The sequence below is a fragment of the Nocardia barduliensis genome, assembly GCF_013315795.1.
Classification (GTDB): Bacteria; Actinomycetota; Actinomycetes; order Mycobacteriales; family Mycobacteriaceae; genus Nocardia; species Nocardia barduliensis.
This window is the reverse complement of sequence record NZ_JABLTE010000004.1, coordinates 57672-114845: the sequence shown is the minus strand read 5'-3', so window position 1 is coordinate 114845 and position 57174 is coordinate 57672. Positions and strand designations below refer to the sequence as shown.

The 57174-nt window shown below is 70.3% G+C and carries 50 protein-coding genes, 1 pseudogene and 1 riboswitch (2 of these 52 running past the window's edge); of the genes and pseudogenes, 33 read left to right on the top strand and 18 right to left on the bottom strand.

Annotated features, from left to right (window positions below; genetic code table 11):
- The 4 genes in view from HOV91_RS03455 to HOV91_RS03440 are tightly spaced (at most 58 nt apart) and all read left to right on the top strand, a layout consistent with a single transcriptional unit that may run on beyond the window.
- A protein-coding gene (locus HOV91_RS03455; RefSeq protein ID WP_174183950.1) for a thiamine-phosphate kinase crosses the window boundary here: on the top strand, positions 1–478 show its 3' end. It extends 713 nt beyond the left edge of the window; the window shows 478 of its 1191 coding nt (coding positions 714–1191); the start codon falls outside the window, past its left edge; it ends in the stop codon at positions 476–478.
- Positions 479–489: 11 nt separating this feature from the next.
- Complete coding sequence (locus HOV91_RS03450; protein WP_174183949.1) at positions 490–1173, top strand: uracil-DNA glycosylase; 684 nt, start codon at positions 490–492, stop codon at positions 1171–1173.
- Between the two features lie 53 nt (positions 1174–1226).
- Positions 1227–1454, top strand: a complete 228-nt coding sequence (locus HOV91_RS03445) for a hypothetical protein (RefSeq protein WP_174183948.1) — start codon at positions 1227–1229, stop codon at positions 1452–1454.
- Positions 1455–1512: 58 nt separating this feature from the next.
- Positions 1513–2376 carry an alpha/beta fold hydrolase gene (locus HOV91_RS03440; RefSeq protein WP_174183947.1) on the top strand — a complete coding sequence of 288 codons (864 nt, stop codon included), beginning with the start codon at positions 1513–1515 and terminating at the stop codon, positions 2374–2376.
- Positions 2377–2383: 7 nt separating this feature from the next.
- On the opposite strand, the gene HOV91_RS03435 is transcribed toward HOV91_RS03440, so the two are convergent.
- The 3 genes from HOV91_RS03435 to rpmB all read right to left on the bottom strand — a co-directional run bounded on the left by HOV91_RS03435 (position 2384) and on the right by rpmB (position 4067).
- On the bottom strand, positions 2384–3172 hold the full coding sequence (locus HOV91_RS03435; protein WP_174183946.1) for an enoyl-CoA hydratase-related protein: 789 nt from the start codon (positions 3170–3172) through the stop codon (positions 2384–2386).
- A gap of 79 nt (positions 3173–3251) precedes the next feature.
- Complete coding sequence (locus HOV91_RS03430; protein ID WP_174183945.1) at positions 3252–3782, bottom strand: GNAT family N-acetyltransferase; 531 nt, start codon at positions 3780–3782, stop codon at positions 3252–3254.
- 93 nt (positions 3783–3875) lie between these two features.
- Positions 3876–4067 carry a 50S ribosomal protein L28 gene (gene rpmB / locus HOV91_RS03425; RefSeq protein WP_011210730.1) on the bottom strand — a complete coding sequence of 64 codons (192 nt, stop codon included), beginning with the start codon at positions 4065–4067 and terminating at the stop codon, positions 3876–3878.
- Between the two features lie 304 nt (positions 4068–4371).
- Here rpmB and HOV91_RS03420 point away from each other — a divergent pair, with 304 nt between their 5' ends.
- Both HOV91_RS03420 and recG read left to right on the top strand, forming a co-directional pair.
- Entirely contained in the window at positions 4372–6177 is a 1806-nt protein-coding gene (locus HOV91_RS03420) for a DAK2 domain-containing protein (protein WP_312884450.1), read from the top strand.
- Between the two features lie 3 nt (positions 6178–6180).
- Positions 6181–8463 (top strand): ATP-dependent DNA helicase RecG, encoded by a 2283-nt coding sequence (recG, locus tag HOV91_RS03415; RefSeq protein WP_174183944.1) that lies wholly within the window; start codon positions 6181–6183, stop codon positions 8461–8463.
- 129 nt (positions 8464–8592) lie between these two features.
- Here the strand turns inward: recG and HOV91_RS03410 are convergent, their stop codons facing one another.
- Positions 8593–10056: a DHA2 family efflux MFS transporter permease subunit gene (locus HOV91_RS03410; protein WP_312884449.1), complete on the bottom strand. Its 1464-nt coding sequence runs from the start codon at positions 10054–10056 to the stop codon at positions 8593–8595.
- A gap of 161 nt (positions 10057–10217) precedes the next feature.
- Between HOV91_RS03410 and sigJ the strand changes: the two genes are divergently transcribed.
- Complete coding sequence (gene sigJ / locus HOV91_RS03405; RefSeq protein WP_174183942.1) at positions 10218–11153, top strand: RNA polymerase sigma factor SigJ; 936 nt, start codon at positions 10218–10220, stop codon at positions 11151–11153.
- Here sigJ and HOV91_RS03400 read toward each other — a convergent pair.
- Positions 11132–12553: a short-chain fatty acyl-CoA regulator family protein gene (locus tag HOV91_RS03400; protein WP_174183941.1), complete on the bottom strand. Its 1422-nt coding sequence runs from the start codon at positions 12551–12553 to the stop codon at positions 11132–11134. The two genes, sigJ and HOV91_RS03400, sit on opposite strands and share 22 nt — an antisense overlap.
- Before the next feature lie 145 nt (positions 12554–12698).
- Between HOV91_RS03400 and HOV91_RS03395 the strand changes: the two genes are divergently transcribed.
- Complete coding sequence (locus HOV91_RS03395; RefSeq protein ID WP_174183940.1) at positions 12699–14222, top strand: MmgE/PrpD family protein; 1524 nt, start codon at positions 12699–12701, stop codon at positions 14220–14222.
- Between the two features lie 80 nt (positions 14223–14302).
- On the opposite strand, the pseudogene HOV91_RS39675 reads toward HOV91_RS03395, so the two are convergent.
- Positions 14303–14383, bottom strand: a pseudogene (locus HOV91_RS39675) (hypothetical protein); the annotation flags it as partial.
- Between the two features lie 44 nt (positions 14384–14427).
- Here HOV91_RS39675 and prpB point away from each other — a divergent pair.
- From prpB to HOV91_RS03375, 3 genes are all read left to right on the top strand, one after another.
- The gene (gene prpB / locus HOV91_RS03385; protein ID WP_174183939.1) at positions 14428–15336 is read left to right on the top strand and encodes a methylisocitrate lyase; all 909 of its coding nucleotides are present in this window, start codon (positions 14428–14430) and stop codon (positions 15334–15336) included.
- Positions 15337–15341: 5 nt separating this feature from the next.
- Positions 15342–16466, top strand: a complete 1125-nt coding sequence (locus tag HOV91_RS03380; protein ID WP_174183995.1) for a bifunctional 2-methylcitrate synthase/citrate synthase — start codon at positions 15342–15344, stop codon at positions 16464–16466.
- Positions 16467–16586: 120 nt separating this feature from the next.
- A complete protein-coding gene (locus HOV91_RS03375) occupies positions 16587–16958 on the top strand; it encodes a nuclear transport factor 2 family protein (protein WP_174183938.1) in 372 nt (123 codons plus the stop codon).
- A 340-nt stretch (positions 16959–17298) separates the two neighbouring features.
- On the opposite strand, the gene metE is transcribed toward HOV91_RS03375, so the two are convergent.
- Positions 17299–19569 carry a 5-methyltetrahydropteroyltriglutamate--homocysteine S-methyltransferase gene (gene metE, locus HOV91_RS03370; RefSeq protein WP_438822625.1) on the bottom strand — a complete coding sequence of 757 codons (2271 nt, stop codon included), beginning with the start codon at positions 19567–19569 and terminating at the stop codon, positions 17299–17301.
- 147 nt (positions 19570–19716) lie between these two features.
- Positions 19717–19944: riboswitch (cobalamin riboswitch) on the bottom strand.
- Between the two features lie 261 nt (positions 19945–20205).
- Between metE and HOV91_RS03365 the strand changes: the two genes are divergently transcribed.
- From HOV91_RS03365 to coaD, 3 genes are read left to right on the top strand one after another with little or no spacing between them, the layout of a single operon-like run.
- Positions 20206–23610: a pyruvate carboxylase gene (locus HOV91_RS03365; protein WP_174183936.1), complete on the top strand. Its 3405-nt coding sequence runs from the start codon at positions 20206–20208 to the stop codon at positions 23608–23610.
- The gene (gene rsmD, locus HOV91_RS03360; RefSeq protein ID WP_174183935.1) at positions 23607–24170 is read left to right on the top strand and encodes a 16S rRNA (guanine(966)-N(2))-methyltransferase RsmD; all 564 of its coding nucleotides are present in this window, start codon (positions 23607–23609) and stop codon (positions 24168–24170) included. The genes HOV91_RS03365 and rsmD overlap by 4 nt, the downstream gene beginning before the upstream one ends.
- Positions 24171–24222: 52 nt before the next feature.
- On the top strand, positions 24223–24708 hold the full coding sequence (gene coaD / locus HOV91_RS03355) for a pantetheine-phosphate adenylyltransferase (protein ID WP_174183934.1): 486 nt from the start codon (positions 24223–24225) through the stop codon (positions 24706–24708).
- Between the two features lie 22 nt (positions 24709–24730).
- Here the strand turns inward: coaD and HOV91_RS03350 are convergent, their stop codons facing one another.
- A complete protein-coding gene (locus tag HOV91_RS03350) occupies positions 24731–25249 on the bottom strand; it encodes a GtrA family protein (protein WP_174183933.1) in 519 nt (172 codons plus the stop codon).
- 201 nt (positions 25250–25450) lie between these two features.
- Here HOV91_RS03350 and HOV91_RS03345 point away from each other — a divergent pair, with 201 nt between their 5' ends.
- The 12 genes from HOV91_RS03345 to HOV91_RS03290 all read left to right on the top strand — a co-directional run bounded on the left by HOV91_RS03345 (position 25451) and on the right by HOV91_RS03290 (position 37247).
- On the top strand, positions 25451–26197 hold the full coding sequence (locus HOV91_RS03345; protein WP_174183994.1) for a DivIVA domain-containing protein: 747 nt from the start codon (positions 25451–25453) through the stop codon (positions 26195–26197).
- A 97-nt stretch (positions 26198–26294) separates the two neighbouring features.
- On the top strand, positions 26295–26924 hold the full coding sequence (locus HOV91_RS03340) for a YceD family protein (protein WP_174183993.1): 630 nt from the start codon (positions 26295–26297) through the stop codon (positions 26922–26924).
- Between the two features lie 53 nt (positions 26925–26977).
- The gene (gene rpmF / locus HOV91_RS03335; RefSeq protein WP_043695426.1) at positions 26978–27160 is read left to right on the top strand and encodes a 50S ribosomal protein L32; all 183 of its coding nucleotides are present in this window, start codon (positions 26978–26980) and stop codon (positions 27158–27160) included.
- A gap of 20 nt (positions 27161–27180) precedes the next feature.
- On the top strand, positions 27181–27894 hold the full coding sequence (rnc, locus tag HOV91_RS03330) for a ribonuclease III (RefSeq protein ID WP_174183932.1): 714 nt from the start codon (positions 27181–27183) through the stop codon (positions 27892–27894).
- A 1-nt stretch (position 27895) separates the two neighbouring features.
- Positions 27896–28756, top strand: a complete 861-nt coding sequence (gene mutM, locus HOV91_RS03325) for a bifunctional DNA-formamidopyrimidine glycosylase/DNA-(apurinic or apyrimidinic site) lyase (protein WP_174183931.1) — start codon at positions 27896–27898, stop codon at positions 28754–28756.
- A 63-nt stretch (positions 28757–28819) separates the two neighbouring features.
- On the top strand, positions 28820–29401 hold the full coding sequence (locus tag HOV91_RS03320; RefSeq protein ID WP_174183930.1) for a dihydrofolate reductase family protein: 582 nt from the start codon (positions 28820–28822) through the stop codon (positions 29399–29401).
- A 28-nt stretch (positions 29402–29429) separates the two neighbouring features.
- Positions 29430–30467 (top strand): PHP domain-containing protein, encoded by a 1038-nt coding sequence (locus HOV91_RS03315; protein WP_174183992.1) that lies wholly within the window; start codon positions 29430–29432, stop codon positions 30465–30467.
- Between the two features lie 102 nt (positions 30468–30569).
- The gene (locus HOV91_RS03310; RefSeq protein WP_174183929.1) at positions 30570–32114 is read left to right on the top strand and encodes a PstS family phosphate ABC transporter substrate-binding protein; all 1545 of its coding nucleotides are present in this window, start codon (positions 30570–30572) and stop codon (positions 32112–32114) included.
- A gap of 76 nt (positions 32115–32190) precedes the next feature.
- On the top strand, positions 32191–33300 hold the full coding sequence (locus HOV91_RS03305) for a winged helix DNA-binding domain-containing protein (RefSeq protein WP_174183928.1): 1110 nt from the start codon (positions 32191–32193) through the stop codon (positions 33298–33300).
- A 351-nt stretch (positions 33301–33651) separates the two neighbouring features.
- Entirely contained in the window at positions 33652–34833 is a 1182-nt protein-coding gene (locus HOV91_RS03300; protein WP_174183991.1) for a glycosyltransferase family 4 protein, read from the top strand.
- Entirely contained in the window at positions 34830–36959 is a 2130-nt protein-coding gene (locus tag HOV91_RS03295; RefSeq protein ID WP_438822623.1) for an amylo-alpha-1,6-glucosidase, read from the top strand. The genes HOV91_RS03300 and HOV91_RS03295 overlap by 4 nt, the downstream gene beginning before the upstream one ends.
- A 99-nt stretch (positions 36960–37058) precedes the next feature.
- Positions 37059–37247, top strand: coding sequence for a hypothetical protein (locus tag HOV91_RS03290; RefSeq protein ID WP_174183874.1), 189 nt, complete (start codon positions 37059–37061; stop codon positions 37245–37247).
- Positions 37248–37327: 80 nt separating this feature from the next.
- Here HOV91_RS03290 and HOV91_RS03285 read toward each other — a convergent pair whose 3' ends face one another.
- The 7 genes from HOV91_RS03285 to HOV91_RS03255 form a co-directional block, all read right to left on the bottom strand.
- On the bottom strand, positions 37328–37783 hold the full coding sequence (locus HOV91_RS03285; RefSeq protein WP_174183927.1) for a DUF350 domain-containing protein: 456 nt from the start codon (positions 37781–37783) through the stop codon (positions 37328–37330).
- A 63-nt stretch (positions 37784–37846) separates the two neighbouring features.
- The gene (locus HOV91_RS03280) at positions 37847–39013 is read right to left on the bottom strand and encodes a glutathionylspermidine synthase family protein (RefSeq protein ID WP_174183926.1); all 1167 of its coding nucleotides are present in this window, start codon (positions 39011–39013) and stop codon (positions 37847–37849) included.
- The gene (locus HOV91_RS39670) at positions 39014–39838 is read right to left on the bottom strand and encodes a hypothetical protein (protein WP_246349779.1); all 825 of its coding nucleotides are present in this window, start codon (positions 39836–39838) and stop codon (positions 39014–39016) included. It lies immediately after the preceding gene.
- Positions 39839–39869: 31 nt separating this feature from the next.
- Positions 39870–40148, bottom strand: coding sequence for an acylphosphatase (locus HOV91_RS03270; protein WP_174183925.1), 279 nt, complete (start codon positions 40146–40148; stop codon positions 39870–39872).
- Positions 40148–40615, bottom strand: coding sequence for an OsmC family protein (locus HOV91_RS03265; protein WP_174183924.1), 468 nt, complete (start codon positions 40613–40615; stop codon positions 40148–40150). The genes HOV91_RS03270 and HOV91_RS03265 overlap by 1 nt, the downstream gene beginning before the upstream one ends.
- A 170-nt stretch (positions 40616–40785) precedes the next feature.
- The gene (locus tag HOV91_RS03260) at positions 40786–41415 is read right to left on the bottom strand and encodes an MBL fold metallo-hydrolase (RefSeq protein WP_217439403.1); all 630 of its coding nucleotides are present in this window, start codon (positions 41413–41415) and stop codon (positions 40786–40788) included.
- Positions 41409–42494: an S-(hydroxymethyl)mycothiol dehydrogenase gene (locus HOV91_RS03255; protein WP_174183922.1), complete on the bottom strand. Its 1086-nt coding sequence runs from the start codon at positions 42492–42494 to the stop codon at positions 41409–41411. The genes HOV91_RS03260 and HOV91_RS03255 overlap by 7 nt, the downstream gene beginning before the upstream one ends.
- 225 nt (positions 42495–42719) lie before the next feature.
- On the opposite strand from HOV91_RS03255, the gene HOV91_RS03250 reads away from it, so the two are divergent.
- The gene (locus HOV91_RS03250; protein WP_174183921.1) at positions 42720–43145 is read left to right on the top strand and encodes a DUF1707 SHOCT-like domain-containing protein; all 426 of its coding nucleotides are present in this window, start codon (positions 42720–42722) and stop codon (positions 43143–43145) included.
- A 56-nt stretch (positions 43146–43201) separates the two neighbouring features.
- On the opposite strand, the gene HOV91_RS03245 is transcribed toward HOV91_RS03250, so the two are convergent.
- On the bottom strand, positions 43202–44833 hold the full coding sequence (locus tag HOV91_RS03245; protein WP_174183920.1) for a hypothetical protein: 1632 nt from the start codon (positions 44831–44833) through the stop codon (positions 43202–43204).
- A gap of 413 nt (positions 44834–45246) precedes the next feature.
- On the opposite strand from HOV91_RS03245, the gene smc reads away from it, so the two are divergent.
- Positions 45247–48867, top strand: a complete 3621-nt coding sequence (smc, locus tag HOV91_RS03240) for a chromosome segregation protein SMC (protein ID WP_174183919.1) — start codon at positions 45247–45249, stop codon at positions 48865–48867.
- A 126-nt stretch (positions 48868–48993) separates the two neighbouring features.
- On the opposite strand, the gene HOV91_RS03235 is transcribed toward smc, so the two are convergent.
- A complete protein-coding gene (locus tag HOV91_RS03235; protein WP_174183918.1) occupies positions 48994–49911 on the bottom strand; it encodes an NmrA family NAD(P)-binding protein in 918 nt (305 codons plus the stop codon).
- 105 nt (positions 49912–50016) lie between these two features.
- Here HOV91_RS03235 and HOV91_RS03230 point away from each other — a divergent pair, with 105 nt between their 5' ends.
- Positions 50017–50790 carry a TetR/AcrR family transcriptional regulator gene (locus HOV91_RS03230; protein ID WP_174183917.1) on the top strand — a complete coding sequence of 258 codons (774 nt, stop codon included), beginning with the start codon at positions 50017–50019 and terminating at the stop codon, positions 50788–50790.
- A gap of 131 nt (positions 50791–50921) precedes the next feature.
- On the opposite strand, the gene HOV91_RS03225 is transcribed toward HOV91_RS03230, so the two are convergent.
- Positions 50922–51311 carry a DUF2237 family protein gene (locus HOV91_RS03225; protein WP_019048221.1) on the bottom strand — a complete coding sequence of 130 codons (390 nt, stop codon included), beginning with the start codon at positions 51309–51311 and terminating at the stop codon, positions 50922–50924.
- A gap of 193 nt (positions 51312–51504) precedes the next feature.
- Between HOV91_RS03225 and ftsY the strand changes: the two genes are divergently transcribed.
- The 4 genes from ftsY to HOV91_RS03205 form a co-directional block, all read left to right on the top strand.
- On the top strand, positions 51505–53022 hold the full coding sequence (gene ftsY / locus HOV91_RS03220) for a signal recognition particle-docking protein FtsY (RefSeq protein ID WP_217439367.1): 1518 nt from the start codon (positions 51505–51507) through the stop codon (positions 53020–53022).
- A gap of 348 nt (positions 53023–53370) precedes the next feature.
- Positions 53371–54750, top strand: coding sequence for an ammonium transporter (locus HOV91_RS03215; RefSeq protein ID WP_312884448.1), 1380 nt, complete (start codon positions 53371–53373; stop codon positions 54748–54750).
- A 5-nt stretch (positions 54751–54755) separates the two neighbouring features.
- On the top strand, positions 54756–55094 hold the full coding sequence (locus tag HOV91_RS03210; RefSeq protein ID WP_040868325.1) for a P-II family nitrogen regulator: 339 nt from the start codon (positions 54756–54758) through the stop codon (positions 55092–55094).
- 66 nt (positions 55095–55160) lie between these two features.
- A protein-coding gene (locus HOV91_RS03205) for a [protein-PII] uridylyltransferase (protein WP_174183915.1) crosses the window boundary here: on the top strand, positions 55161–57174 show its 5' portion. Its footprint extends 479 nt past the window's final position; only the first 2014 of its 2493 coding nucleotides appear in the window; its start codon is at positions 55161–55163; the stop codon falls past the right edge of the window.

Below are 57174 nucleotides of genomic sequence, written 5' to 3'. Positions count from 1 at the left end.
CGCACCAGCGCCGAGTCCGCCCCCGGCCGGAGAGTTCTCGGCTGTACCGCTGGGCGGCGATATCGAAGCGAACACCGCTTCCGAAAGCACGGCATCGGCCGACTGGAGCGACGCGCCCGATCTCGGGCTGCACGCGCTGACCGATGTGTCCGACGGCTTGCTCGCCGATCTCGGGCACATCGCCGCGGCGTCGGGCGTCGGCATCGATCTGGATTCGGCCGCGCTGCGCGACCCGGCGCTGGAACGAGTCGCCGCCCGGCTGGATGCCGATGTCACGCAATGGATCCTGACCGGCGGCGAGGACCACGCCTTCGCGGGCGCGTGGGCGCCGGGCCGCCCGCTGCCGCCCGGATGGGTCGCGATCGGGCAGGTTGTGGCCGGTCGCGGGCTCACGGTCGACGGCGTGGCGCGTACGGGTGGCGGCGGCTGGGATTCGTTCCGTGGGGCGGACTCGTCAGTTGACGGCCGACCACGCTAAGTTGTGCGGTCATGGGCGCGAAACCACTGTCGGAAATCATGGATCCGGGATGGGCGAAGGCACTCGAGCCGGTAGCGGATCGGATCTCCGCCATGGGCGAATTCCTTCGCGCCGAGAATGCCGCGGGCCGTGGCTACCTCCCGTCCGGTGAGAACGTCCTGCGCGCCTTCCAGCGTCCGTTCGACGCCGTGCGCGTGCTCGTCGTCGGCCAGGATCCCTATCCGACGCCCGGCCACCCGATGGGTCTGAGTTTCTCCGTGGCGCCCGACGTTTCGCCGATCCCGCGCAGCCTGGCCAACATCTTCGCCGAGTACAGCAAGGATCTCGGCCACCCCACGCCGTCCTGCGGCGATCTGAGCCCGTGGTCGGACCAGGGTGTGCTGATGCTGAACCGGGTCCTCACCGTGTCGCCCGGCAAGCCGGCCTCACACCGCGGCAAGGGCTGGGAGGCGGTCACCGAACAGGCGATCCGCGCCTTGGTCGCCAGGGACGAGCCCTTGGTGGCGATCCTGTGGGGCAAGGACGCCGCGACGCTGAAGCCGCTGCTGGCCGAAGCCGAGATTCCCTATATCGAGTCCGCGCATCCGTCGCCGCTGTCGGCGTCGCGTGGGTTCTTCGGTTCCCGCCCCTTCTCGCGAGTGAACGAATTGCTCGACGAACTGGGGGCCGAACCGGTTGACTGGCGCCTGCCCTGAGTCGGGCGTCTGTGTGTGATCGACCGAGAGAAAAACGAGTGAGGAGCTGTTCCATGCACAACACCACCCTCCGCGGCGCTACCGCGACCCTGGCTTTCTGTGCCGCGCTCACCAGCGGCGCCGCCGTCGCCGGTGCGGCCCCGCTGCGCCTGGAGCCCGCCGCGGAGAACACGACGGCTCCGGTCGCCGAGGAATACACCTCCACCGGCTCCTCCACCATCTCCGCGTCGGTGAACGCGAAGATCGCCTGCCTGTTCTTCGTGGGCAATCTCGGCTGCTGAATCCCCGATTCGGCGGGTTCACGCCGGCGCGGACCGGCGTTGTGCGATCCTACAGATCGTGAGTAATGCGAACTATCTACTCGAACCGTCCCGGCTCCGGCTGCGCGGTTCGGGCGGAATCGAGCTGGCCGCCGATCAGTTCGGTCCGGTCGACGGCCCGCTCGTCGTCTTCCTGCACGGTGGCGGGCAGACTCGGCATTCGTGGAAGCAGACCGGCGCGCGGCTCGGCGCGTCGGGCATGCGGGTGGTCACCGTCGACGCCCGCGGTCACGGCGACAGCGCGTGGGCGCCGGATCGCGACTACCGGCGGCAGACCATGGCCGACGACCTGCTGCTGGTGCTGGAACAATTGGGTGCGCCCGCGGTGGTCGTCGGGGCCAGCATGGGCGGGATCACCGGCTTGCTCGCCACCGCGCGGCCCGGCGGGGACGCGATCAGCGCCCTGGTGCTCGTCGACATCGTGACCAGGCCCGAGCCGGAAGGCGTCGCCCGGGTGATCGACTTCCTCGGCAAGCATCGCGACGGCTTCGACACCCTCGAACAGGCGGCCGACGCGGTCGCCGAGTATCTGCCGCACCGCCCGCGGCCCGAGAACACCGACGGTCTGCTGCGCAACCTGCGCGAGCGGGACGGTCGCTGGTACTGGCATTGGGATCCGGGCATGCTGAGCGACCGGCCGGAGGACCCCTCGGCGATGATCGAGCCGATGGAGGACGCGGCGCGGGCGCTGCGCATCCCGGTGCTGCTGGTGCGCGGTATGCGCTCGGATGTGGTGAGCGCCGAGGGCGCCGAAGCGTTCCGGCGGCTGGTGCCGCACGCCCAGCTGGTGGAGATCGGCGGCGCCGCGCACACCGCCGCCGGTGACGACAACGACTCGTTCACCGACGCGGTGGCGAAATTCGTGCTCTCGACGCGGGAGTGACCCGCGCTCAGGCGAGCCCGGCGTAGTCGGGCTTGCGCTTCGCCACGAACGCGTCGACGCCCTCCCGTCCGGCGGCCGATCCCGCGGCCGCGGCGATCCCGTCGCGCTCGCTGTCGAGCTGCTCGCTCAGCGTCGCGGTCTCCGACTGCCGCAGCAGCGATTTGATGCTCGCATGGGTGGAACGCGGTCCGTTGGCGAGGGCGCGGGCGAGCCGCTGCGCCTCCTCGACGATGTCGTCGTCGGGGACCAGCCTGCTCAGCACGCCCAAGCGCACTGCCTCGTCGGCGTCGAGGACGGCGTCGGTGAGCAAGATCTCGCGGGCCCGCGCCCGCCCGACGACGCGCGGCAGCGTCCAGGACATGCCGCCGTCCGGGCTCAGACCGATGCCGGGGTAGGCCGGGCGCAGCTTGGTGCCCGCTCCGCCGAGGGCGATGTCGGCCAGGCACACCAGGCTCATCCCGGCCCCCGCCGCCCAACCTTGGACCGCGGCGACCACCGGGACCGTGACGGCGTCCACGGCGCGGACGAACTCGTGCAGGTCGGTGGCCAGACCGTGGATGTGCGCGGAGCGATCCCGCGCCGCGGCGAAGCCGCGCACGTCACCGCCCGCGCAGAAGTTCGCGCCGGTGCCCCGCAGCAGCACCGCGCCCACCTCGGACCCGAGCGAGCGCAACGCGTCGGTGCCCGCGTTGATGCCGGCGAAGTCCATGGACGTGCCGTTGGCGGACGTGGCGATGGTGATCTGGAGGACGCCGTCGACGGTCGTCACATACCCGGTCTGCTCGGTGGAGGTCATGATCTGCACCTTAACGGGCACAGCCGGACGTCTGCCGGGGCGCAGTCGGAGCGACGCCCTCGGCCGCTGCCGGACGCAGTCAGTGGGTGCCTTCCGCAACGGAGTCCGCGTGCGTCGTCGGCGTGCGCACCATGCGCACCTCCAGCGCGGCGGTGAACGGCTCGATCTTGCGCGTGCCGTCGAGCACGAAGCCATGCCTGCGGTAGAACGCCTGGGCGCGCCCGTTCTGCTCGAACACCCACAGCGAGCACGGAGCGGCCGGATCGAGGGCGGCGCGAATCAGGTCGTCGGCTACGCCGCTGCCGTGCCAGCGGGAGCGCACGTAGAGGGCGTGCAGTTCGAGCGGGGTGACCGCGTCCGCGTCGCCGGGCGGGCCCGCGCTGGAGAATCCGATCACCACGTCATCGACGATCGCGATGTGCGTGCGGCCCGGGTAGCGCACCCGATCGCGCTCCCACAGTTCGGCCCGCCGCCCGATGTCGAACGCGTCGAGCACGTGCGCGGGCACCAGGCCCCGGTACGCCTCGCGCCAGCAGGAGATGTGGCATTCGGCGAGGCTGTAGGTGTATTCGGCGGCCAATGATTGGACTCGCCAGGCTCGCTCCGTCACAGCGGGCGCGCTCGCCGCGGCGCCGCAGTCATGACGACGCCCCGGACCACCCGAAACGGGTGCCGGGGCGTTTGCCGGTCGAGCGGGGGCGGATCAGCCGCGGACGACCTTGCCCGCCTTCAGGCAGGAGGTGCAAACGTTCATGCGGCGGGTGTTGCCCGGGGCGACCTGCGCGCGCACGGTCTGGATGTTCGGGTTCCAACGACGGTTGGTACGCCGGTGCGAGTGCGAGACCGACTTCCCGAAGCCGGGGCCCTTGGCGCAGACGTCGCAGACGGCAGCCATAGTCGCGAACTCCTTCATGTCAATGGTGGGGACCGCCGCTTTCGCGATGCGGCGCGTCCTCGTGCAATGTCGAGTGCGTGCCCTGTCGGCTGGGGAGCCGACCAGCGCAGACCGGTGACGGCCGCGCGAGGCAACCCTGCAAGGGTAGCTGTGCCGGTACCGATCCACCAAACCGGTCTCCGCGCAGGAGTGCCGGAGCGGTCGCTGGGCACGTCCATTCTAATGGCGCGGTCTTGCCGGTCGCGTGTCGGGACCGCCCGCTAACCTGGCGGGCGGTGGTGCGCAGGAGGCGGAAGGGAGTGCGGTGACGGTGTCCGGAGCGCGAGATGTGCTGGACGGCACGGCCTTGCTGTGCTGGGGCCGCACCTGTCTCGCCGGACTGGAACACCGGCGCGAGGAGATCAACGCACTCAATGTCTTTCCCGTCCCGGACGCGGACACCGGCACCAACCTGCTGGCCACCATGCGAGCCGCGGTCGAGGCCGGGGAAGCGGCCGCGGCGCGGGCGAACCCCGGCGAGAGCGCGGCCCGTGCCGTCGCCGTCGCGATGGCCCACGGCGCGACGGCAGGCGCTCGCGGCAACTCCGGGATCATCCTGTCGCAGGTACTGCGGGGCGTCGCGGAGGCGGTCGACGGCGGTCCGTTCACGGCGGACAGTCTGCGCGTCGCGCTGGCCAGGGCCTCGGAGCTGGTGCGCGAAGCGTTGAGCGTGCCGATCGAAGGGACCATCCTCACCGTGCTGGACCGCGCCTCCGCGGCGGCCGCGGGATGCCCGGATCAGGCGCTGGCGGGCGTGGCGCTGGCGGCGGCCGACGGTGCGGCCAAGGCGCTCGGCGACACTCCGTTCCAACTGGGCGTGCTGCGCGAGGCCGGTGTCGTGGACGCGGGCGCCCGTGGACTGGTCGTGCTTCTGGACAGCTTGGTCACGATGACCAGGGGCGAAGCGCCCGCGCGGCCGGAATACCCGCGGCCGCCCGCGGCGCGATCGGCGCCCACCGGCGGCGCCGAACCGCAATACGAGGTGATGTATCTGCTGGCCGAGTCCGACGAGTCGAGAGTGGCCGCGCTGCGGGCCCGGCTCGGCGAACTCGGCGACTCGGTGGTGGTCGTGGGCGACGGCGGCGGCTGCTGGTCGGCGCATGTGCACTGTGCCGACGCGGGTGCGGCCGTGGAGGCGGGCATCGCGGCGGGCACGCTCAGCCGGATCCGCGTCGAGAACGTCGCCATCGGGTCGCATCGAGACGTGTGGCCCGGGAACCGCGCCGCGGCCGAGCGGCACCGCGACGGGGTCACGGTCACCGAAAGCGACTCGACCCCCGCCGCCCGCGCCTGCGACGCACGGACCTGGCCGACCCGGACCGGAGACATCGCGAAATCCGCTCCCGCCGCCGATTCGACCCAGGTGGTGGCCGGTGCGCTCGGCTCAGCCGCGCCGCGACCCCCCGGCACTCCCGCCGATCGCGGGATCCTCGCGGTGGTGGCCGGCGCGGGTGCGGCGGCGCTGTTCGAGGACGCGGGCGCCGTGGTGCTGGCGGGCGACGAGCCGGTCACCGCGACGACGCTGCTGGCCGCCATCCGCCGGATGCCGAATCGCGAGGTGCTGGTGCTGCCCAACGGCGCGCTGCCCGCGCACGAACTGGTCGCCGTCGGCGTCGCGGCGCGCGACGCCCACCGCGACGTGCTGCTGCTGCCGAGCGCGTCGATGGTGCAGGGCCTGGCCGCGCTGGCGGTGCACGACCGCGGCCGGATGGCGGTCGACGACGCTTTCGCCATGTCGGAGGCGGCGGCCACGACGCGCTGGGGAGCGCTGCGCGCGGCGACCGAACGCGCGCTCACCATGGTCGGCACCTGCGAACCGGGCGACGGGCTCGGGCTGGCCGGGCACGACGTCGTCGTGATCGAGCGCGACGTGCGCACTGCCGGACGGACGCTGTTGGACCGGCTGCTCGCCTTCGGCGGCGAGCTGGTCACCCTGCTGATCGGAGCGGCCGCGCCGGAGGGGCTCGGCGACGAATTGGCCGCGCACATCGTGCAGCGGTTTCCCGGTGTCGAGGTGATCGTGTATCCCGGTGGGCAGCACGGCGATTCGGTGCAGATCGGAGTGGAGTAGCGCATGGCGGCACTGAGCGATCGGCTCGACCACATCCTCGGAGCGAAGGCGGCGGACTCGCTGGCGGACGCGTTCGACATGCGGACCGTGGAGGACCTGCTGCGGCACTACCCGCTGCGCTACGCCACGCAGGGGCAGCCGCTCACCGAGGAGGCGCCCGAGGACGGTTCGCACATCACGGTGATCGGACGGATCACCAAGGCCGATTTGCGGCCGATGCGCAACCGCCGCGGTTCGCTGCTGAAGGTGGTGCTCGACACCGGCTCCGGGCGCGGCGTCGACGTCACCTTCTTCAACGGCGACAAGGTGAAGTACGTGGTCCGCGAAGGTCTGCGCGCGATGATGTCGGGCACGGTGAACTACTGGCGTCCCGGCCAGTGGAACCTCAGCCACCCCGGCTACCTGATCCTGCCGGAGACCGAGGACGAGGACGACTCGGTCGGCGCGTTGACGAAGGTGCGCGGCGGCGGCGACTTGCGCGGCCTGGCGCAGAGCGCCAAAGGCGCAGGGGGAGTGGACACTTCGTTCATGGAGCGCGAGTTCATCCCGGTCTACCCGGCCACCGCCAAGGTGCAGAGCTGGGACGTGCTCGCGTGTGTGCGGCAGGTGCTCGACCAGCTCGATCCGCTCGAGGATCCGCTGCCGGAGGACGTGCGCGCCGAACGCGCGCTGCCGAACCTGTCCGACGCACTGCGCCTGATCCACCTGCCCGAGCGCAAGTCCGACATCGATCAGGCCCGAGACCGGTTGCGTTTCGACGAGGCGCTGGCCCTGCAATTGGTGCTGGCCGAGCGCAGGCACGAGGTGTCCGGGCGGCGCGCACGCGCCTGCGCCCCGCGCGCCGACGGCATCGCCGCCGCGTTCGACAAGCGCCTGCCCTTCGACCTCACCGCGGGGCAGCGGCAGGTCGTCGCCGAGATCTCCGCCGATCTGGCCCGCGAGCAGCCGATGCATCGGCTGCTGCAAGGCGAGGTGGGTTCCGGCAAGACGATCGTCGCCTTGCACGCCATGCTGCAGGTGGTCGACGCCGGCTTGCAGTGCGCGCTGCTCGCTCCGACGGAGGTGCTCGCCGCGCAGCACTATCGGTCGTTGCGCGGCATGCTCGGCGAGCTGGGTGCCGCGGGCGAGCTGGGCGCGGCCGACTACGCCACCCGCGTGGCGCTGGTGACCGGCTCGATGTCGGCCGCGGCGAAGAAGGCCGCGCTGCTGGAGGCGGTGACCGGCGAGGCGGGCATCGTGATCGGCACGCATGCGCTGATCCAGGACAATGTCGAGTTCTTCGACCTCGGCATGGTGGTGGTGGACGAGCAGCACCGCTTCGGCGTGGAGCAGCGGGACGCCCTGCGCGCCAAGGCGAAAGCGGGCGCCAGCCCGCATCTGCTGGTGATGACAGCGACGCCGATCCCGCGCACCATCGCGATGACCACGCTCGGCGACCTGGAGACCTCCACGCTGACCGAACTGCCGAAAGGCCGCTCGCCGATCGTGTCCAAGGTGGTGCCGCGCAGGCAGCATCCGAACTGGGTGGATCGCGCCTGGGAGCGGATCGTGGAGGAGGTCGCCGCCGGACGCCAGGCGTACGTGGTGTGTTCGCGCATCGGCGACGACGAGGAGGCGACGGGCAAGTCCCGCAACGGGCGCTCGAAATCCGGCGACGGGGAGAAAGAGGGCCCGACCACCCAGGCCGTGTTGGACGTGTTCGAGATGCTGCGCGGCGGGCCGCTGTCGGGCGTACGGGTCGGCCTGCTGCACGGCAGGCTGCCCGCCGACGAGAAAGACCAGGTGATGCGCGCGTTCAACGACGGATCGGTGGACGTGCTGGTGTGCACCACGGTGGTCGAGGTCGGGGTGGACGTGCCCAACGCGACGGTGATGGTGATCGTCGACGCGGACCGGTTCGGCGTCAGCCAGTTGCACCAGTTGCGCGGCCGGATCGGCCGGGGAAAGCACCCCGGCCTGTGCCTGCTGGTCACCGACGCCGCGCCGGGCGGGTCGGCCATGGCGCGGCTGGACGCGGTCGCGGCGACCACCGACGGCTTCGAACTCGCGGTGCTCGACCTGCGCACCCGCCGTGAGGGCGACGTGCTCGGGGCCGCCCAGTCCGGCACGGCCCGCTCGCTGCGCCTGCTGTCGCTGCTGGACGATCTCGAGGTCATCACCGCCGCCCAGGATTTCGCCCGTACCGTCGTGGCCGCCGACCCAGGGCTGCGCAGGCATCCCGGTTTGGCCGGGATGATGCACGCCGCCGTGGACTCCGAGCGGCTGGAGTATCTGGCCAAGTCCTGATCCACCGGTTCCGGTAGGCGGCCGTCGTGCCGGCGGCGGATCGGCGAGAGCTGCCTCGAACTCGGCGTAACCGAGCGCTTCTGCGACGACGAGGTGCCGGGAGCCGTCGGACTCCCGGCCACCTCGGGCTCAGACCGCCATGGTTTCGGTGGCGGATGCGCTGGACCCGGCGTCCCCGCGCGCATTGACGGTCCACAACCCCACGATCGCGGCGACCACACCGATGACGCCACCGACGAACAGGGCCCGCGCGAATCCCGCGTTCATCGCCTCGATCGGCGCGTGACCGGCCGCCAGACGCGCGTTGGTGTGCGAGGTCGCCACGGCGGTGAGCACCGCCAAACCCAGTGCCCCGCCCAGTTGCTGACCGGTGTTGAGCATCGCGGCGGCCAGACCCGCCTGCTCGGCGGGCACGCCCGCGTTCGCCGCGGTGGTGTTCGCGACGAAGACCGCGCCCGCCCCCACCGACATCACCAGCATTCCCGGCAGCAGGTCGGTGAGGTAGGACCCCTCGACCGACATGCGCGACAGCAGCAGCACGCCCAGCCCGCACAGCAGTGACCCGAGCACGGTGAAGATCCGGGTTCCGGTCTTGGCGAAGTACTTCGTCGCCAGTCCGGCGGCGACGCCGATCGTGCAGCTCACCGGCAGGTAGGCGACGCCCGCCTCGAATTCCCCGTAACCGAGCACGCTCTGCATGTACAACGTGACGAAGAAGAACATCGAGAGCATGCCCGCGGCGATCACCAAGTGCGTCAGGTTGGCCGCGGCCAAGCCGCGAATGCCGAAGATCGACAGCGGGACCAGCGGGTCTGCGGCGGTGCGCTCGTGGGCGACGAACGCGACGAGCAGTGCCACCGCGACACCCAGCACACCGATCGTGCGCGCGTCGTCCCAACCGTATTCGGGCGCCTTCACCAAGCCGTAGACGAGTGTCATCAGGCCCGCGGTCGCCAGGAACGTTCCAATGATGTCGAAACCGCGCCGGAGGTCGTTGCGCTGATCGTTCGGGATCAGCAACGGGATGGTCACCAGGACGAGCACGCAGACCGGCGTGTTCACGTAGAAGACCCAGCGCCACCCCGGCCCTTCGGTGATCACCCCGCCCAGGAACACCCCGGCCGCCGAGGCCAGACCGGCCGCGCCGCCCCAGATCCCGACGGCGGTATGCCGATCGGAGCCTTCCCGGAAACTGGAGGTGAGAATGGACAGGGCGGCGGGCAGCATCAACGCCGCGCCGATGCCCTGGGCGAAGCGGGCCCCGATCAGCAGCCCACTGCTGTCGGCCAGTCCGCCGAGCGCGGAGGCCACGCCGATGATCACGGTGCCCGCCGTCAGAACCCGGCGGCGTCCGAGCAGATCGGCCAGTCTGCCGCCGAGCAGCAGCAGCCCGCCGTAGGTCAGCAGGTAACCGCTGGTCACCCATTGCAGGGTCGGCACCGACATGCCCAGCTCGCGCTGGATGGTCGGCAATGCGACATTGACGATGGACCCATCGACGAAGTCCAGGAAGGCGACCGTGCACAGCAGCGCCAGCGTGAGCTTGCCGCGGCGGGTGGATAGGAACGATGGTGTTTCGGTGGGTGCGGTCACTCCGATGTCCTCTCTCCGTGCGGACGTTGTCATCCGTTGCGAACCGAGAGCCCGCGGCGGCGGGAGGGTGTGACAGGGCGAGAGACGGATCACAGTTCGCGCACCGGCATCACGAAATCCGCAACTGTCTCGCTCCTATAGGTGAGACCGAAGGAGAACCCATGACCGAGACCGCGGACGAGGCCGCCACAGTGGTGTTCGCCGATCACCGGGAACTGCTGTTCTCGCTGGTCTACACGATGCTCGGCAGCGTCGCCGACACCGAGGACGTGCTTCAGGAGACCTGGCTGTCCTGGGTCGCGCGCCTGCGCGACGGCGGCGCGGAAATCCGGCATCCCCGGGCGTATCTGGTGCGCATCGCGGTCAACCAGGCACTCGCCCGGCGGGCGGCGATCAACCGGAGGCGGGAAACCTACGTCGGCCCGTGGCTACCCGAGCCGCTGGTCGCCGACACGGCGAGCGACTATCTCGTCGAGGACGCCGCACAGGGCGCGCTGCGCGCCGAGTCGGTGTCCATGGCCGTGCTCGTCGTGCTGGAGACGCTCACCCCGCTGGAGCGGGCGGTCTTCGTGCTGCACGAGGTGTTCGGCTATCCGCACACCGACATCGCCGAAATGCTCGGCCGCGCGCCCGCGTCGATTCGTCAGCTCGCGCATCGCGCCAGGGAGCACGTGCACGCCCGGCGGCCGCGCCGCCGCGCCGACCCGCGCACCCAGCGGCGGGTGACCGAGAAGTTTCTCGCCGCCCAGTTGGACGGCGACCTGGCCGGATTGCTGGAACTGCTCGCCCCGGACGTGGCGTTCTGGTCCGACGGCGGCGGCAAGCGCACCGCCGCGCTGCGGCCGATCCACGGCCGGGACAAGGTCGCTCGCCTGATCGGCAGCCCGAAAGTGCGCAGCCACGTCCCCGATCTCGCTATCGGACACCGCGTCGTGAACGGCGACCAGGCCGTGCTGATCTTCTCGGCGGGCGCACCATTCGCGGTGGTGGTGCTCGATGTGGACGCAACCACCGAGCTGATCAGGGCGATCTACGCCGTGGCGAATCCGGACAAGCTCACCGGAATCAGGACCGGTCAGCGCCCGACTCGCGGGTAGGGCAGGTCGGTGCTGGTGTATTCGGTGACCGCCAACGGGCTGCCGATGTGTGGGAAGGCGCGTTGCGGGCACGCGGGACGCTCGCACACCTTGCAGCCCGCGCCGATCGGGACCGCGGTGCCCGGATCGTCCAGCTGCAACCCGGCCGAGTACACCAAGCGGTCGGCGTACTCGATGTCGCAGCCGAGACCGATCGCGAAGTTCTTCGCCGCGGTGCCGAACCCGTGCGGTGCGATCGCGGCGGTGCGGGCGACCCACAGATAGCGGCGGCCGTCGGGCATCTCGGCGATCTGGGTGAGGACGCGGCCGGGGTGGGCGAAGGCCTCGTGCACCACCCACAGCGGGCAACTGCCGCCGACCCGGGAGAAATGGAACGCGGTGGCGGACTGCCGTTTGGAGATGTTGCCCGCGCGGTCGGTGCGCACGAAGAAGAACGGAACGCCGCGCTGTCCCTGCCGCTGCAAGGTGCTGAGCCGATGGCAGATGGTTTCGAAGCCGACCTCGAAACGCAGGCCGAGCAGGTCGATGTCGTAGTGCAGTTCCTCGGCCGAGCGCAGGAATCGCCCGTACGGCAGCACCAGCGCGCCCGCGAAGTAGTTGGCCAGCCCGATCCGCGCCAGCGTGCGGGATTCGCCGGTGAGCGACGGGGTTTCGGCCAGGACGCCGTCCAGCTCCGCCCCGTACAGCAGGAAGCCGAGCGTGGTGGCGATCTGGAAGGCGCGCTGGCCGGGCCGCAACCGCCGGGCGAGGGTGAGCGTGCGGGTCTCCGGGTCGTAGTGCCGTTTGGGGACGGTGGGGTCGGCGCCGTCGCCGCGCACCAGAACGGTCACGCCGGCGCGTTCCTCGGCGATCCTGGCGAGCTGGCGATCGAGGGAGCCGATGGTGAGCCCCGAGTTCTCGAACAGCTGCTCGGCGGCGATGTCCAGCTGCGGAATGTGATTGTGGTGGTCGTAGAAGAAATCCCGCACGTCCTCGTAGGGCATCGGCACCCCGGGCGCGCCGGCGGGCGCGGAGACCCGTGCGGAGAGCAGGTCGAGCTGGTCGGTGGCGGCGCGTAGTCGGCGATGCATCGCGACCACGATCCTGGCGACCTCCGGCTGGCGGGTCGCCAGTTCCTCGACTTCGGTCAGCGGCGCGGTGTGCCCGCCCGCGGCGTCCACCAGCACTTCGTGCAGGTCGGACACGAGACGCGCGTCCGAATCGGCGGCGAAGAACTGGACGTCGAGGTCGAAGGTGGAATTCAGTTTCAGCAGTACGGGAATGGTGAGGGGGCGTTGGTCGCGCTCGAGCTGGTTGAGATAGCTCGGCGACAGGTCCAGCGATTTCGCCAGAGCCGCCTGAGTCATCCTCCGCTCTTCGCGCAATCGCCGAAGCCGGGCGCCCGCATACATCTTGCGCACGTGCACGATGGTAGCTGCGCTTATTCGCAATCATCGCAAAAACACGCGTTCTTACCCACGAAAATATGCTTTTGCGAGGTATTAAGTGTCCTGCCCGATCTGCGTAGCGTGCGAAGAGAAATTGTCGCCGTGTCGTGGAGGACGCATGAAAACGCACTCAGTACGGGCCCGTTCCGCCGCCGAGCAGTTCCCGCGCTCGGAGCATCTCGCCACCAAGATCGCCGAAGTGGCCGCCGACCAGGTTGAAGTCACCGCCGAAGTGGGCGAGATGATCGTCAACCGGATCATCGACAACGCCGCGGTAGCCGCCGCTTCGCTGACACGCCGCCCCGTGACCGCCGCGCGCGCCCAGGCCACCGCGCAGCCCTACCGGCCGCGGACGGGCAGGCACGGTGCCACGGTCTTCGGCCTGCCGGCCCGGCAGCGGGTTTCGCCCGAGTGGGCCGCGTGGGCCAACGGTGTCGCGGTGCGGGAGCTGGACTTCCATGACACGTTCCTCGCCGCGGAGTACGCGCATCCGGGTGACAACATCCCGCCCATCGTGGCCGTTGCCCAGCATCTCGGTCGCAGCGGCGCCGAGCTGATCCGCGGGCTGGCCACCGGCTACGAGATCCAGATCGACCTGGCGCGCGGGATCTGCCTGCACGAGCACAAGGTCGACCACGTCGCCCACCTCGGTCCCTCCGCCGCGGCGGGAATCGGCACGCTGCTCGGGCTCGACACCGAGACCATCTACCAGGCGCTCGGCCAGGCCCTGCACACCACAACGGCGACGCGGCAGTCCCGCAAGGGAGAGATCTCCAGCTGGAAGGCATACGCACCCGCCTTCGCGGGCAAGACGGCGGTCGAGGCGGTGGATCGCGCCCTGCGCGGCGAGGGTGCGCCCGCGCCGATCTGGGAGGGCGCCGACGGCGTGATCGCCCGGTTGCTCGGCGGGCCGGACGCCGAATACCTGGTGCCGCTGCCCGGCCCCGGCGAGGCCAAGCGCGCGATTCTGGACAGCTACACCAAACAGCACTCGGCCGAATACCAGAGTCAGGCGCCGATCGATCTCGCGTTCCGGATGCGGGCGCGGATCGGCGATCCGGCGCGGATCGCCTCGATCGTGCTGCACACCAGCCGGCACACGCACGTGGTGATCGGCACCGGCTCCGGCGATCCACAGAAGTTCGATCCGCACGCCAGTCGCGAGACACTCGATCATTCGGTGCCCTACATCTTCGCGGTGGCCTTGCAGGACGGGACCTGGCACCACGAGCGCTCGTACGCGCCGCAGCGGGCGCGGCGGCCGGACACCATCGCGCTGTGGCGCAAGATCAGCACGACCGAGGACCCGGAGTGGACCCGGCGCTACCACGCCACCGACCCCGGTGCGAAGGCGTTCGGCGCGCGCGCCGTCGTCACGCTGGCCAGCGGGGAGACGATCGTCGACGAATTGGCCGTCGCCGACGCGCATCCGCTGGGAGCGCGTCCGTTCGGCCGGGCGCAGTACATCGCCAAGTTCCGCACCCTGGCCGAGGGGGTGCTCGACCCGGCCGAGCAGGAGCGCTTTCTCGACGCGGCCCAGCGGACGCCGGATCTGGCCGCCGGTGAGCTGGACCAACTCGATCTCACCGTGTCCGACGAGGTGCTGTCCCGGGCGCCGCGGATCGCCGAAGGGATCTTCTGATGCGCGCGGCGGTCCTCCTCCCGGATCGCCGCCTGCGCGGCGATCACGTTCTCGCCGTCGAAGCCGACAGCGGGCGATCCGTGCGGCCGGTGGCCCTGCGCGAGCAGTTCGCTGACGCCGGCGCAGCGGCGCGCGTCATCGCTGCCGGTGATCAGTCGCATCGGTTCCGCTTCGGCGATGCGATGAGCGCAGGGCGGTGGGCACGATGACCGGTCTGCTGGCGTCGGCGACGACCGCGGGGCAGAAGCGCGCGGCCTTGCGCGCCGGTCTCGGCTCGGGGCGGATCCAGCGGCTGCCGGGCGCGTTCGATCCGCTGGTGGCCCGGTTGATCCAGGAGATCGGGTTCGAAGGCGTCTACGTCTCGGGCGCGGTGGTGTCGGCCGAACTCGCCTTGCCCGACATCGGCCTGACCACGCTCAGCGAGGTTGCCGCGCGCGGGCAGCAGATCGCCCGGGTCACCGACCTCCCGGTGCTGGTCGACGCCGACACCGGCTTCGGGGAGCCGATGAACGCCGCGCGCACGGTGACCCTCCTGGAGGACGCTGGACTTGCGGGCTGTCACATCGAGGATCAGGTCAACCCGAAACGTTGCGGGCACCTCGACGGCAAGGCCGTCGTGCCGGTCGAGGACATGGTGCGCCGCCTGCGCGCCGCCGTCTCGGCCCGCCGCGACCCGGACTTCGTCGTCTGCGCGCGCACCGACGCGCGCGGCACCGAAGGACTGGCCGCCGCGATCGACCGGGCCAAGGCCTACGCGGGCGCGGGCGCGGACCTGATCTTCACCGAAGCACTGGCCGACGCGGCGGAGTTCGCGGAATTCCGCGCCGCGGTGGAAATCCCGCTACTGGCCAACATGACCGAGTTCGGTAAGTCCGAGCTGTTGTCCGCGCAGGCGCTCGAGGACCTCGGCTACAACGCGGTCATCTATCCGGTGACCACGCTGCGGCTGGCCATGTACGCCGTGGAGCAAGGGCTGCGCGAGATCGACCGAACCGGGACGCAGGCCGCGCTGCTGGGGACCATGCAGCACCGGTCCCGGCTCTACGAACTGCTGCGCTACGAGCAATACAACGCTTTCGACGCAGGCATATTCACCTTCACCGTGAGCGAGTGAGCGACATGACCGAGATCAAGAAGGGCCTGGCCGGAGTGGTGGTCGACACCACCGCCATCTCGAAGGTGGTGCCGGAGACCAACTCGTTGACCTATCGCGGCTACGCGGTGCCGGATCTGGCGCGGCACTGTGGATTCGAGGAGGTCGCATACCTGCTCTGGTACGGCGAGCTGCCCGACGCCGCGCAACTTGAGCTGCTGTGTCAGCGCGAACGCACCCAGCGGCGGGTCGACCGGTCGGTCCTCTCGCTGATCGAGAAGATGCCCGACTCCTGTCATCCGATGGACGTGGTGCGGACGGTGGTGAGTTATCTGGGGGCCGAGGACCCGGAGGAGGACCTTTCGGGCGCCACCGCACGGCGGGCACTGCTGGCCAAGGCGCTGCGCCTGACCGCGGTACTGCCCACCGTCATCGCCGCCGATATGCGGCGGCGACGTGGGCTGGAGCCCGTCGCGCCGCATTCGCACCTGGGTTTCGCGGCGAACTTCCTGAACATGTGCTTCGGCGCGATACCCGATGCGCGGATCGTCCGGGCGTTCGAGACGTCGCTGATCCTGTACGCGGAGCACGGCTTCAACGCCTCCACCTTCGCCGCCCGGGTGGTGACCTCCACGCGGTCGGACATCTACAGCGCGGTCACGGCCGCGATCGGGGCGCTGAAGGGCCCGCTGCACGGCGGCGCGAACGAGGCCGTCATGCGCGCGCTGCTGGAGATCGGCGAACCGGAACTGGCCGAGGAATGGGTGCGCGCCAAGCTCGCCGACAAGCAGAGGGTGATGGGCTTCGGGCATCGGGTCTACCGCAACGGCGATTCCCGGGTGCCGACCATGCGGGCGGAACTGGCGCAGGTCGCGGCGGTCACCGGCGGCGAGCACTGGCTACGGGTGGCCGCCGCGCTGGAACGCGCGATGGACGAGGCCACCGGTATCGAGCCGAATCTGGATTTCCCCGCGGGACCCGCCTATTACCTGATGGGGTTCGACATCGCGATGTTCACGCCGATCTTCGTGATGAGCCGGATCACCGGGTGGACCGCGCACATCATCGAGCAGGTGGCCTCGAACGCGCTGATCCGGCCGCTGTCGGCGTACCACGGGGTTCCACAGCGGGAACTGGTCGTCAGCCACTGAAACGAGCGGACCTGTCACCGGAAAAGGCCGGGCGGGCGCGATCTCTTCCCAACCGAACGATTGCTTGGTTGAATCGGGTCCGGTGTCCCGCCCTCCGGCAGCAGGAAAGCGAGCAAGCTGATGTCCGACCCCGACGAACTCGTGCGTGCGATGTGCCGCAGCTGGTCCGACCCCGACCCGGATCGGATCAGCGCCTACTTCGCCGAGGACGCCGTTTACCACAACATCCCCATGGAACCCATCGTCGGCCGCACCGCCATCCGGGACTTCATCGCGGGCTTCCTGACCACCTTCGACGCCATCGACTTCGATATCCACCATCAGATCGCATCCGGCACAGTTGTCATGAACGAACGCACCGACACCCTCCGCTCCGCCGGCCGCGATACCCCGCTCCCCGTCATGGGCTTCTTCGAAGTCACCGACGGCGCCATCACCGTCTGGCGCGACTATTTCGACATGGCCGCCATCAACCGAGCGTTCGGCCTGTAGAGCTCCGTCTCCGCCGCATGCGGTGTCGAGTGATACTCGCCGCCAATGCGGGAACCGAATCGGGGGTGGGTGCGTCGAAGTAGGGCAAGAGGGGAAAGACGGTAGTCGACGTTTGAGGAGGGGTGGCCGGTGGAGCGTTGTTCCGGATGTCATACGGCGTGGCGGCGGGGGATGCGGGCGCGAGCGCGGGAGTTACCGGTGACGCGGCGGGAGGAGCCCTGTGATCGGTACACCTCGCGGCGGCGGCAGCCGCCCCGGCCGGAACCGGAATCCGGCTGAGGAAAGACTCGGTGCCCCCTTCGCGCGGCGAAGGGGGCACCGGTCTTCGGTCAGGGGCGGGTCACCGCACCGCTGCCGCCGCGGCGACCATGTTGCGCAGCGCGGCCTCCACCTCGACGCGTCCCCTGGTCTTCAGGCCGCAGTCCGGATTCACCCAGAGGCGTTCGGCCGGAACGGCTTTCAGTGCCGCGCGCAGCGACATGGTGATCTCGTCGACGCCGGGGACCCTGGGCGAGTGGATGTCGTAGACACCCGGCCCGACCCCGAGGTCGAATCCCGCCGCATTGAGGTCGTCGAGCACCTCCATGCGGGAGCGCGCCGCTTCGATCGACGTGACGTCGGCGTCCAGTCCGGCGATCGCATCGATCACGTCACCGAACTCCGAGTAGCACAGATGCGTGTGGATCTGTGTCGCGTCGGACACCCCGGAGGTCGCCAGCCGGAACGACCCCACCGACCACTCCAGGTACTCGGGCTGATCGGCCGCCCGCAACGGAAGCAGTTCCCGCAGGGCGGGTTCGTCGACCTGGATGATCCGGATGCCCGCGGCCTCCAGGTCGACGGTCTCGTCCCGGATCGCCAGCGCCACCTGGCGGGCGGACTCGCCCATGGGCTGGTCGTCGCGCACGAAGGACCACGCCAGAATGGTCACCGGGCCGGTCAGCATGCCTTTCACCGGCTTGCCGGTGAGCGACTGCGCGTAGCCGATCCACTCGACGGTCATCGGGTTGCGCCGCGCCACGTCGCCGAACAGGATCGGCGGCCGCACGCAGCGCGTCCCGTAGGACTGCACCCATCCGTGCTCGGTCGCCGCGAACCCGTCGAGCTGCTCGGCGAAGTACTGCACCATGTCGTTGCGCTCCGGCTCGCCGTGCACCAGCACGTCCAGCCCCAGTTCCTCCTGGAGCGCGATCACGGCCGCGATCTCGGCGCGCATCCGGCGCACGTACTCCGCCTGATCGATCTCGCCCTTGCGCAGCGCCGCGCGCGCCAGCCGGATGCTCGCGGTCTGCGGGTAGGAACCGATCGTCGTGGTCGGCAGCGCGGGCAACCGCAGCAGGTCCCGTTGCAGTTCCCGGCGCTGCTCGGCGGGGGCGCGACGGGCGGCGTCCGGCCCGAATCCGGCCAGCCTGGCGCGCACGCGGGCGTCGTCGAGCCGCGGGTCCGACTTCCGCGAGGCCAGTGCCGCGCGACCCGCGGCCAAGTCGGCCTCGATGGCCTCCGTGCCCTCGCTCAGCCCGATCGCGAGCAGGCGGACCTCGGCCACCTTCTCCGCGCCGAACGCCAGCCAGGACCGCAGCCGCTGGTCCAGCCGCGTCTCCGCGGCCAGGGTGTAGGGCACGTGCAGCAACGAGCAGGAAGTCGAAACCGCCACGTGCGCAGCGGATCCCAGCAAGGTACCGAGGGTGGACAGGGCGCGGTCGAGATCGGTGCGCCACACATTGCGACCGTCCACCACTCCCGCGACGACCAGCTTGCCCGCCAATGCGGGCAGGCTCGCCACCGCGGCGACGTCGGCCCCGGAGGTGAAGTCGAGGGCGACTGCCTCCACGTCGGTGCTCGCCAGGGCCGCGAGCGCGTCACCCGGCTGCCCGAAGTAGGTCGCGACGAGGATCGCCGGACGATCGGTGGCCTCGGCGAGCTCGTCGTAGGTGACCTGCACCAAGCCGATCTCCTCCGCCGTGAGGTCGGTGACCAGCACGGGCTCGTCGATCTGCACCCACTGCGCCCCGGCGGCGGCCAGTCTGCGCAGCAGCTCCCGATACAGCGGCAGCAGCTCGATCAGCCGGGCGAGCGCCGAGCCGCCGCCTGCCTTCGCCAGCTTCAGGAAGGTGATCGGGCCGATCACCACCGGTCGCGCGGGCGCACCCAGCTCGAGTGCTTCGGACAGTTCCGCCAGCAGCTTCTCCGGGTGCAGCGAGAACGCGGTGTCCGGGCCGATCTCCGGGACGAGGTAGTGGTAGTTGGTGTCGAACCACTTGGTCATCTCCAAGGGCTCGACGGTGTCGGTGCCGCGCGCGGCGGCGAAATACCGTTCCAGCGGGTCCGCGATCCCGGCGACCCGCGGCGGCAGCGCGCCGAGCAGGACGGCGGTGTCGAGCATCTGGTCGTAGTAGGAAAACGTGCCGACCGGAATCGAGTCCAGGCCGGCGGCCCGCGATTCGGTGAGCTGGGCATGCCGCAGGCCGCGCGCCACGGCGTGCAACTGGTCGGCACCGATCTTGCCTGCCCAATAGGCTTCGGTGGCCCGCTTCAGCTCCCGTCGGGGCCCCACTCGTGGTAGCCCGAGAACCGTTGCCGTGAACGGCTTTTGCTGTGCAACAGTCACGATGTTTCTCCATTGCTGAGGATGAGAAAGCCATCGCCGTACGGGCAGCGGAGAACCTTTTGACATGCCGGGATGTTCCCGGCCGAGGAGCCCGGCACGTCAGCTGGTGATCCGCACGCCCAATCCACGAGGCGGTGGCCGCCGGGTACGGCGTACCCGGCACGGCTGGCAGGTCTTCGGACTCGCGGGCACCGGCCGGGGGGCCTGGCATGTGCCGGGCGCTCCCGATGGCCGACCTACTGGCCGTCGCTTCCCAAGTCGCGGAGCCTTCGGCTCGGTGGACTCAGTGCGTGGTGACGGCGGTCGTTCCTGCATACCGCTGCGGGACAGTCCCGGATTCCCACCGGGTTCCCTCTCACCCGCCGTGACGTCGCCGCACGGGCGGGCTCGACTCCGTCGCGCGACGTCGGGGCTCCATCTCGTCGTGCCGCGGTGAACCAGCTGCCCACTCAGCATAGGACGCGGGGCGACCGGCCCGGAACCGCCCCGGTTTCCGGACAGCGCACCGGTTGCTGCTCCGTCGCCCATGTGTCGGCCTGGTGAACGCAACTTCGCAACAGTGCTAGTTGGTCTTGTGAAGAGGTTTGCGAAGGGGGATTGCGTGTCGGTGCGGTTCAGGCTGGCGGGTACCTTAGGTCAATGTTCTCGAAAGTTCTGGTTGCCAACCGTGGCGAGATCGCCATCCGAGCCTTCCGCGCGGCGTACGAACTCGGCATCGGGACGGTCGCCGTGTTCCCCTACGAGGACCGCAATTCGGTTCATCGGTTGAAGGCGGCGGAGTCGTACCAGATCGGGGAGCCCGGCCATCCGGTGCGGGCTTACCTGTCGATCGAGGCGATCATCGAGGCGGCCAAGTCGGCGGGGGCGGACGCGATCTATCCGGGGTACGGGTTCTTATCGGAGAACCCGGATCTGGCGGCGGCGTGCGCGCGCGAGGGCATCACCTTCATCGGCCCTTCGGCCGAGGTGCTCGAGCTGGCGGGTAACAAGGCGCGCGCCATCGCGGCGGCCAAGGCGGCCGGGCTGCCGGTGCTGCGTTCCAGCGCCCCGTCGTCGGACATCGACGAACTGCTCGCCGCGGCGCGGGAGTTGACGTACCCGATCTTCGTCAAGGCGGTCGCGGGCGGCGGCGGGCGCGGTATGCGCCGGGTCGCGGCGCCCGAGCAACTGCGCGAGTCGATCGAGGCGGCTTCGCGGGAGGCGGAGTCGGCCTTCGGTGACCCGACGGTGTTCCTGGAGCAGGCGGTGGTGAACCCACGCCACATCGAGGTGCAGATCCTGGCCGACCAGCACGGCAATGTGATGCACCTGTTCGAGCGGGACTGCTCGGTGCAGCGGCGGCATCAGAAGGTGATCGAGCTGGCGCCCGCGCCGAATCTGGATCCCGCGCTGCGCGAACGTATCTGCGCCGACGCGGTCGCGTTCGCCCGGCAGATCGGTTACTCGTGCGCGGGCACCGTGGAATTCCTGCTGGACGAGCGCGGCAACCACGTGTTCATCGAGATGAACCCGCGCATCCAGGTGGAGCACACGGTGACCGAGGAGATCACCGACGTCGACCTGGTGCAGTCGCAGCTGCGCATCGCCGCGGGCGAGACCCTCGAGCAGTTGGGCCTGAGCCAGGACGCGGTGACCATCCGGGGCGCGGCGTTGCAGTGCCGGATCACCACCGAGGACCCGGCCAACGGGTTCCGTCCCGACACCGGCCGGATCACCGCCTACCGCACGCCGGGCGGCGCGGGCATCCGCCTGGACGGCGGCGCGAACCTGGGCGCGGAGATCGGCGCCTATTTCGACTCCATGCTGGTCAAGCTCACCTGTCGGGGCCGCGACTTCGGTGCGGCGGTGGCGCGGGCGAGCCGGGCGCTGGCGGAATTCCGGATTCGCGGCGTGTCCACCAACATTCCGTTCCTGCTCGCGGTGCTGGACGATCCCGACTTCAAGGCAGGCCGGGTGACCACCTCGTTCATCGACGAGCGCCCGCAGCTGCTGACCCTGCGCCGGTCCGCCGACCGAGGCACCAAGATCCTGGACTACCTGGCCGACGTCACCGTGAACAAGCCGCACGGCGAGCGGCCGACCACGGTGTACCCGCACGACAAGCTGCCCGCGATCGATCTGAGCGTGCCGCCGCCGGACGGCTCCCGGCAGCGGCTGCTGCGGCTGGGACCGGAAGGTTTCGCGCGGGCATTGCGGGAGCAGAAGGCGGTCGGGGTCACCGACACCACCTTCCGCGACGCGCACCAGTCGCTGCTGGCCACCCGCGTGCGCACCAACGGCCTGCTCGGGGTGGCGGGGCATGTCGCGCGCTTGACGCCGGAGTTGCTGTCGATCGAGGCGTGGGGCGGCGCGACCTACGACGTGGGCTTGCGGTTCCTGTACGAGGACCCGTGGGAGCGCTTGGCGGCGCTGCGCGAAGCTGTCCCGAACATCTGTCTGCAGATGCTGCTGCGTGGCCGTAACACCGTCGGTTACACCCCGTACCCGGAGGCGGTGACCCGCGCGTTCGTCTCCGAGGCGACGGCCACGGGTATCGACATCTTCCGGATCTTCGACGCGCTCAACAACGTCGACCAGATGCGTCCGGCCATCGACGCGGTCCGCGAGACCGGCACCGCGATCGCGGAGGTCGCGATGAGCTACACCGGGGATCTGTCGAATCCGGACGAGTCGCTCTACACCCTGGACTACTACCTGAAGCTGGCCGAGCAGATCGTCGACGCGGGCGCGCACGTGCTGGCGATCAAGGACATGGCCGGACTGTTGCGCGCCCCGGCCGCGACCACGCTGGTCACCGCGCTGCGCAGCAATTTCGATCTGCCGGTGCACGTGCACACGCACGACACCCCCGGCGGGCAGCTGGCCACCTACCTGGCCGCGTGGCAGGCGGGCGCGGACGCGGTCGACGGCGCGAGCGCCGCGATGGCCGGTACCACCAGCCAGCCCGCGCTCTCGGCGATCGTCGCCGCCGCGGCGCACAGCGAGTACGACACCGGGTTGAACCTGCAGAACGTGTGCGATCTGGAACCGTACTGGGAAGCGCTGCGCAAGGTGTACGCGCCGTTCGAGTCCGGGTTGCCCGCGCCCACCGGCCGCGTCTACACCCACGAGATCCCCGGCGGTCAGTTGTCGAACCTGCGCCAGCAGGCGATCGCGCTCGGGTTGGGCGACCGGTTCGAAGAGGTCGAGGCGAAATACGCCGCCGCAGATCGGCTGCTGGGCCGCCTGGTCAAGGTCACGCCGTCCTCGAAGGTCGTCGGTGACCTGGCGCTGGCGCTGGTCGGCACCGGCGTCGAGGTGGAGGACTTCGCCGCCGACCCGGGCCGCTACGACATCCCGGACTCGGTGATCGGGTTCCTGCGCGGCGAACTCGGCACCCCGGCCGGTGGCTGGCCCGAACCGTTCCGCAGCAAAGCCCTGGCCGGGCGTGGTGCGGCCAAGCCCGAGACACCGTTGACGCCCGCGGACGAGAAGGGGCTGGCCGGCAGCTCCGAGGAGCGCAGGGCGACGCTGAACCGGCTGCTGTTCCCCGGCCCGACCGCCGAATTCCTCGCCCACCGCGAGAAGTACGGCGACACCTCCGGACTGTCGGCCAATCAGTTCTTCTACGGCCTGCGCCGCGGCGAAGAGCACCGGGTGCAGCTGGAGAAGGGCGTCACCCTGCTCATCGGCCTGGAGGCCATCTCCGAACCCGACGAGCGCGGCATGCGCACGGTGATGTGCATCCTCAACGGCCAGCTGCGGCCGGTCTCGGTCCGCGACCGGTCGATCGCCAGCGAGATACCGGCCGCCGAGAAAGCCGACAAGGCCAACCCCGGCCACATCGCCGCGCCGTTCGCCGGTGTCGTCACCCTGGCGGTGTCGGAAGGTGATTCGGTCGCGGCCGGCGACACCATCGGCACCATCGAGGCCATGAAGATGGAAGCCGCGATCACCGCGCCCCGCGCGGGCATCGTCGGTCGCGTCGCCATCGGCGCCGTGCAGCAGGTGGAGGGCGGCGACCTGCTCATCGAACTGGCGGTGCGGGAGTCGTCCGCGGGATGACGCGGATCGTCGCCGGAACGGCGGGCGGGCGGCGCCTTCGGGTGCCGCCGTCGGGCACCCGGCCGACCTCCGACCGGGTGCGGGAAGCACTGTTCAGCGCGTTGGACGCCCGCTTGGACTTCACGGGCGCCCGCGTCCTCGACCTGTACGCGGGTTCCGGAGCACTCGGGCTCGAGGCGCTCTCGCGAGGCGCCGGACACGCGCTGCTCGTCGAGTCCGACCGCAAGGCGGCCGCGGTGGTGCGCGGCAATATCGCCGACCTCGGGCTGCCCGGCGCCGAATTGCGGGTCGCGACGGTGGCCTCCGTGCTGCGACTGGGCGGGGCGGGGCTTTTCGACGTGGTCTTCTCCGACCCGCCCTACGCGGTGGACAACGCCGCGGTGCTCGCCGACCTGTGCGCGCTCGCCGAGCACGAGTGGCTGCGTCCCGGGGCGGTTCTCGTGCTGGAGCGTTCGGCGCGTTCGCCCGAAATAGTCTGGCCCGCAGGCTTCGTCCCGGCGAAGTCGCGCCGGTACGGCGAAACGCGCATCGATCTCGCGGAGTTCGAGCCGGACCGATAGGCGCGGGTCGGCCACTGGTGCCGGGCCGCCCGCGCCCTGCTAGCGTCGGCTCATGGCAGGAGCACTGTGCCCCGGATCGTTCGACCCCGTGACCTACGGCCACCTCGACGTCTTCACCCGGGCGGCAGCCCAGTTCGACGAGGTCGTCATCACCGTCATGATCAATCCGAAGAAGCAGGGCATGTTCACCGTCGAGGAGCGCATGGAGATGCTGCGCGAGTCGACCGCCCACCTGGGCAACGTCCGGGTGGCGTCGTGGCAGGGCCTACTGGTGGACTTCGCACGGGAGCAGGGCGTCACCGCGATCGTGAAGGGCCTGCGCGACGCGGGCGACTTCGGCTACGAACTGCAGATGGCCCAGATGAACAAGAAGCTCTCCGGCGTGGACACCTTCTTCATCGCCACCAACCCGTCGTTGAGCTTCCTGTCCAGCTCCCTGGTCAAGGAGGTCGCCGCGTACGGCGGCGAGGTCAGCGACATGCTGCCCCCCTCGGTGCACAAGCGCCTGCTCGACCGCCTGGCCGAGCGCAAGAGCTAGAAGTTCCGGCCGAGCGCAAGAGCTAGAAGACGAGGCCGCGCAGGGCCAGGAAGCGCATGCCGCCGACCGCGGCGGTGATCGCGAGGATCGCGGCGGCCTGGGCGCCGTCCCCGAGCCCGGGCGCCCACACGCCCAGCGCGGCCAGGGCCGCGGTGGTGATGCCGAGCCCGACCAGCGCGAGCCCGCCGCCTTCCCACTGTGCGGTGAACCAGCCGACCCGCCCCGCGGCGTGGAAGGTGAGCTGGCGGTGCAGCTCGTTGGCGATCATGGTGCTGACGAGGGAGCCGACCACGTTGGCGACCAGCGGCCCGACGCCGTGCATGGCGAAGAACAGCAGGACGTAGGCGATATTGCTGGATCCGCCGACCAGCGCGAAACGAATCAGCTGTGCGAAGGCGCGGTCGCCGCGCAGATACCGGGCGAGCTGTCCGAACCGCGCCGTGACCGATGCCTTCGGCAGTACCGGATACGGGCTCACCCACGGCACGAAGAAGCTGGTGGCGCTCACTCCCGCCGGTCGCGGTAGTTCCAGAACAGTCATCGTCTTTCCGATCGAACAGAAGATCTCGGTCGACCCTCCAGACGAATGTAACACGAAGCGGAGAGGAGCTCTCCACTTGATTTTGTGGCGTGCAAGACACCCGCACGACACACCGGAAAGTGACTCGGCGCGAGCGGTGACGAGGGGCACACTGGGCGTCGGCGGAGAGTTTCGCCGTGAGTCAGCAGGAGGGTAGTGAGCATGTATCGCGTATTCGAAGCGCTCGACGAACTGGTCGCCATCGTCGAAGAGGCCCGCGGCATCCCGCCGACCCGCAGCTGCATCGTGCCGCGCGGCGACGTACTCGAACTACTCGACGACGTGCGCGACGCGCTGCCCGGCGAACTCGACGACGCGCAGGACGTGCTCGACCATCGCGACAAGATCGTCTCCGACGCCAGGAGTGCGGCCGAGACCACCGTGACCGGGGCGAACGAGCTGGCCGAGCGCACCATCGGCTCGGCGCGCGAGGAAGCCGACCGCATCCTGGCCGACGCCAAGGCGCACGCCGACCGGATGGTCGCCGAGGCGAGCGCGCACGCCGATCACCTGGTCGCCTCCGCGCAGGAGGAGGCCGATCGCGTGGTGGCCGACGGCAACGCCGAGTACGAGGCGCTGACCGGACGGGCGCGGGTGGAGTCGGAGCGGATGATCGAGGCGGGTAAGGCGGCCTACGACCGCTCCGTCGCGGAAGGTCTCGCCGAGCAGGAGCGGCTGGTCACCCAGACCGAGGTGGTGCGCGCCGCGCATGCCGAATCGGCCAGGGTGATCGATGCCGCGCACGCCGAGTCCGACCGGCTGCGCGAGGAATGCGACCACTACGTCGACTCCCGGCTGGCCGATTTCGAGGAGACGCTGACCAGCACGCTGCGCACGGTCGGGCGGGGGCGGCATCAGCTGCGCAGCGGAGCGGGCGCACCCGACTACGCCTCCGAATTCCGCAGGTAGCGGCACCGGGCGGGGTCGGCCGCGTTTGGGCGCGCACCGCGTGATCACGTATTGTTGAGTGGTTGCCCGTATACCCCCGATCGTGAGTGAGTTCGTGATGTCCGCCGGTTCCGGTTCCACGTCGCGTCCCCAGTCGGCCAAGCGCCGGTCGCCGGACGCGGGTTTCGTGCTGGACGTCCGCAGCCTCGGCCGCAGACCGGGGACCATGCGCGAGTTGCGCCGCACCGTCACCACCGAGGAGCGGATCGGCCTGGATCTGATCGCCGTCCCCGTGGGCGCGCAGGTGGAGCTCGACCTGCAATTGCAGGCGGTGTCGGAAGGTGTGCTGGTCACCGGCACGGTGTCCGCGCCGATCGAGGGGGAGTGCTCGCGCTGCCTGGAGTCGTTCACCGACGAGCTCGCGCTGCGGGTGACCGAGCTGTTCGCCTACCCGGACAGCGCGACCGAGCAGACCACCGAGGACGACGAGGTCTACCGCATGGTCGACGACCTCATCGATCTGGAACCCGTGGTGATCGACGCCGTCGGCCTCGAGCTCCCGCTACAGCCGCTGTGCACGCCGGATTGCCCGGGACTGTGCCCGGAATGCGGCATCCGGATGGCGATTGCGGGATCCGGCCACCGGCATGAGATACTTGACCCCCGCTGGGCCGGACTGGCTAAATTCGCCTCCGGATCGCCCGGCACCGGCAGCCCCGACGAGGGTGCGGCCGACCCGGACCACTGAGCAAGACCGATCAGCCGAACCGGCAAAGCAATTAGGACAGAGGAGAAGTAGTCGTGGCCGTTCCCAAGCGCCGGATGTCCCGTTCCAACACCAGGTCGCGGCGCAGCCAGTGGAAGGCCGTCGCGCCGGCCCTGATCACCTGCCCGAACCGCGCCTGCGGCGAGAAGACCCTGCCGCACATCGCCTGCCCGTCCTGCGGCACCTACAAGGGCCGCCAGGTCACCGCCGCGGTCTGAGCCTCACGACCTGTAGCGACGTGACCGACGAACCCGACTCGTCCGGTGCACACGCCAGCCTGCTCGCAGCCTTGGGCGTCGACGTGCAGCCGGATCTGCTGCGTCTCGCGCTGACCCATCGGTCCTACGCGTACGAGAACGGCGGTCTGCCGACGAACGAGCGTCTCGAGTTCCTCGGCGACTCCGTGCTCGGGCTGAGCATCACCGAGCGGCTGTATCATGAGCATCCCTCCAAGAGCGAGGGCGAGCTGGCCAAGCTGCGCGCGAGCGTGGTGAACATGCGCGCCCTCGCGGAGGTAGCCCGTGGGCTCGGCGATGGCGGCCTCGGTGCGCACCTGCTGCTCGGCAAAGGTGAGGAACTCACCGGCGGCCGCGACAAGGAGAGCATCCTCGCCGACGGCATGGAGTCGCTGCTCGGCGCCGTGCATCTCCAGTACGGCATCGAGGTGGCGCGCTCGGTGGTGTTGCGGCTGTTCGCCGACCTGCTCGAGCGTGGCCCGCGGATGGGCGCCGGCCTGGACTGGAAGACCAGTCTGCAGGAACTCACCGCCGAGCGTGGTCTCGGCGTGCCCAGTTACGAGATCACCTCGACCGGGCCGGACCACGACAAGGAATTCACCGCCACCACGGTGATCGGCGGCCGGGCCTACGGGCAGGGCGTCGGCCGGTCCAAGAAGGAAGCCGAGCAGAAGGCCGCGGGGGCCGCCTACGAGGCGCTGACCGCCGAAACCTGACGTGCCCGAACTTCCCGAGGTCGAGGTCGTGCGCCGCGGGCTCGCCGAGCACGTGGTGGGCCGGGTCGTCGAATCGGTGGCGATCACCCACCCTCGCTCGGTGCGCCGCCACCTCGAAGGCGCCGCCGATCTCGCCGCGCGGCTGACCGGGCTCACGGTCGAGTCGGCCCAGCGACGTGGCAAATTCCTCTGGCTCACCTTCGACGACGAGGAAGCCGCCTTGGTCGTGCACCTGGGCATGAGCGGTCAGATGCTGGTCCAGCACGCCGACGCGCCGGTGGAGAAGCACGCGCACATCCGCGCGACTTTCGGCGACGGCACCCAGTTGCGCTTCATCGATCAGCGCACATTCGGCGGCTGGGCGCTCGCGCCGCTGGTCGAGGTGGACGGCACCCTGGTGCCGGAGCCGGTCGCGCACATCGCCCGCGACCCGCTGGACCCGCGTTTCGACGTCGAATCCGTGGTCGCGGTCATCCGGGGCAAACAGAGCGAGATCAAGCGGGTCCTGCTCGACCAAGGCGTCGTCTCCGGGATCGGCAACATCTACGCCGACGAGGCCCTGTGGCGCGCGCGGATCCACGGTGGCCGGCTCGCCTCCGGACTGTCCAAGCCCGCCCTGCGCGGGCTGCTCGCGGAGGTGGGCGCCGTGATGGGCGAGGCGCTCGCCGCGGGTGGCACGTCGTTCGACGCGCTCTATGTGAACGTCAACGGCCAGTCGGGCTACTTCGAACGGTCCCTCGCCGTATACGGTCGGGAGCACGAGCCGTGTCGCCGGTGTGGTGCGCCGATCATCCGGGAGCGGTTCATGAACCGCTCGTCCTACTCCTGCCCGCGCTGCCAGCCGAAGCCTCGGCGTCGCTAGCGCGGGCGAGCTACCGTTTCCTCAGGGCGGTTCGGAATGTCACCCGACCGTGAGGAAGGAAGCATGCGCAAGCTCACCTATTACGTCGCGTCGACCATCGATGGATTCATCGCCACCGAGGACGGCTCGGTCGATTTCTTCCCCGTCGGCGGCGATCATGGTCCGTCGATCAATGCGCAGTACCCCGAGACGCTGCCCGCCAAGGTGCGCGAGGCGCTCGGTGTGGAGGAGCGCAATCGCTACTTCGACACGGTGCTGATGGGACGCAAGACGCACGACTTCGGCGTCCGTACCGGCACCTCCAGTCCGTACGCGCATCTGCGGCAGTTCGTGGTCTCGACCACGCTGCCGGAGAGTCCCGATCCGGCCGTGGAGCTGATCGCGGAGAACCCGATCGAGAAGGTGCGCGAGCTCAAGCGGGAGAGCGGACTGGGCATCTGGCTGTGCGGCGGCGGTGAGCTGGCGCAGGTGCTGCTGCCGGAAATCGACCAGATCTTCCTCAAGCTCTACCCGATCGTGCTCGGCCGTGGCCGCGCGCTGTTCGGCTCCGGGTCGCGGCTGCCGGAACCCGCCAAGTTCCGGGTGATCACCAGCACGGTGTTCGAAGACGGCGTGGCCTTCGTGAAGTACAGCCGGGTGCGCTGAGGCGGTGCCCGACCAGGAGCCGGCCGGGATGCCGGACCGCGCCACGGAGCTCGGTCCGGAGGCGGCGCTGCGCGAGATCGGCTTCTGGCTGGAGCGCTCCCGGGCCGAAACCCACCGGGTCAAGGCGTACCGGCGCGCCGCCGACGTCGTCGCGGGTCTGCCCGCCGACGAGCGCGAGGCGCGCCGGGCGGCCGGCACCTGGACCGAACTCGCGGGTATCGGGCCCAAGACCGCGGCGATCATCGAGCAGGCCTACGCGGGGGCGGTACCGCGGTATCTGACCGAGTTGCGCGCGGCCGCGCGGCCCATCGGGGCGCCGGGCAAGCCGTTGCGCGCACAGCTCCGCGGCGATCTGCACACCCACTCGAACTGGTCCGACGGCGGCAGCCCGATCGAGGAGATGATGCGGGTCGCGGCCGCGCTGGGGCACGAATACTGCGCCCTCACCGACCATTCGCCGCGCCTGACCGTGGCCAACGGACTGTCGGCCGACCGGCTGCGCGAGCAACTGGACGTGGTGGCCGAACTCAACGACCGGTTGGCGCCGTTTCGCATCCTCACCGGCATCGAGGTGGACATTCTCGACGACGGCTCCCTCGATCAGCAGGCGGATCTGCTCGCCCGGCTGGATATCGTCGTGGCCAGCGTGCATTCGCGTCTGCGCGACGACAGTGCCACCATGACCGAGCGCATGGTGCGGGCGGTCGCCGACCCGAATGTCGACGTGCTCGGCCATTGCACCGGCCGCCTGGTCGCGGGCGGACGCGGCACCAGGCCGGAGTCGACGTTCGACGCCGAGGTGGTGTTCGAGGCGTGCCGCGTCTACGGCACCGCCGTGGAGATCAACAGCAGACCCGAAAGACTGGATCCCCCTTCCCGTTTGCTGCGCCTGGCCGCCGAAATGGGTTGCCACTTCTCGATCGACACCGATGCGCACGCACCGGGGCAGCTCGACTGGCAGGGGTACGGGTGCGAGCGCGCCCTCGCCAACGGTGTCCCGGCAGAACGCGTGATCAACACCTGGCCGCTGCCGGATCTGCTGGCCTGGACTCGCGCGGGAGCATGACCGACGGGTTAACTGTCGCGGAACAGTTCGACTTCTCCTGTGCCGGTGGGTGATCGCCGCCGAGAATGGGGCCACACGTATTGCTGGGGGTGGGATCAACTGGTGGGTGAATTGCCGCTGGATACCGTTCTGGAACTCATAGGTACCGCCGTGGCGGTAGTAGCCCTGCTCGTGGCGGTCGCCGCCTTCCTGCGGGAGTTCGTCTTCTCCGGCCGCAAACGGCTCGGCTACCGCGTGCAGATGGATACGCCGGTCACCGGCGAGATCGAGTCTCGTTTTCCCGGCGTGCTCACGCAGTTGCGGCCCTCGGCCGATGGAGCGAGCCCCGACCTGCAGGACGTCTCGGTGGTCCTGGTGCGCATCGAGAACGCGGGCATCGCCCGCATCGACGCCGAGGACTACACCGCGCCCACCGCGCAAGTCGGTCTGCACCTGCACTTCCCGAGGCGCCGGGTGATCGGCATGGCGGTGAACGAGCTGAGCGATCCTTCGTCGCTGGCCGACCATCTGGGCCGCAACTCCGGCATCGATGTCCGCGAGGAGAACACCGGCGGGCAGACCGGCGTGATAGATCTGCCGAAGGTGCCGCTCGGCAAGAGCGATCACTACAAGATCCTCGCCATCCTGGAACGCTCCGACGGCGCGGGAACCGCCCCGGACCCGGTGCTGCGCGGCGGCATCAAGGGCGGACGGATCATCGAGACCCGGGCGGGCACTCCCCGCAGGCTGGTCGTGTTCACGGTGGTGCAGGTGCTGGTGATCGTGTTCCTGCTCGTGGTGATCTGGCGCCAGCCGACGCCGCCGCCGCTGGAATGCGAGTCGGGCAGGCTGACCGTGATCGGGTCCTCAGCGTTCGAATCGGTGATCCGAGAGGCTGCTGGGCAGTATCAGAAGCGTTGTCCCGGAGCTCATTTCAGCTTCGGATTCGAGGGGACCGAACGCGGACTCGACCGGTTGGCCGAGGAAGGCGCGAAGAACCCCGGACTGCTCGCCATCACCGACGGCGAGAAGGGCAGCGGCTACCCGGGTTTGGTGTACCGTCCGCTCGCGTTGTCGCTGTTCACCATGATCACGCATCCCGACGTCCGCATCCGTGGTCTCACCGTGGCCCAGATCCAGGATCTGTACCGTGGCGAGATCGGCAACTGGCGCGAGGTGGGCGGTCCCGACCTGCCGGTGGTGCTGGTCAACCGCACACCGGGATCGGGTTCGCGAAACACCCTCGAGCGCAGGCTGCTCGACGGCACACAGCCGGATCGCCCGCACGTGAGCTGCACGGCGCTGAAGGGTACGAACATCACCGCGTCCGCGCACTGCGAGGTGCAGGTGACCGCCGACATGCGGAAGGCCGTGGCCGAGATCCCCGGCGCGATCGGCTATGCGGAGCTCTCCGAGGCGATGGAGGCGGGCTTGCCGACCATCGCGATCGACGGCGTGGGTGCGGGCCGTGACGCCGCCGTGCGGCGCACCTATCCCTTCTGGGGAGTCGAGTACGCCTACAGCAACGGCGAATTGCCCGGTGACTCGCTCGCCGCGAGTTTCCTGCACTACCTGACCGACCAGACCGGGAAAGAGGTGCTGCGCGCGCACGGCAACGCGCCGTGCGCCGACCTGCCCGACCCGGGCCGCTGCCTGCCCGATCAGTGAATCGGCGGGACCGTCGGCACAGCGGGTCCGCGTCGCGGGAGCCCGGGATGTCGGTGGGCTCGGCGAGGATGGACGCATGACGGAACTGTCGCTGCGCGAACTGAATCGGACGCTGCTGGTCCGCCAGAAGCTGGTGGAACGAGTGGAGCTTCCCCCGCTCGACATCGTCCGGCATCTGGTCGCGGTGCAGGGCCAGGAACCGAATTGGCCCTATGTGGGGCTGTGGTCGCGTTCGGCCGGGTTTCGGCACGACGACTTGGCGGCGCTGCTGCGCGAGCGCAGGCTGGTGCGCTCCACCATGATCCGCCGGACCGTGCACCTGGCCGATGCCGCCGACTTCCGCTGGTTGCGCCCGACGGTGCAGCCGACGGTCGCCGCCGCGCTGAAAGCGCCGTATTACCGCGACGAGATCGACGGCGTCGATCTGGACGAGCTCGCGCGGGCCGGACGCGAACTGCTGGCCGGACAGCAGCTGCGCCGCCGCGAACTCGGTGAACTGCTCGCCCCGCGTTTCCCCGAGCGGCACACGCGCAGGCTCGCCGAAACCGTCGAGGTGCTGGTCCCCTTGGCGCACGGCTCGGAGTCCGGCGCGTGGGGTCGATGGCGCAATCGGTACGTCACGGTCGGATTGGCCGAGGAATGGACGGGCGTGCCCATGGCCGAGGCGCCCCAGCCGGAGACGCTGGTGCTGCGCTACCTCGCCGCGTTCGGTCCGGCCACGGTGGCCGACATGCAGGCGTGGGCGGGCATCACCCGGCTGGCCGAGGTCGTCGACGGCCTGCGCACCCGGCTGCGGGTGTTCACCGACGACCAGCGTCGCGTGTTGTTCGACCTGCCGGACGCGCCGCTGGCCGAGCCGGATCTGCCCGTGCCGGTGCGTTTTCTGCCCGCCTTCGACAACGCCCTGCTCGGCCACAAGGACCGCCGCAGGATCATCAGCGAGGAAGACCGCAAGCGCACCGCCGCGGAAGCGTCCGGGGGCGTACCCGTGTACCTGGTCGACGGCTTCGCGCACGGCCGCTGGTCGCTGGACGGAGCCACGCTGCGCATCATGCCGTGGCACCCGCTGTCGGCATCCGACGAGGCGGCGGTGCGCGCCGAGGCGGCGGATCTGCTGTCGTTCATCGTGGCGGGCGGCAATGCCACGGCGGCGGAGCACGATCCCCGGGTCGTCATCGAGGGGTGACGCGCCGCGTCCGGCCAGGCGGGCAAGGCGGGGCCACCGGACTACCCATCGGTAGCTGAACGAACGCTGGGAGGTGCGATTTTTCCCGAACTGTTTGGTTTGAACGATCCCCCCTGAGGTACCTCCCACTCGGCCCCCCTGATCATGCCGAAAGCGTGACCAGGCCAACCAAGCCCCATGGACGGCGGTGTAGCTAGGTCTTCACCCCCGCCGCGGCGGCCACTTAGTTCAGTTCGGCGCCCGGTACTCCGAGTGCTGGGTGAATGCGAGTGCTACTTGGTTGTCCCTGGAAGGAGGGTCATGAGCGCGCTTTCCGTGCCGATTTCCGCGCAGGCATCGTCCGATCTGGAAATGCCGTCGTCCGACTACTTGTCGACAGATCGTTCCAGCGGCCCGTTTCGTATCGCTATGGTCGTGCCGCCGTACTTCGACGTCCCACCCAAGGCATACGGTGGTGTCGAGGCCGTGGTGGCCGATCTGGTCGACGCATTGGTGGCCCGTGGCCACGACGTCACCTTGTTGGGCGCGGGGGAGCCGGGGACGAAGGCCAAGTTCGTGCCGGTGTGGGACCGGGCGCTGCCCGAGCGTCTCGGAGAGCCGTTCCCCGAGGTCGTGCACGCGTTGCGGGTGCGCCGCGCCATCGAGAAGCTCGTGGCGACTTCGGGTGTCGACCTGGTGCACGACCACACCTTCGCGGGCCCGCTCAACGCGTCGGTCTTCCAGGGCATGGGCCTGCCGACCGTGCTGACCGTGCACGGGCCGGTCGAGGACGACATCTACCGCTATTACCAGGATCTGGGCGACGAGGTGGCGCTGGTTGCGATCAGCGACCGCCAGCGCGAGCTCGCACCGGGCCTCAATTGGACCGGGCGCGTGCACAACGCGCTGCACGTCGACGACTGGCCGTTCCGGGTCGAGAAGGACGACTACGCGCTGTTCCTCGGACGGTTCAACGAGTGCAAGGCCCCGCACTTGGCGCTGGAGGCCGCGCACGCCGCGGGCATCCCGCTGGTGCTCGCCGGTAAGTGCAGCGAACGTCCCGAACAGGCCTACTTCGAGGAGAAGGTGCGGCCGCTGTTGACCGACAACGACCACGTGTTCGGTCTCGCCGACGCGGCAGCCAAGCGTAAGCTGCTTGCCAATGCGCGTTGCCTGTTGTTCCCGATTCGCTGGGAGGAACCGTTCGGCATGGTGATGATCGAATCCATGGTCTGTGGCACGCCGGTCGTCGCGCTGCGCGGCGGGGCGGTGTCCGAGGTGATCGTCGACGGCGTGACCGGCCGCATCTGCTCGGATCCCGCCGAATTGCCCGAGGCCATCGAAGAGGTCAGGGCGATGGACCCGTACGCCTGCCGTTCCCACGTGCAGGCGAAGTTCGGCTCCGACACGCTCGGCTTCGGATACGAGCAGGTGTATCGCCGGCTGTTGCGCTCCAAGAATCGGTTCGGCGCCGCGCCGCTGGACACCGCGGCGCCGGTCGACGCCGCGCCGGGCGCCGCGCCGGTCAGGATTCCGGCGAGCGGATTGGCGTGACCGGTTCCGCACCGTTGAACCCCGCCCCCCTGAACTCCGGTGAGCCGACCGGGTTCGGGGGGTGCGGCTCTGTCACCCTGGTCGAAGGCGGAACGTTCTGCCTGTCCAATCGGCTCGGCGATGTCGAACCGGGCAAACCGCACGGCTTGTTCTTCCGGGACGCGCGCGTGCTGTCGCGCTGGGAGTTGCTGGTGAACGGCAAACCCGCCGAGCCGCTCTCGGTGCTGAGTCCGGAGGCGTTCGCCGCCAGGTTCGTGTTGCGCAGGCCGCCGCAGGCGGGCCTGGCCGACAGCACGCTGCTGGTGGTGCGCGAACGGATCGTCGCCGACGGCATGCACGAGTTGATCACGCTGGAGAACATGGGTCGCGAGCCCACGGCGGTGCTGCTGGAGCTGCACGTGGACGCCGACTTCGTCGACCTGTTCGCCGTGAAGGAGGGCCGTGCCGGACATGCCAGGGCCGACGTGACGGTCGCCGACGGTGAACTGGTGCTGCACGATCACGCCGACCGCAGCCGGGGGATCTCGATCTCGGCGACCGTGGAACCGGAGGTCATGCCGGGTGCCCTGGTATGGCGGGTGATCGTGCCGGTCGGCGAGTGCTGGCAGACCGAGATCATCGCCCAGCCGACCGTGGGCAATCAGCGATTCCAGGCGATCTCGCCCGGTGAGCACTACGGGATCAGCGCGCCGGGCCGCAAGATCGAGGCGTGGCGGGACACCGCCACCGACATCGCCGCGTCCGACCCGGCGCTCACCCGAGTGCTGCGCCGCACCGAAAGCGATTTGGGCGCGTTGCAGATGCACGACGAATCCGGCGACGCGCGCCCGTTCGTCGCCGCGGGTGCGCCGTGGTTCATGACCCTGTTCGGCCGCGACAGCCTGCTCACCGCGTGGATGGCGCTGCCGCTGGAGGTGGACCTGGCGCTGGGCACCTTGCAGCAGTTGGCGGAACTGCAAGGGCAGGACGTCAATCCGCTCACCGAGGAGGAACCCGGGCGCATCATGCACGAGATGCGCCGCGGCCCGGCGGGCGGGCAAGTGTTCGGCGGCAACATCTACTACGGCACCGCCGACGCCACACCGCTGTTCGTGATGCTGCTGGCGGAATGCCATCGCTGGGGCGCGGACGCCGAGGTGATACGGCAACTGCTGCCCGCCGCCGACGCCGCGCTGCACTGGATCACCGACTACGGCGACCGGGACGGCGACGGATTCGTCGAGTATCGCCGTGCGACCGACCGCGGGTTGATCAATCAGGGCTGGAAGGACAGCTTCGACGGAATCAACGACGCCACCGGCCATATCGCCGAGGCGCCGATCGCGCTGTGCGAGGTGCAGGGGTACGTGCACGCCGCGCTGCTGGCCAGGGCCGAACTGGCGGACGCTTTCGACGACCCGCGGATGGCCGGACGGCTGCGCGAACGGGCCGCGGAGCTGCGGGTCAAGTTCGCCGAGCAGTTCTGGCTGCCCGACCGCGGCTGGTACGCCGTGGCGCTGGACGGCGGCAAACGCCAGGTCGACGCGCTGACCAGCAATGTCGCCCACTGTCTCTGGTCGGGCATCGCCACCGACGAGCATGCCGCCGAGGTGGTGGCGCGCTTGGCGAGCCCGGAGATGGACTCCGGGTTCGGGTTGCGCACCTTGGCCTCGAACATGGGCGCCTACAACCCGATGAGCTATCACTGCGGCTCGGTCTGGCCGCACGACACGGCGATCGCGGTGGCGGGCCTGCTGCGCTACCGGCACGTGCCCGGTGCGGTCGAGCTGGCGACGCAGCTGGCCACCGGTCTGCTGGACGCCGCGGCCATGTTCGACGGGCGCCTGCCGGAATTGTTCTGCGGCTTTCCCCGGTCGCGCTTCGCCACTCCCGTGCCGTATCCGACGTCCTGCTCACCGCAGGCGTGGGCGAGCGCGGCGCCGCTGTTGCTGGTGCGCGCGTTCTTCGGCCTCGACCCCGACGCGCCGACCCGCACGCTCACCGTCCGGCCGCAGCTGCCGCCGCGGTGGGGCAGGGTCTCGCTGCGCGCTTTGCGGCTCGGCGCGACGACCGTCGACCTGGAGGCGGAGGGCACGCAGATCACCGCGGCGCGCCTGCCCGACGACTGGCGGCTGGTGACCCGGTGACGGACATCGGTTGCCGCGAGGCGCGAGCGGGTACGCCTCCGGCATAGGGATATTGGCAAGCCTTCTCGCACTGACACGCAGCACGGAAGGTGGAGCACGATGCAGACATCGCTGGATATGCAGGACCTGTGGCGGACGCAGTATCGCGACTGTGCCGCGGAGCCCTCGACGGATCTCGACCTGGATCGCGCCCTGTTCATTCGCAGCGTGCACGCCGGTCACGGCCCGGATTGCCGCCAATACCTGGCAGCGGCGGCCTATTGCCTCGACCACCAAAACGCGCACTGACGAACGGGTCTCACCGCGCAGCGGCGATCGGGCGGGGCACGAGCCCCCCGCCCGATCCGAGCCGCCGACCGGCGGGAGCCCTACAGGATCGCGAAGGCGACGACGAGCCCGAGCGCGAAATGCGCGGCCGCCACCACGAGCGCCTCGGCGGTGTAGGTCTCGGCGTGCAGCGCGTTGCCGATATCGATGCCGATCGCCCGTTCGATCACGCGCACCGAGACGACCTGGGCGATGATGCCGACCAGGCCGAACACCAGCGCGGCGATCAGGCCCTCGGAGAGCTTGCCGCCGCTGCCGACGGCCAGGATGGCGAGAACCACGATGAACGCCATGCTGATCATGCCCGCGGCGGTGACGATGATGGCGTTCGGTTTGCCCGCCACCACCAGCTTGCGCAGCTTGCCCGGCGTGGTCAGGTCGATGGCGTAGAAGCCGACGAGCATGAGCACCAAGCCGATGAGGGCGTAGAGGACGATCGCTCCCACACCCTCGCCCAGCGAACTCCAGTACCCCGACTCCAGGGCGACTGCGGTCATCTTGATCCTTCCGAAATGGGTTGGCGTGCGCCGAGATGGATGAGTGCTTGCCGGTGACGATGCTCAGTCGGTGAGGATGCGGTGCGGGACGAAGGCGGAGCCGTCGTCGGTGATCAGCCCGGCGGTCTCGCGGATGCCGAGCCCCGCCGCGGCGTCGCCGACGATCCACGCGCCGAGCACCGGGCGCATATCGTCGAATTCCGGCAGCGGGTCGAGCAACTGGTACACGTAGCCCTCCTCGCCGTAGACGCCGCCGGTCGCGGTCTCCAGGCCCGCGCCGACGATGGTCATGTTGGCGCCCTCGCGTCCCAGCTTCGGCTTGCGAATGTACTCGGTGAGCTCGTTGGGCTGGTCGAGGTAGGCGGGCAGGAGATTCGGGTGGCCCGGGTACATCTCCCACAGCACCGCCAGGATGGCCTTGTTGCTCAGCAGGGTCTTCCACAGCGGCTCGATCCACATGGTTTCCGGCAGGCTGTCCACGACGCGCTTGCCGAAATCGTCGTCGAGCACCCACTCCCACGGGTAGAGCTTGAAGACGGCTTCGATCGGAGCCTCCGCCAGATCGACGAACCGCTCCAGCTCCGAGTCGAATCCGACCTCCTCGATCGGCAGCGCGATGGTGTCGAATCCGGCCTCGGCCGCAGTCTCTTGCAGGTAGGCGGTGGTGACGTTGTCCTCGCCGGTGGCGTCCGCGCCGGACCAGGTGAAGTGCAGTTGCGGGCCGGGCAGCACGTCGCGCAACTCGCCCCACCGTTCGACGAGCTTTTCGTGCAACGAGTTCCACTGATCACCGCCGGGGTAGCGGTCGGTCAGCCAGTGCCACTGCACGATCGCCGCCTCCAGCAGCGAGGTCGGCGTGTCCGCGTTGTACTCCAGCAGTTTCGCCGGACGCCGCGCGTCGTAGCGCAGGTCGAAACGCCCGTACACGTGCGGATCGGAACGCCGCCAGGATTCGGCGATCGGGCCCCAGCTCCACTCGGGCAGGCCGAAATCGGCGAACCGTTCGGTGAGCACGATGTGCTCCACCGCGTTCAAGCACATCGAGTGCAGCAGTTCGACGTCGGCCTCGAGGGCGAGGATCTCCGGCATCTCGAACTCGTAGTGCACCGACTCGTCCCAGTACGGCCGTGGCTGACCGCTCGCGTCCCGCCCGGGGGAGCCGTAGACCAGTCCCTGGCTTTCGATGGTCTGCTGCCAACCCGGCCGGGGCGTATCCCGCACGCGCCGCATCTACGACCCTCCGCCGGTGCTCTTGCTGCCCAGGCCGCCACGCTGGACGGTGGTGCCGCTCTTGGTCTTGATCTCGGCGTTCTTCGGCTTGATCGTGGTGCCGCCGGTCGGCGGTCGGCCGACGGTGCCGGTGCCGCCGTAGTAGTAGCGGTACTGCGGTCCGCCGCCGAGGATGATCAGACCCGGATTGACGCCGGTGTCGCTGACGAAGCCGGGACGCCCGTCGCCGCAGTAGGCATCGTCGACCACGATCTCTTGACCGTTCTCGACCTTGACGCACTGAGCCGTCACCCGGTCCGGCGCGGTCAGGGCGCGATAGGCCAGATAGCCGCCGCCGACCAAGGCGGCGACGCCGACCACGGCGACACCGCCGATCATGACCCGCTTGCGCGTGCGCTTCTTGGCCTCATCGGCCCAGGCGGCAGCGCGCTGTGCTTCCTCGGCGCGTCTGCGGGCCTTTTCCCTGGCTCGTGCCTCGGCCACGGTGGGCGGGCGGGGCTGGGTCACGCCGGGTTGCTGGCGCTGGATACTGCCCGGGCGCGGCGCGGACGGCGGTTGCCCCGCGTCCGGCGTACTGCCGCTACCGGGCGGCACCGAGGTAGGCGTCGACCAGTCGATCTCGGACTGCTCGGCGGGGCCACTCTCCGCCGAAGAGGGGGTCGACCGGTCCGTTCCGGCGGAGACGGGCGTCGACCAGTCCTGGTCGTCGCCGGACCCGGGTGCGCCAGGGGCCGGCGCCTGCTCGCCCTCGGCCGGTGATCGCGGCCCGGACGGCCGCTCGGACTCGTCCCGGCGCTCGTCGTCACCCGGATTCCGCGTGCTCACCGCTGTGCCCCCCTCGTCGCCCGATCCACCACTACCGCTCCTCGAAACCGGTCAAATCACCCCGCGCGGGCTCCCAGCTTTCCACAACCAACCTCACCTGACCAGGTGTATCGCCGGAACGCAAGTGTGCGAGCAACCGCTCGCAGGCCGGTCGCGGCCCCTCGGCGACAACGTGCACCCGGCCGTCCCTGGCGTTGGTGGCGTGCCCGGCCAGCCCGAGTTCCAACGCTCGCGCCCGGGTCCACCAGCGAAAACCCACGCCCTGGACCAGGCCGTGCACCCAGGCGCTCAACCGAACGGTCTCCTCCATCAGGCCTCGATGTCGAACGACAGCGTCACCTTCGATCCCGCCTTCAGCGTCCGCCCCACCGTGCAGACCTTATCGATCGCGCGCTGCACGGTGACCAGCAACCGTTGCCTGGCCTCGTCGTCGAGTTCGCTCAGGTCGAGCTCGAACACCTCGTCCAGCTGCGGATAAACCTCGTTCTCCCGGTCGGCGTCGCCGGAGACGCGGATGGTCGCGTCGAAATTGTCACCCAGCTTGCGCGACAGGGCGAAGTCCGCGCTCAGGCCCGAACAGGCGGCCAGCGCGATCTTCAGCAACTCGCCGGGGGTGAACACACCGGCGACGCCCTGCGAACCGATCAGGACCTCGGCGCCGCGGGAGCTGCGGCCGGTGTAGGCCCTGGTTCCGGTGCGCTCCACCCACAGCGTGGTGGGTTCGGACGCGTTCGGCGCCACGGTGGCGCCGGCGGTGGTAACGGTCTGTTCAGCCATGGGTTCGATCCTGCCATTGTCGTCGCAATCTGCTCGCGCGGCTGGCAACACCGCGCCCGGCCGCGCCATTCCGCGTGGCAGGCGGCCGTGATCGGGATTACCGAGTCCCGGGGAGGATGACGCCCTGCCCGCACGAGCGCGGGCGATCGGATCCGATCGTCCGCGAGGGCTCAGTGGCCGCGGGCGATCCACTCGGCGAGGTGCGGTTTCTCCGTGCCGATGGTGGTGGAGTCGCCGTGTCCGGTGTGCACGGTGGTGTCCTCGGGCAGCGTCAGCAGACGTTCGCGGATCGACTCGATGATCGTGCCGAAATCGGAGAACGAGCGACCGGTCGCGCCGGGACCGCCCGCGAACAACGTGTCGCCCGTGAACACCGCCGTGGCGGCGGGCAGATGCAGCGCGACCGAACCGGGGGAGTGGCCGGGCGTGTGCAGGACCTCCATTTCGTTGTCGCCCACCGGAATCCGCTCGCCGTCCGCCAGCGGTCGATAGGCGAATTCCGGGTGGGTCATGCGCCACAGCGGCTCGTCGGCGGGATGCAGCAGCACCGGTGCGTCCAGCCGCTCGGCGAGTTCGGGCGCGACCGTCACGTGATCGTTGTGTCCGTGGGTGCAGACGATCGCGCGGACGGCGCGACCGGCGACCGCCGCGACGATCGGGTCGGCGTTGTGGGCGGCGTCGATGACGACGACCTCCTCGTCGTCGCCGACCAGCCAGATGTTGTTGTCCACCGCCCAGCTACCGCCGTCGAGGGCGAACGTGCCGGAGGTGACGACACGGTCGATGCGCGGGCTCACCAGATCACCACCGAGCGCAGCACGTCGCCGGTGTGCATCTTGGCGAAGGCTTGCTCCACCTGGTCGAGCCCGATGCGTTCGCTGACGAACCGGTCCAGCGGCAACCGCCCCTGGCGGTAGAGGTCGATCAGGATGGGGAAGTCGCGTTCCGGCAGACAGTCGCCGTACCAGGACGATTTCAGCGCGCCGCCGCGCGAGAACAGATCCAGCAGCGGCATGTCGATGGTCATCTCCGGGGTGGGGACGCCGACGAGGACCACCGTGCCCGCCAGGTCGCGACCGTAGAACGCCTGTTTCCAGGTCTCCGGACGGCCGACGGCGTCGATGACGACGTCGGCGCCCCACCCGCCGGTGTACTCCTGGATCTTCTCGACCACGTCCTCGGCGGTCGCGTCGATCGTGTGGGTGGCGCCGAAGTCGGTGGCCCAGTTCAATTTCCGGGCGTCCCGGTCCACGGCGATGACGGTCGCGGCCCCGGCCAGCCGGGCCCCGGCGATCGCCGCGTCGCCGACGCCGCCGCAGCCGATCACCGCCACGGTGTCACCGGTCGAGATGTCGCCGGTGTGCATCGCGGCGCCGATGCCCGCCATCACGCCGCAGCCGAGCAAGCCGGCCACCGCGGGGTCGGCCTCCGCATCGACCTTCGTGCACTGGCCCTCGTGGACCAAGGTCTTGTCGACGAACGCCCCGATGCCCAGCGCGGCGGACAGTTCGGTCCCGTCCGCGAGCGTCATCTTCCGGCTCGCGTTCCGGCTGTCGAAGCAGTACCAGGGACGGCCACGCTTGCACGCCCGGCACTCGCCGCAGACCGCGCGCCAATTGAGGATCACGTAGTCGCCCACCGCTACGTGGGTGACCGCGGCGCCGACGGTCTCCACCACGCCCGCCGCCTCGTGGCCGAGCAGGAACGGGAAGTCGTCGGTGATCCCGCCCTCGCGATAGTGCAGGTCGGTGTGGCAGACCCCGCAGGCCTGCACCCGGACCACCACGTCGTGCGGCCCCGGATCGGGGATGACCACCTCGACGATCTCGACCGGTGCGCCTTTGCTGCGGGCCACGACCCCGCGGACGGTTTCCGACACCTCTGCCTCCTCGGCGCAGTCCCTGCCGACACGGCCGCACGGCCGCTCCGCAATTCTGAACAGCTGTCCGTACAGCTGTTTCCGACGATTCGAACACTACCGGCCGAGCGCGGCAAGTCGCGGCTTTCGACGCGGAATCGATCCGGAGGGTTGACATTCCACTTAGGAGGTTTATGCTGGAGTCATATTCCACTATGGAGGGTGGAACCGTCGATAGGACCAGGCATGGACATCTCCACCGGCACCCGCGCCTCGAACGCCGAACGCGACGCCGTGGTGCGCCTGCTCGGCAGGCACATGGCAGACGGGCGGATCGATCTGCCCGAGTACGACCAGCGCGTCGCCCAGGTGTACGCCACCACCGACCGCGACGACCTGCGCTTGGTGCTGTCCGATCTGCCCGACCTGGGCAAAGAGGCCGCCGAACCCGCGGCCGCCCGTCCGCGTTTTCCGATCTGGCAGCGCATCGAGGGCAGCACCTGGCTGGCCGTGAGCGTGCTGGTGCTGGTGATCTGGGCGGCGATCTCGCTCGGCGTCGGCGCTCTCACCTACTTCTGGCCGATGTGGGTGATCGGCCCGTGGGGCGCCGTGCTCGCGTTCCGGATGGTGGCCGGTTTCGAGAACGGCCGCTTCCCCCACCGCGCCTGCTGAGTCTCGTTCATCGGCGCTGCCACCCGGGTTGCCGGGCGGCAGCGCTTTTTCGGGTCCTACCACCCGCGCCGGAAGGTGTGATCGTGTGGCGTACCGCGCTGTTGCCGCTCGTCGCCGCGATGGCGGCGGCCGGGTGCGGGTTGGTCGTAGGGCTGCTCCGCGGCTCGGTCGAGCGGTGCCGGTCGGTCGCGATAGGCAGGCTCGGACCGCTCTCGGCGGCCGGTCCGGGGCTCGAAGTCCGAAGCCGCCTCGGGGTCGCGTCCGCGCCCGCCCTGCCGGCTCGCGCGTGACCAGCGGTCGTCGTCGTATCCATCCGGTCGTCCTGCGCCGTGGTTCTGGTCGTCGGCGCGGTCCTGGTGCCGGCGTCTCGGCAGTTGGGGACGGTCCGGTGTCGGTCCCGCGGGCGGGTGTGCATCGTGCGTTTCGGTGCGCGGGAACCTGCGAGCGGGCTCGTCGAGCCGGCGGCGCGACGGCGTCAGCGAACCGTGGTCGTCGGACGAACGGTCCGGTCGTCCGTCGCCTCGGGACTTGCCGCCGCGCGCCCGTCGATCGGCATCGGTGCGCCGCGACGAGGGCCGTGGGTCGGCCGCCGCGTGCGCAGTGGAGCGGCTCTCGCGGCGCGCGGACAGGGGCTCCGGGGACTGTGCGGCAGCCGGAGGTCGCTCCCGGCGGCCATGGTCGTCCAGCGTCCCCGCGCCGGATGCGTCGCGAGTCGGCTTCCGGCGGGACCGGGGCGGCTGCGGCGGACGCCCCGGCCGCAGCACGGGCAGTTCCCGGGTGACTTGTGTGGCGCTGACGCCCTTCTCCCGGTAGGTGGCGGGGATGTCGTGGGCACGCAGCCAGGCCCCCGGGTCGTGGCGCGCAGCGGCGTCCAGCCACGGAATCGTGTCCTCGAGCAGATCGAGAAGGTCGCCGGGCCCGTCGCCGAGTGCGACGCGGATGGCCGGGAACGTCTCCGGGGGGAACGTCCACTTCCATTCCGACCGTGGCTGCGGACCGCCCTGCGCGCGGCCGTGCACGTCGAGATCCCCGGAACGGGCGATCTTGGCGCGCACCGTGCGACGGCTGGACTCGACGACGAGTTCGCCCGTCTCGGTGCGGGTGATCTGCTCGATCTCATCGTCGTCGACCTCGTCGGGATCGGTGTCCTTGTCGGGGTCGACGCGGCGCATCCATTTCGTCATCGCGCTCAACGCGGGGAGCTGCGGCCGTGCACCCGCTGCGCCGGGGCGGGTGATCCGCAAAGTCCGCGCAATCCCGGCGACGAGATCGGCCGAACCGCCGGATTCCGCGGATTCGGGCCGGTCGTCCTCCGCGCGGCGCGCCATGGGCGCCGGTCGCTCCGCAGGACGGGTGCGCCCTGCTCGCGCGCGTTCGGGGTCGTCCGCGGCGGCATACCGCCCGGATCGACCGGAAGAATTCCCAGGACTGGGGGTTTCGTCCCGGTCGGAATCGTCCCACGACGGGTCGGCGTCCTCCTCCTGCGCCCGCAGCTTGATCTCGAACCACCCCGCGGCCAGCGCCGCCGCACCGAGAGCGGCCGCGACGGCCACTTCCATCCCGACATCGCCGAGTAGAGCGCTCTTGCTGCGCTCACAGGCGTGCAGGAACACCAGGCTGCCGAGGACGAGCCCCGTGATGCGGGCAAGGCGGAACCGCGTGCTTGTCCCTGGTGAGGGGGCAGACATCGTGGTGCGCTCCCGAACGTTCCGCTGGCGAATCAGAGGGATCGTATGTGCACGGAGGTCGCGGCGTCAGTGCCAGTTCGAGACCGCCCCGATCGGCGGCGAACGCGGCAGGCGCGGGCGGCCGGGCAGGCGCGCTTGCCCGCGGCACCGCGGGACGACCCGCGCTGCTCGCCGCGATGCGCCGACCGGGCGGGGAGCGCGGCGAGATCGGCGGTGCGGGCAAACCCCGGGCACAGGGAAATGCGCGCGAGCCGGGGACGAGTCGATAACCTACGGATATCGCCGAACCGCTACTCGGCGGCGTGCGCAGCCGGGCCCGGGCAGGTCCCCGCACGCGACGGATACCATGACTGGTCGCCGGATGCGCTGCCTCGACCACGCAGAACGGGCAGAACACGGAAAGGTCGTCGAACTTGCACCTGAAGAGTCTGACGCTGAAGGGCTTCAAGTCCTTCGCGTCCGCGACGACGCTGCGGTTGGAGCCCGGCATCACGTGCGTGGTCGGTCCGAACGGATCGGGCAAATCGAACGTCGTCGACGCGCTCACCTGGGTGATGGGCGAGCAGGGTGCGAAGGCGCTGCGCGGCGGCAAGATGCAGGACGTGATCTTCGCGGGCACGGCGGGCCGCGCCCCGCTCGGCCGCGCCGAGGTCACGCTGACCATCGACAACTCCGACGGCGCGCTGCCGATCGACTACGCCGAGGTGTCCATCACCCGGCGCATGTTCCGCGACGGCGCGGGCGAATACGAGATCAACGGCAACTCCTGCCGCCTGATGGACGTGCAGGAACTGCTCAGCGACTCCGGCATCGGCCGCGAGATGCACGTCATCGTGGGGCAGGGGCAGCTGTCGGCCATCCTGGAGTCGCGCCCGGAGGACCGCCGCGCGTTCGTCGAAGAGGCCGCCGGTGTGCTCAAGCACCGCAAGCGCAAGGAGAAGGCGGTCCGCAAGCTGGAAGCCATGCAGGCCAACCTGGCCCGCCTGACCGACCTCACCACCGAACTGCGCCGCCAGCTCAAGCCGCTGGGCAGGCAGGCCGAAGTGGCCCGCAGGGCGCAGACCGTGCAGGCCGACCTGCGCGACGCCCGGCTGCGCCTGGCCGCCGACGACCTGGTCACCCGCCGCGAGGAGCTGGCCGGTCAGCAGAGCAAGGAGGCGTACGCGCGGGAGCAGCAGATCACCGTGCACTCCGAGCTGGACGCCGCCAACGCGGCGCTGGCACAGCAGGAATTCCAGCTGTCCCGGCTCACCCCGAGCGCCGAGGCCGCCGCGCAGATCTGGTTCCAGCTCTCCGCGCTGGCCGAGCGGGTCAACGCGACGATCCGCATCGCGGGTGACCGGGCGCGGCACCTGGACGCCGCCGCCCCGGTCGGCACCGGCCGCGACCCCGAGCAGTTGGAGGCCGAGGCCGACCGGGTGGAGGCCGAGGAGGCCGAGCTGCGCGAGGCGGTCGAGATGGCCACCGAGACGCTGGAAGCGGCCAGGGACCAGCTGGCCGAACGCGAGCACGCCGCCAAGGCCGCCGAGCAGGCGCACCTGGCCGCGGTGCGGGCGATCGCGGATCGGCGGGAAGGAGTGGCGCGGCTGTCGGGCAAGGTGGACACCCTGCGGGCCAGGGCGCAATCGGTGGACGCGGAGATCGCGCGCCTGTCCGTCGCCATCGCCGACGCCCGGCACCGCGGCGAGGCCGCACAGGCCGAATTCGACACGGTGCAGGGCGAACTCGAAGAACTCGACGCGGGCGAGGCGGGGCTGGACGCCCAGCACGAACACGCGGTGCAGGCTCTCGAACTGGCCGATCAGCGCGTCACCGAACTGCGCGAGCAGGACCGCGACGCGAGCAAGCGGGTCGCGTCGCTGAGCGCGCGGATCGAGGCGCTCGGGATGAACCTGGCCCGCCGCGACGGTGTGGCCTGGTTGGTCGAGCACCGCGAACAGGGGTTGCTCGGTCCGCTGTCGGGGCTGCTGCGCGTGCACGGCGGCTACGAGGCCGCGGTCGCGGCAGCGCTCGGCCCGCTGGCCGATGCCGTCGCCGCCGACACCGGCGAGTCCGCGCACGCCGCGATCCAGGCGCTCAAGGACGCCGACGGCGGACGTGCCGCCGTGGTGTTCGGCACCGCGGGCACCGAGCGGCCGCAGCCGGGCGCGTTGCCCGGGGGCGCGCGCTGGCTGGTCGAGGTGGTGGAGTGCCCCGAGACGGTGCGCGGCGCGATCACGGCGCTGACCGCGGGCATCGCCGTGGCCGACGATCTGCCCGCCGCCCGCGCGCTGGTCGCGGCGCGGCCCGACCTGCGCGTGGTCACCCGCGACGGCGACCTGGCCGGAAACGGCTGGTTGCTGGGCGGTTCGGATCGCGCGCCCAGTCAGCTGGAGATCCAGGCCGACATCGATGCCGCCGCGGCGGAGCTGGTCGCGGCCCAGCGGCGCGCCGAAGAACTCGAGGCCGCGCTGTCCGGCGCGCTGGAAGAGCAGGCCGACCGCAAGGGCGCCGTCGACCAGGCGCTGCTCGCCCTGCACGAATCCGATCAGGCGCTGGTGGCGATCTACGAGCGGCTGGGCAGGCTCGGCCAGACCGCCCGCACCGCGCACGCGGACAGCGAACGGCTGCTCGGCCAGCGCGACGACGCCGAGGCGAGCCGGGAAGAGGCGCTGGCCTCGCTCGCCGAACTGGAGGATCGCCTGCGACACGCGGAGCTCGAGCAGTCCGAGGTCGACGCCGACGGCACGGGCGCGGCGGGCACCGAGTCCGCGGGCCGCGCGCGGGAGGAGGCGGCGGCCGCGCTGGCCGAGGCGCGGGCGATGGAGGTCGAGGCCCGGCTCGCCGTACGCACGGCCGAGGAACGAGCGGAATCGGTGCGCGGAAAGGCCGACTCGCTGCGCCGCGCCGCGCGCGCCGAGCGGGAGACCCGGGCTCGGGCCGAGCGCGCCCAGGCCGCGCGCAAGAAGGCGGCGGAGGTGGCCGCCGCGGTCGCCGAATCCGGTGCGAAGATCGCCGCCGAGCTGGAGCGGGTCGTCGCGGAAGCGGGCGCCCGCCGGGACGAGCTGGTGCGCAGGCGCTCGGAGTGCGCGGCACAGGTCGACCAGGTGAAGGAGCGGGTGCGCGCGCTCACCGCGCAGCTGTCCCAGCTCACCGACGCGGTGCACCGGGACGAGGTCGCCAAGGCGCAGGCGGCGCTGCGCATCGAACAGCTGGAGACGAACATCGCCGAGCAGTTCGGCATCGCGCTGGACGATCTGATCGCCGAGTACGGTCCGGACGTGCCGCTGCCGCCCTCGGCGCTGGAGATGCAGGAGTACGAGCAGGCCAAGGAGCGCGGCGAACAGGTCAGCGAACCCGCCCCGATGCCCTACGACCGGCAGACCCAGGAGCGGCGCGCCAAGCGCGCGGAGAAGGATCTCGCCACCCTGGGCAAGGTGAATCCCCTCGCGCTGGAGGAGTTCGCGGCGCTGGAGGAACGCTACAACTTCCTCGCCACCCAGCTCGAGGACGTCAAGAGCGCGCGCAAGGACCTCTTGGAAGTGGTCGCCGAAGTCGACGCTCGCATCCTGCAGGTGTTCACCGAGGCCTACGCCGACGTCGAGCGCGAGTTCGTCGAGGTGTTCGCGAAACTGTTCCCCGGCGGCGAGGGCAGGTTGCTGCTCACCGACCCCTCGGACATGCTCACCACCGGCATCGAGGTGGAGGCCCGTCCGCCGGGCAAGAAGGTCAAGCGGCTGTCGCTGCTGTCGGGCGGGGAGAAGTCGCTGACCGCGGTCGCGTTGCTGGTGGCCATCTTCCGCGCCCGCCCGTCCCCGTTCTACGTGATGGACGAGGTCGAGGCGGCATTGGACGACACCAACCTGCGCCGCCTGATCGGCCTGTTCGAACAGCTGCGGGAGAAGAGCCAGCTGATCGTCATCACCCACCAGAAGCCGACGATGGAGATCGCCGACGCGCTCTACGGCGTCAGTATGCGCGGCGACGGCATCACCCAGGTGATCTCCCAGCGGCTGCGCGGGGAGAACCTGGCCCCGGTGGGCGCGGCGGGCTGAGCGTCACTCGCGGCGTGCGGGCAGGGTGACGCCGCGAAATAGCACGGCAAGCGTCACCACTGTGGGCGGTGGCCCGTCCCGTAAGGCGCGCGTTCGATCCGCGGAACGGAGCCACCCTCCCGCGGATTACTGATCGGCGGTTGCCTTTTCGCTGTCCAGCAGCGCTTTGATCTGTGCCGCACCGGTTTCGGCGAGCCAGGTGTCGAAGGTCCGCAGACCGGGATGGATTTCGCGGATCTCCTCGACGTCCGCCCGCCAGCCGCCGGTGTGGCGCAGCAGGCGCCAGGTGTTGCCGATCTCCGAGCCGAGCGCGTCCGCGTCGGCTTCGCTGACCTCGTGGTAGCGGACCGGGTGGCCGGTGGCCGCGCTGATCGCCGCGGCGGCCGCCGGCGGGGTGAGCGCGTCGCCCGCGAGCTCGAGGACGCGGCCGTGGAATCGTTCCGGATCGGCGAAGACGAGAGCGGCGATATCGCCGATATCCGCGAGGGCGATGACTTTCATCGGCCCTTCGGCCGGGAAGAGATGCCGGTGGACGCCGTCGATGATGCCGTCGACCGGTGACGTGCGCAGCAGGTAGTTCTCCATGAAGCGCACCGGGCGCAGCAGGGTGTAGCGGGCGCCGCTGGCGATGACGGCGTCTTCGATGCGCTTCTTGCCCGTCGTGCCCCAGGAGGCGTCGTCGCCCATCGACGCGATGCCGGTGAACACGAGCTGCCGGACACCGGCCTCGCGCGCCGCGTCGACGACCGCTTGCCCGCGCGCGGCTTCCAGGTCGACATCCCAGCCTCGCGGGCCGTACGCGGCGGGCGGGACCAGGAACAGCCCGGTGACGCCGGCCAGCGCCGCGGGCAAGCTCTGCGGGGAGTCGAAGTCGCCGACGGCGAGTTCCGCGCCCGCCGCGGCCAATTCCTGCGCGGCGGGCGCCTGCGCGTCGCGGACCAGCACGCGCACCGCCGTGCCGTCCGCCAACAGCCTGCGGGCGGTCACGCCGCCCTGCTTGCCGGTGGCTCCGGTGACCAGGATGAGGTTGTGCTGAGGGGACATGCTCCGCCTTCTCTGCTCGATAGAATCGGGTCGGACGACCCGGATCGGACGATACGGGTGGCTAGACCCGGTTGACCAGGTCGCTTGTCGGAAGGCCGTAACGAAATGACCCCATCGATCGCCCCGGACGGGCTGTCGCGCGCCGATGCCCGGCGCAATCGCGCCCTCGTGCTGGCGGCCGCGCAGCGCGCCTTCGCCGAGCAGGGCGCCTCGGTCTCGCTCGCCGAGGTCGCGCGCCGGGCGGGCGTCGGCGCGGGCACCGTCTACCGGCACTTCCCGACGAAAGCCGATCTGCTGGAAGCCGTCATGCAGCAGCGCGTCGACCGGTTGGCGAAACTCGCCGCCGACCATCTCGGCGCGCCGGACCCCGGCGCCGCGTTCTTCGACTTCTGCACCGCGGTGATCGTCACGACGCCGGGTAACAAAGCGCTGTGCGACATGGTGCAGTCCGACGACGGCTGGCCGCGTGCGCTGCTGCTGAGCGCGGGCGCTCGTTTCCACCGGGCGCTGGAAGCCCTGCTGGTCGCGGCCCAGCGCGAGGGTGCGGTCCGCGCCGACATCGAGCTCGACGACGTGCTGGCGATCTTCACCGGATGCGTTGCGATTCAACAGCTCCGGAAGTCGCGGGGGAGTGTGGACCGCACCGCGGCGATCGTGCTGGACGCGCTGCGTGCGCGGCCTGGGGAGCGGGGAGTGACGAAACAGGAGCGCGAAGCCGGAAACCGTAACGAATCGGCAGATCGTAACGAAACCGGCGCCGAGCGCTGCCCGGTCTGTCACGCGGCGGTGCGCCGCTCGGGAACAGGCCGCCGAGCCAGGTACTGCTCGGCCGCATGCCGACAGAAAGCGCATCGGCGACGGGTGGCGGCGACCTCCTAGCTAGGTGGCGCATTTGTGCCATCCGGTTCTCTGTTGCGCCACGGTGCGAGGACGGTCACCCCGGGTGGTGCGTGCGGGCCGCTGGTTCGAACGGCGCGCGCCGCAGGTTCGAAGAGGGGTCTACGGGTCGCTCAGAGCAGGTCGCTGACGTCGTCGGGCACGTCGACGGCGTACTTGCGCAGGATGTCCATCGAGATCACTTCCAGGGCGTTCTCGTGCGTGGCCGCCAGCACGACGGGCGCGGCGACACCGTCCTCGTGCGCGTGCAGCCAGCGCACCGCCACCACGCACCAGCGATCGCCCGGCTGCAGGCCAGGGAAGTTGTTCTCCGGTCGCGGCGTGCTCAGATCGTTGCCGATGGACGCTTGATGCTCCAGGAACTCTGCCGTGACGACGGTGCACACGGTGTGGCTGCCCAGATCCTCCGGCCCGGTACTGCAGCAGCCGTCCCGGTAGAAGCCGGTGAGAGGATCGGTGCCGCACTCTTCCAGCGGCCCCCCAAGCACGTTTCGATCGGTCACGTCGCCGATCCTATTGTCCCTTCGCGAGAAGTTCCGCAGGACAAGAAATCTGGAGGGCTGTGTCGGTACCCGCCCGGGCCTGTCGATGGCGCCGCACGCGCGGTGTTCGCCGAGCTCTCGCGGTCGGCGCGGCGGCGCGACGCGCGCGCGAGAGGCGGCTCGGGGCCCATCCCGTGACGGTCGGTCTGCAAGGATGGTTCGCGTGAGTCCCGAAGTCTGGATCCTGATCGCCGCGGTCGCCGCACTGCTGCTGGTCGTGCTCGTCGCCGGTTTCGTCCGGTACAAGCGCGGCCGCGTGTCGCTGACTCCGCCCACGCAGGACAAGGAGGTGACCGACCGGTCCGGCGGCTATACTGCCTCCGGCGGATTCAACTTCAGCCGGGGCGGCACGGCGACCGAACCGCAACCGGTCGAGCGCACCGATACCGAAGGACAGCCGCACGTCGGCGACGACGCGGCGATCCCGCGCGACGCGCCCAAGCGCGGCATCACCAACGTTCCGTTGCCGGAGGCCGACGTCGCCGAGGCGCCTCCCGCCGCGGGCGCCGCCCAGCCCGCCGCGCCCGCCGAATCGGAGACGGACTCCGCGACGGCCGAGACCGCGCCCCCCGCCTCCGACGCGGCGGCATCCCCGGAGAGCCGGGTCGCCGACACCGCGCCGGTCACGGCCGACGAGACCGGAGCGGCGGACGTGACCGCCGAGCCGGACACCGCCGAGACGGGCGCTACCGACGTCATCGCTCCCGACACGCCCGCGGGGGTCGAGGCTCCCGCCGCGCTGGAGGAGATCGAACCCACCGAGGGCCGCCTGGTCCGCCTGCGCGGACGGCTGTCCCGCTCGCAGAACGCGGTCGGCAAGAGCCTGCTCGGCCTGCTCGGCGGCGGCGACCTGGACGACGACTCGTGGGAAGAGGTGGAGGACACCCTCGTCCTCGCCGACCTCGGCACCGCGAGCACCACGGCCGTCGTCGCCCGGTTGCGCGCCGAGATGGCCGCGCGCAGCGTGCGCACCACCGACCAGGCCCGCGCCGTACTGCGCGACGTGCTGATCGAGCAGTTGCGCCCCGAACTGGACCGCTCGGTGCGCGCGCTGCCGCACCCGGATCACCCGGCGATCCTGCTGGTGGTCGGCGTGAACGGCACCGGAAAGACCACCACCACCGGCAAGCTGGCCCGCGTGCTCGTCGCCGATGGCCGCCGCGTGCTGCTCGGGGCCGCCGACACCTTCCGCGCCGCGGCCGCCGACCAGTTGCAGACCTGGGGCGAGCGGGTCGGCGCCGACACCGTCCGCGGCCGCGAGGGCGCCGACCCGGCCGCGGTCGCGTTCGACGCGGTGGCCGCGGGCGTGGAGCGCGGCGTGGACGCGGTGCTCATCGACACGGCCGGTCGCCTGCACACCAAGACCGGTCTGATGGACGAGCTGGGCAAGGTCAAGCGCGTCGTGGAGAAGAAGGCGGCCGTCGACGAGGTCCTGCTGGTGCTGGACGCGACGGTCGGCCAGAACGGGCTGACCCAGGCCCGCGTGTTCGCCGAAGTGGTCGACATCACCGGCGTGGTGCTGACCAAGCTGGACGGGACCGCCAAGGGTGGCATCGTCTTCCAGGTGCAGCACGAACTGGGCGTGCCGGTGAAGCTGGTCGGGCTCGGGGAGGGCGCCGACGATCTGGCCCCGTTCGAGCCGGCCGCGTTCGTGGACGCACTGCTGGGCTGACCCGTTCGGCTCGGCGGCGCTGCCGAAAGTGATTGCCGTCCGTGCTGTTCCGGCACGGGCGGGCGCGCGGCCGGTGATCGCGGGCCTGCCCGCGGTGCGAGGCGGATCACACCCCAGATGTTTGCCGCCGCCTCCTTCGCGGTACCGGATGCCCGGTTTCCCGAATGTCGTGCTCACAGCGGCGGAAAACGCGCGGTGCACGTGACGAAACGTGGTGGCAACACAGCTGCGCCATCCGTTCACGTAGGTGAAACACGACAGCTCTACGGATGAAACACCGAGTGAGGACCCTTCTGTTCAGGTCCATTTGCCGGAATCGGCTGGGCCCGAGATGAGGAGGACATTAAGGTGGCTTTTCCACTTACCGGTGCACCGGATACCGGTGACACCGCCTGGATGCTGGTGAGTTCGGCGCTGGTGTTGCTGATGACCCCGGGCCTGGCTTTCTTCTACGGTGGCATGGTCCGCTCGAAGAACGTGCTCAACATGATCATGATGAGCGTCAGCGCCATGGGCGTGGTCGGCGTGCTGTGGTCGCTGTACGGATACTCGATGGCTTTCGGCGACAACATCTTCGGCGTGATCGGTGACCCGACGCAGTTCTTCGGCCTGAAGGGCTTGATCGGTGGCAACTCCGTCGCCGAGGCCAAGGACGCGGCGGGCGCGATCACCACCGAAGCGGTGAACATCCCGCTCGCCGGCACGATTCCGGCGACCGTCTTCGTCGCCTTCCAGCTGATGTTCGCCATCCTCACGGTCGCCCTCATCTCGGGCGCGGTCGCCGACCGCATGAAGTTCGGCGCGTGGCTGCTGTTCGCGGGCATCTGGGCCACGGTGGTCTACTTCCCGGTCGCGCACTGGGTGTTCGACTTCGACGTCAAGGACGCCGACGGCAACATCGTGCACGAGGGCGGCTGGATCGCCAACAAACTGCTCGCCGTCGACTTCGCCGGTGGTACGGCGGTGCACATCAACGCAGGCGCCGCCGGTCTGGCCCTGGTGCTGGTGCTCGGCAAGCGCAAGGGCTGGCCGGGCACGCCGTTCCGCCCGCACAACCTGCCGTTCGTCATGCTCGGCGCCGGTCTGCTGTGGTTCGGCTGGTTCGGCTTCAACGCCGGTTCCGCGGTGACCTCCGGTGGTCTCGCCGGTTCGACCTTCATCATCACCGCCATCGCGACCTGCGCCGCCGTGCTGGCCTGGCTGCTGGTGGAGAAGATCCGCGACGGCAAGCCCACCTCGCTGGGCGCGGCGTCGGGCATCGTCGCCGGTCTGGTGGCCATCACCCCGGCGTGTTCCTCGGTGAACGTGCTCGGCGCGCTGGTCGTCGGCGCGGTCGCGGGCGCGCTGTGCGCGCTGGCGGTCGGCCTGAAGTTCAAGTTCGGTTTCGACGATTCACTCGACGTGGTCGGCGTGCACCTGGTCGGTGGCATCGTCGGCACGCTGCTGGTCGGTTTCGTCGCCGCGCCCGAGGCGGGCGCGGCCAAGACCGGTCTGTTCTACGGCGGCGGATTCGATCAACTCTGGCGTCAAGCGGTGGGTGCCGGTGTGGTACTTGCCTTCTCCTTCATCGCGACGCTGATCATTGCCTATATCGTGAAGTTCACCATTGGGCTGCGCGTGAGCGAGGAAGCAGAGTCGGTGGGCTTGGACGAGTCCGAGCACGCGGAAACCGCCTACGACTTCGCCGCTCTGGGTAGCACGGCACGTTCGGCCGTCAAGGAGGCATGACGAACATGAAACTGATCACCGCAATCGTCAAACCGTTCACGCTCGAGGACGTCAAGTCCGGGCTCGAGCAGGCGGGTGTGTTGGGCATGACCGTCAGCGAAGTCCAGGGGTACGGCCGGCAGAAGGGGCACACCGAGGTGTACCGCGGTGCCGAGTACTCGGTCGATTTCGTGCCGAAGGTCCGCGTCGAGGTCGTCGTGGACGACGCGTCGGTGGACAAGGTGGTGGAGGTGATCGTTGAGGCCTCCCGCACCGGCAAGATCGGCGACGGCAAGGTCTGGGTCACCCCGGTGGAGTCGATCATCCGGGTGCGGACCGGCGAACGCGGCACCGACGCGCTGTAGCGGGAAATCGAGTCGAGCGGCGGCCCCGCTCCCACCGGAGCAACCGGTCGGGGCGGGGCCGCGCGCATGAATGGGCGGTGGGTTGTGGCTAGTCAGTACGAGCACGACGGTGACCCGAAGGGCGCCGGAGAAGGCAAGGGAAAGGTGTCCAACGGGGCTGCCGACCTGGTCCGGGCGCGCACCCAGCTGCTCGACGGCGGCCTGCCGCGCAATCCTCGGCTGGACGCCCGGTCGCTGCGCCAGGCCCTGGTCGACCTCTACGAACTCTGGCTGACGAGCAAGGGCGCCGAGCTCGGCATCGCCCCCGACAGCGGCTTGGCCGTGGTGGCCGTCGGGGGTCTCGGCCGCGGCGAGATGCTGCCGTTCTCCGATCTGGACCTGGTGCTGCTGCACGACGACGTCGACCCGGCCCGGGTGGCCGAGGTCGCCGATCAGCTCTGGTATCCGCTGTGGGACGCGCACATCAAACTCGACCACAGCGTGCGGACCGTGCCGCAGGCGCTGCGGGTGGCCGCCGACGATCTCATCGCCGTGCTCGGCATGCTCGAGGCCAGGCACATCGTCGGCGACCAGGAATTGAGCAATCTGCTGATCGGCGGGGTGCGCCGGGAGTGGCGCACCGGCATCCGCTCCCGCTTCGACGATCTGATCGCCCAGGCCCAGGCCAGGTGGGAGCGCAACGGCGAGATCGCGCACCGCGCGGAGCCGGATCTGAAGAACGGGCGCGGCGGCCTGCGCGACATCCAGCTGCTGGACGCGCTGGCCATCGCCCAGCTGACCGACGCCATGCCCGGGCTCGGGCCGGACGTGCCGGGCGGCGGATTGAAGCAGGCGCACCGACGCCTGCTGGACGTGCGCACCGAACTGCATCGCGTCGCGGGCCGGTCCCGCGACCAGCTGCGCGCGCAGGACGCCGACGAGATCGGCGCCGCGCTGCGCATCGGCGACCGCTTCGATCTGGCCCGCACCTTGAGCGATTCGGCCCGCACGGTCAGTTACTCCGTGGACGTCGGCCTGCGCACCGCGGCCAACGCGCTGCCCCGGCGGGGACTGGCCCGCCTGCGCCGCATGCCGGTGCGCAGGCCGCTGGACGAAGGCGTGGTCGAGCATGCCGGTGAAGTCGTGCTGGCCAGGGACGCCCGTCCCCAGCGTGATCCCGGGCTCATCCTGCGCGTGGCGGCGGCTTCGGCGCAGACCGGCCTGCCGATGTCGGCCACCACGCTGAACCGGCTCTCCGAGGACGCGCCGGAGCTACGCGAGCCGTGGCCCAAGGACGCCCTCAACGACTTGCTGATCCTGCTGGGCGCGGGCCGCGGCACCATCGACGCCATCGAGGCGCTGGACCGGACGGGCCTGTGGGGCAGGCTGCTGCCGGAATGGGGCGCCGTGCGCGACCTGCCGCCGCGCGACGCCCTGCACACCTGGACCGTCGATCGCCATCTCATGGAGACCGTCGCCTACGCCTCCGCGCTCAGCACCCGGGTGGCCCGCCCCGACCTGCTCGCCCTCGGTGCGCTGCTGCACGACATCGGCAAGGGCCGCGCGGGCGACCACAGTGTCGTCGGCGCCGAGCTCGCCACCCACATCGGCCGCCGCCTCGGGTTGTGGCCATCGGACGTGCGGACCCTCAGCGCGATCGTCCGCCATCACCTGCTGCTTCCGGAGACCGCCACCCGCCGCGACCTGTCCGATCAGGAGACGGTGCGTTACGTGGTCGACGCGCTCGACGGCGATCCGCAGCTGCTGGAACTGCTGCACACCCTGGCCGAGGCGGATTCACTGGCCACCGGTCCCGGCGTGTGGGGTGATTGGAAGGCCTCGCTGATCGGGGAGCTGGTCCGGCGCTGCCGGATGGTGATGGCGGGTGACCAGCTGCCGACACCGCAGCCGATCGCGGAGGAACTGGTCGAGAAGGCCAGGTCAGGCGGGGTGCACGTCGACTTGCAGCCCGGTGAGAGCAAGCACACGTACACGGTGACCGTCATCGCGCCGGACAGCCCAGGGCTGCTCTCCGACGCCGCCGGGGTGCTCGCGCTGCATTCGCTGCGGGTGCTGTCGGCGGCGCTCGGCGTCGAAGGCG

What these genes read in the sequence shown, in the direction of transcription:
- HOV91_RS03365 (WP_174183936.1), top strand. Translation starts at nt 20,206, where the DNA reads ATGTTCTCGAAAGTTCTGGTTGCCAACCGTGGCGAGATCGCCATCCGA.
- HOV91_RS03375 (WP_174183938.1), top strand. Translation starts at nt 16,587, where the DNA reads ATGTCCGACCCCGACGAACTCGTGCGTGCGATGTGCCGCAGCTGGTCC.
- HOV91_RS03450 (WP_174183949.1), top strand. Translation starts at nt 490, where the DNA reads ATGGGCGCGAAACCACTGTCGGAAATCATGGATCCGGGATGGGCGAAG.
- HOV91_RS03270 (WP_174183925.1), bottom strand. Translation starts at nt 40,148, where the DNA reads ATGGAGGAGACCGTTCGGTTGAGCGCCTGGGTGCACGGCCTGGTCCAG.
- prpB (WP_174183939.1), top strand. Translation starts at nt 14,428, where the DNA reads ATGACCGGTCTGCTGGCGTCGGCGACGACCGCGGGGCAGAAGCGCGCG.
- HOV91_RS03395 (WP_174183940.1), top strand. Translation starts at nt 12,699, where the DNA reads ATGAAAACGCACTCAGTACGGGCCCGTTCCGCCGCCGAGCAGTTCCCG.
- HOV91_RS03445 (WP_174183948.1), top strand. Translation starts at nt 1,227, where the DNA reads ATGCACAACACCACCCTCCGCGGCGCTACCGCGACCCTGGCTTTCTGT.
- HOV91_RS03230 (WP_174183917.1), top strand. Translation starts at nt 50,017, where the DNA reads ATGACCCCATCGATCGCCCCGGACGGGCTGTCGCGCGCCGATGCCCGG.
- HOV91_RS03210 (WP_040868325.1), top strand. Translation starts at nt 54,756, where the DNA reads ATGAAACTGATCACCGCAATCGTCAAACCGTTCACGCTCGAGGACGTC.
- HOV91_RS03245 (WP_174183920.1), bottom strand. Translation starts at nt 44,833, where the DNA reads ATGTCTGCCCCCTCACCAGGGACAAGCACGCGGTTCCGCCTTGCCCGC.
- HOV91_RS03300 (WP_174183991.1), top strand. Translation starts at nt 33,652, where the DNA reads ATGCCGTCGTCCGACTACTTGTCGACAGATCGTTCCAGCGGCCCGTTT.
- HOV91_RS03235 (WP_174183918.1), bottom strand. Translation starts at nt 49,911, where the DNA reads ATGTCCCCTCAGCACAACCTCATCCTGGTCACCGGAGCCACCGGCAAG.
- HOV91_RS03340 (WP_174183993.1), top strand. Translation starts at nt 26,295, where the DNA reads ATGTCCGCCGGTTCCGGTTCCACGTCGCGTCCCCAGTCGGCCAAGCGC.
- HOV91_RS03250 (WP_174183921.1), top strand. Translation starts at nt 42,720, where the DNA reads ATGGACATCTCCACCGGCACCCGCGCCTCGAACGCCGAACGCGACGCC.
- HOV91_RS03285 (WP_174183927.1), bottom strand. Translation starts at nt 37,783, where the DNA reads ATGACCGCAGTCGCCCTGGAGTCGGGGTACTGGAGTTCGCTGGGCGAG.
- HOV91_RS03290 (WP_174183874.1), top strand. Translation starts at nt 37,059, where the DNA reads ATGCAGACATCGCTGGATATGCAGGACCTGTGGCGGACGCAGTATCGC.
- HOV91_RS03280 (WP_174183926.1), bottom strand. Translation starts at nt 39,013, where the DNA reads ATGCGGCGCGTGCGGGATACGCCCCGGCCGGGTTGGCAGCAGACCATC.
- recG (WP_174183944.1), top strand. Translation starts at nt 6,181, where the DNA reads ATGGCGGCACTGAGCGATCGGCTCGACCACATCCTCGGAGCGAAGGCG.
- rpmB (WP_011210730.1), bottom strand. Translation starts at nt 4,067, where the DNA reads ATGGCTGCCGTCTGCGACGTCTGCGCCAAGGGCCCCGGCTTCGGGAAG.
- HOV91_RS03320 (WP_174183930.1), top strand. Translation starts at nt 28,820, where the DNA reads ATGCGCAAGCTCACCTATTACGTCGCGTCGACCATCGATGGATTCATC.
- HOV91_RS03305 (WP_174183928.1), top strand. Translation starts at nt 32,191, where the DNA reads ATGACGGAACTGTCGCTGCGCGAACTGAATCGGACGCTGCTGGTCCGC.
- HOV91_RS03435 (WP_174183946.1), bottom strand. Translation starts at nt 3,172, where the DNA reads ATGACCTCCACCGAGCAGACCGGGTATGTGACGACCGTCGACGGCGTC.
- HOV91_RS03315 (WP_174183992.1), top strand. Translation starts at nt 29,430, where the DNA reads ATGCCGGACCGCGCCACGGAGCTCGGTCCGGAGGCGGCGCTGCGCGAG.
- rsmD (WP_174183935.1), top strand. Translation starts at nt 23,607, where the DNA reads ATGACGCGGATCGTCGCCGGAACGGCGGGCGGGCGGCGCCTTCGGGTG.
- HOV91_RS03350 (WP_174183933.1), bottom strand. Translation starts at nt 25,249, where the DNA reads ATGACTGTTCTGGAACTACCGCGACCGGCGGGAGTGAGCGCCACCAGC.
- HOV91_RS03380 (WP_174183995.1), top strand. Translation starts at nt 15,342, where the DNA reads ATGACCGAGATCAAGAAGGGCCTGGCCGGAGTGGTGGTCGACACCACC.
- HOV91_RS03265 (WP_174183924.1), bottom strand. Translation starts at nt 40,615, where the DNA reads ATGGCTGAACAGACCGTTACCACCGCCGGCGCCACCGTGGCGCCGAAC.
- ftsY (WP_217439367.1), top strand. Translation starts at nt 51,505, where the DNA reads ATGGTTCGCGTGAGTCCCGAAGTCTGGATCCTGATCGCCGCGGTCGCC.
- HOV91_RS03345 (WP_174183994.1), top strand. Translation starts at nt 25,451, where the DNA reads ATGTATCGCGTATTCGAAGCGCTCGACGAACTGGTCGCCATCGTCGAA.
- coaD (WP_174183934.1), top strand. Translation starts at nt 24,223, where the DNA reads ATGGCAGGAGCACTGTGCCCCGGATCGTTCGACCCCGTGACCTACGGC.
- sigJ (WP_174183942.1), top strand. Translation starts at nt 10,218, where the DNA reads ATGACCGAGACCGCGGACGAGGCCGCCACAGTGGTGTTCGCCGATCAC.